This is a genomic window from Methylobacterium sp. AC832, assembly GCF_979256025.1.
The window spans coordinates 931286-988956 of sequence record NZ_CEEDMV010000001.1 but is presented as its reverse complement, the minus strand read 5'-3'; the positions used below and the strand labels follow the sequence as shown (position 1 = coordinate 988956).

Sequence of the window (57671 nt, the reverse complement as noted above, 5' to 3'; positions counted from 1 at the left end):
GGAACGTGAAGACGTCGCCGTGCTTACCGCTCGAAAAACAGTGGTAGAACTGCTTCTGGTCGTTCACATAGAAGGACGGCGTCTTCTCCGAGTTGAAGGGCGATAGGCCGCGCCACTCGCGGCCCGCCTTCTTCAGCCGCACCCGCCGCCCGACCACGTCGGAGGCGGGAAGCCGCGCTCTGATCTCTTCGAGGATGTGGGGTGGGTAACGCACTGGGGCACCAAACCTTCGCAGAGGTTCATTCTAGCCCAGTGCGTTTAAAGAGTCCCGAACGCTTCGACGCACGCTCTCCCCCTTGAAACCCCATCGGTCAGGGTTTGGCGTTCAGCACGTCCTTCACCAGACCGCTAGCCTTGCCGAAATCCATCCGGCCCGCGAAATTTCCTTTCAACACGGCAATGACCTTGCCCATGTCCTTAGGACCAGCCGCACCGGTTTCCGCGACAGCCGCCTCGATCGCAGCTCTCGTCTCGGCCTCATCCATCTGTTGGGGCAGATAACCCGCGATGATCGCAGCCTCGGCCCGCTCATTCTCAGCGAGTTCGGGGCGGCCACCCTGATCATAGACGCCAGCGGATTCGTTGCGCTGTTTGATCATTTTCTGCAGTAGCGCGAGAATTTCTTCCTCTGTGGCTGGCTCTTTGCCGAGACCGCGGGCCTCGATGTCTTTGTCCTTCAAAGCGGCTTGAATCATCCGCACAGTGGCGAGCTTGGCCTTGTCGCCGGCCTTCATGGCCTCTTTCATGTCGCTGGTAAGGCGGGCGCGCAGCATGGTTGTCTCCTGAAAGTAGTCCCGATAACGGGAATGGTGTGCGAATTGCGAGATTCTGCGAATCGAAGTGGTTGAGCCGGTCGAACGCCGAGGCCACATTGACCCCATCACGGCCCGCTCGTTATGAGCGCCGCACAATGCGCCACCCGCACGCGCCGTCGTACCGGCGTCGATGGGTCGGCCGGACATAAGCGAGATCGCGACGATGCTGCAAGACGAAGGCGCTCCAGCGCAATCATCCTCCACGCCCGCACCGTGGGCCGAGCCCGTCGCGACAGCCCTCCTCGTGCTGGCCGACGGCACCGTCCTCGAAGGATTCGGCATCGGTCAGACCGGGGCCGCCGATGGCGAGGTCTGTTTCAACACCGCAATGACCGGCTACCAGGAAATCCTCACCGACCCCTCTTATGCCGGCCAGATCGTCACCTTCACCTTTCCGCATATCGGCAATACCGGCACCAACGACGAAGACCTGGAGAGCCTCGACGCGGCCCCCGCCTCCGGCGTCCGCGGCGCGGTCATCGCCTCGGCCGTCACCAACCCGTCGAGCTGGCGCTCGTCGAGCCATCTCGACGCCTGGCTGAAGGCGCGCGGCATCGTCGGCATCACCGGGATCGACACGCGGGCGCTCACAGCCCTCATCCGCGACCACGGCATGCCCAACGCCGTCATCGCCAACGATCCGGAGGGGCGGTTCGACCGCGAGGCACTGAAGGCGCGCGCGGCCGCCCTCGCCCCGATGGAGGGTCTCGACCTCGTTCCGCCGGTCACGAGCCGCGAGACTTCCGATTGGTCGCAGACGACCTGGGCGGTGAAGAGCGGCTACGGCAGCCGCCAGATCGGCGAGGGCCTCAAGGTCGTCGCCATCGATTACGGGGTGAAGCGCAACATCCTGCGCCTGCTCGCCGAGGCCGGCTGCGACGTCACCGTCGTGCCTGCCACCACCTCCGCCGCCGCGATCATGGCGATGAAGCCCGACGGCGTCTTCCTCTCGAACGGTCCAGGCGATCCGGCCGCCACCGGCGAATACGCGGTCCCGGTGATCCGCGAGCTTCTGGAGGAGAAGGTGCCGACCTTCGGCATCTGCCTGGGACACCAGCTCATGGGCCTCGCGCTCGGCGGACGCACCGTGAAGATGGCTCAGGGCCATCACGGGGCCAACCACCCGGTGAAGGACAAGACTACGGGGAAGGTCGAGATCGTCTCGATGAACCACGGCTTCGCCGTCGATCCGGCCAGCCTGCCCGAGACGGCGGTGGAGACGCATATCTCGCTGTTCGACGGCTCGAATTGCGGCCTTACCCTCACCGACCGCCCGGCCTTCTCGGTACAGCACCACCCCGAAGCCTCGCCGGGCCCGCGCGACAGCCACTACCTGTTCGAGCGGTTCGTGGCGCTGATGCGCAGCGGCAAGCCCGAGACGACTCCCACCGGCGCCGCGTAGGTCCGTTCGTTCGCCGCGTCAGGCGCTTTCGCACCCATCCCTTGAGTTCCGGCGGATCGCCGCCGGGGCATTCGCGAAATGGTTCCCTCCTTGTCACAAAAAACCCGGCTTTGACCGGCACTCCCCGAAGCCAACGACGATCGGCACGGTGACACCGCCGCGACGATCGTCCTACTGCCTTGAGCACGGGGTTTTCCACATGACGTTCGACGACGCGCGCGATGATTTCTCGCGCCTGCATCGGGTCTTCACGTTCCATCTCGGCGTGGCCGTCGCTCTCGCCTGGATGACCGCCCTGTATTCGGCCTGCTACGCCCCCTGGGTCCGCAACATCCGCGCGCTCATCGACCCGGCCGGCGGCACCCAGACCATCGAGAGCACCTGGTCCTTCCTGTTCGTCCTGCCCGTCGTCCTCACGATTGCCTGGCTCAGCCTGTTCTTCGGCCGCGAGATCCTGCGCCGCTCGCAGACCCTGCCCAACGTCGCCCTGGAATTCGCCGCCGCCGCCGCCGTGGCCTTCGGCGTGTTCTATCTTTCCATCGATCGCGCGGTGGCCGCCCTCTATATCGGCCTCTGATCGTACCGCGCGGGTAGTCGGAGGCGGCTTGGCGCCGCCTCCTCTTCTTACGTCACTGAACCTGGGCGAGCAGGGGCTCGAACCGCTTGGCGGCGAGCTTGTTGTGCGTCACCGCCTTCGCCGCTTCGAGGTTCTCCGGCTTGTCGCCGACCACCACCACGGCGATCATGCCCATGAGGTAATGCGGCGAGCACTTGATGCCGTAGACCCCGGGCTTGTCGAACTTGACGACCTCTTCTTTGCCCAGGACGGTCTTGAAGGTTTCCGCTCCCTCGGGCGCCATGCCCTTGATCAGTTCGGCATTGTGCCCCTTGTCCTGGGGGACGAACTTGATGCTGTCGCCCGGCGCTAACTTCACGAAGGCAGGGTCGAAGACCATTAGACCACCCGGCCCGCTGTTGAGGGTCTTCACGGCGATCTCGGCGGCGAAAGCGGCTGGGCCGGAGGTGATGCACAGGGCCAGCGTGCCCATGAGCGTTCCTAGCTTTATCATTCTTATCCTCGAATTAGTCTTGTTCGAGATCGACAACGCGCCGATCGTCTCAATTACACAGCTCCGTCTTGGGCGCAATATTTTGCATCTTCTTAGATTTATAGTTATTATAGTTTGATTATTCTTGGCGGCGAACGAGCGGTCATCCGAGGCGGGCACAATCGTCGCCAAGCCTCTCGACGCTCTTCCAAAACCCTCCCGCCGCGTGTAGACGCGAACCCTAACGATCATTCACGCCGCTCGCGTCCATATCCGGCCCGCTCCAGATTGTGGCGCCGCGCTTGACGGATGCGCGCGTCCGCAAGCCAAGGCGCCCGATGCCGAAACGCACCGACCTCTCCACGATCCTCATCATCGGTGCCGGTCCGATCGTGATCGGGCAGGCCTGCGAGTTCGACTATTCCGGGACGCAGGCCTGCAAGGCCCTCCGCGAGGAGGGTTACCGGATCGTGCTGGTCAATTCGAACCCGGCGACCATCATGACCGACCCGGACATGGCGGATGCGACCTATGTCGAGCCAATCACGCCGGAGATCGTTGCCAAGATCATCGAGAAGGAGCGTCACGTCCTTCCCGGCGGCTTCGCCCTGCTGCCGACCATGGGCGGCCAGACGGCCTTGAACTGCGCCCTCTCGCTCAAGAAGCTGGGCATACTCGAAAAATTCGACGTCCAGATGATCGGCGCAACGGCCGAGGCCATCGACAAGGCCGAGGATCGGCAGTTGTTTCGCGACGCGATGACCAAGATCGGCCTGGAAACGCCGAAATCGGCCGTCGCCAACGCATCCGCCGCCAAGAAGGTGGATCGCGAAAAGTACCTCGCCGAGATCGCCCGGATCGAGACCTCCACCGACGAGGCCACTCGCCCGGCCGCCCTCGCCGCATTCGAGAAGAAGTGGCACGCAGGCGAGTCCGACCGGCGCAAGCGCTACGGCGAGCATGCCATCGGACAAGCGCTGATCGCGCTGGCCGAAGTCGGCCTGCCGGCCATCATCCGCCCCTCCTTCACCATGGGCGGCACCGGCGGCGGCATCGCCTACAACCGGGAAGAATTCCTCGACATCGTGGAGCGCGGCATCGACGCTTCGCCGACAAACGAGGTCCTGATCGAGGAGAGCGTCCTCGGTTGGAAGGAATACGAGATGGAGGTCGTTCGTGATAAGAACGACAACTGCATCATCGTCTGCTCCATCGAGAACATCGATCCGATGGGCGTCCATACCGGCGATTCCATCACCGTGGCCCCAGCCCTGACGCTCACGGACAAAGAGTATCAGGTGATGCGCGACGCATCGCTCGCGGTGCTGCGTGAGATCGGCGTGGAGACCGGCGGCTCGAACGTGCAGTTCGCCATCGACCCGGCCACCGGCCGGATGATCGTCATCGAGATGAACCCGCGCGTGTCGCGCTCGTCCGCGCTCGCCTCCAAGGCCACGGGCTTCCCCATCGCCAAGGTCGCGGCCAAGCTCGCGGTGGGATACACCCTCGACGAGATCGCCAACGACATCACCGGCGGCGCGACCCCGGCCTCGTTCGAGCCGACCATCGACTACGTCGTCACCAAGATTCCGCGCTTCGCCTTCGAGAAGTTCCCCGGCGCCGAGCCGACGCTGACCACGGCGATGAAGTCGGTGGGCGAGGCCATGGCCATCGGCCGTTGCTTTGCCGAATCGCTGCAGAAGGCCCTGCGCTCCCTGGAGACCGGCCTCACCGGCCTCGACGAGATCGAGATCGAGGGGCTCGGCAAGGGCGATGACCACAATGCCATCAAGGCGGCCCTGGGCACGCCGACCCCGGACCGTCTGCTGAAGGTGGGTCAGGCGCTCCGCCTCGGCGTCAGCCACGAGGAGGTCCACGCCTCGTGCAAGATCGATCCGTGGTTCCTAGAGCAACTCCAGGCGATCATCGACTTGGAGAACCGGGTCAAGGCCCACGGCATCCCCACCACACCCGGCGCGCTGCGCCAGCTCAAGGCGGCGGGCTTCTCGGATGCCCGCCTCGCGGTGCTCGCCAAGACCGACGAGGACAGCGTCCGAGCCGCCCGCCGGGCGCTGGGCGTCCGCCCGGTCTTCAAGCGCATCGACACCTGCGCGGCCGAGTTCAAGGCGCCCACCGCCTACATGTATTCCACCTACGTGGCGCCCTTCGCCGGCGCCGTGGTCGACGAGGCGCAGCCCACCGACGCCAAGAAGGTCATCATCCTCGGCGGCGGGCCCAACCGCATCGGCCAGGGCATCGAGTTCGACTATTGCTGTTGTCACGCCTGTTTCGCGCTCACCGAGGCCGGCTACGAGACCATCATGGTCAACTGCAACCCGGAGACGGTCTCCACCGACTACGACACCTCCGACCGGCTTTATTTCGAGCCGCTGACGCAGGAGGACGTGCTCGAGATCATCGAGACCGAGCGGCAGGCCGGCACACTGCACGGCGTCATCGTCCAGTTCGGCGGCCAGACCCCGCTGAAGCTCGCCCGCGCGCTCGAAGCGGCCGGCGTGCCGATCCTCGGCACCTCACCGGACGCTATCGACCTCGCCGAGGACCGCGACCAGTTCAAGCGCCTCCTCGACAAGCTCGGGATGAAGCAGCCGAAGAACGGCATCGCCTATTCCGTCGAGCAGAGCCGTCTCGTGGCCTCGGATCTCGGCCTGCCCTTCGTGGTGCGGCCGAGCTATGTGCTGGGCGGCCGCGCCATGGCGATCATTCGCGACGAGGTCCAGTTCGCCGACTATCTCCTCGACACTCTGCCGAGCCTGATCCCGTCGGACGTGAAATCGCGCTACCCCAACGACAAGACCGGCCAGATCAACACGGTGCTGGGTAAGAACCCGCTCCTGTTCGACCGCTATCTTTCGGATGCCACCGAGATCGATGTGGATGCCATCTGCGACGGCAAGGACGTCTATATCGCCGGCATCATGGAGCACATCGAGGAGGCTGGCATCCATTCGGGCGATTCCGCCTGCTCGCTGCCCTCGCGCTCGCTCTCGCCCGAGACCATCGCCGAACTGGAGCGCCAGACCAGAGCGATGGCGCTGGCCCTACAGGTCGGCGGCCTGATGAACGTGCAATACGCCATCAAGGACGGCGCGATCTACGTGCTGGAGGTGAACCCGCGGGCATCCCGCACGGTACCCTTCGTCGCCAAGGTTATCGGCGAGCCCATCGCCAAGATCGCGGCGCGTGTCATGGCCGGCGAGCCGCTCGCGAGTTTCGGGCTCAAGCCCAAGGTCCTCGACCACATCGCCGTCAAGGAAGCCGTGTTCCCCTTCGCCCGTTTCCCTGGCGTCGATGTCCTGCTCGGACCGGAGATGCGCTCCACCGGTGAGGTCATCGGCCTCGATTCGAGTTTCGGCGTCGCCTTCGCCAAGAGCCAGCTCGGCTCGGGCACGCTCGTGCCGAAAAGCGGCGCGGTGTTCGTTTCGGTCCGTGATGCCGACAAGGCCCGCATCCTGCCGGCCATCCGGGAGTTGTCGGAGGCAGGTTTCGTCATCGTCGCCACCAGCGGGACGCAGCGCTACCTCTTGGAGAACGGCGTCCCCACGGAGCGGGTGAACAAGGTGCTGGAGGGCCGGCCGCACGTGGTCGATTCGATCAAGAACGGCGACATCCAGCTGGTGTTCAACACGACGGAAGGCGCAGGCGCACTCTCGGACTCGCGCTCCCTGCGCAGGGCGGCCCTCTTGCATAAAGTCCCGTACTACACCACTCTAGCCGGAGCGATGGCAGCGGCCGAGGGGATCAAGGCCTATCTCGAAGGTGATCTCCAAGTCCGCGCTTTGCAGGAATACTTCGCGGCCTAACATTTGATGCTGCGTCCGACTTGATTGGACGTAGCAGGTGCCAAGGCTTCAAGACCATCTTACTCTGGCCCGGAGGGAGCATTCCGCTCCCGACCGGGCCTATTCATTGTGGCGCGAGACGATGACGATAGACAAGGTTCCGATGACGGTGCGCGGGTTCGCTGCGCTGGAAGCCGAGCTGAAGCATCGCCAGCAGGTGGAGCGTCAGCGCATCATCCAGGCCATCTCTGAAGCGCGCGCGCTCGGCGACCTCTCGGAAAATGCTGAGTATCATGCCGCCAAGGAAGCGCAGTCCCACAACGAGGGCCGCGTCATGGAGCTCGAGAGCATGATCGCCCGGGCCGAGGTGATTGACGTGACCAAGCTGTCCGGCACCAAGATCAAGTTCGGCGCCACCGTGAAACTGGTGGACGAGGATACCGAGGAAGAGAAGACCTACCAGCTCGTTGGTGAGCCCGAGGCAGATGTCCGTTCGGGTCTCGTCTCGATCACCTCCCCGATCGCTCGCGCTCTCATCGGTAAGGGCGTTGGCGACACCGTAGAGGTGACGACGCCGGGTGGCGGCAAGTCCTACGAAGTGGTCGCGGTCCAGTACGGCGTCTGACGGCGGAGAGATCTCATCATGAAGCCGGCGGCATGCCGCCTTTCAGTCAGGATCTTGCAGAGAGCGGCGATCGCTATCGCCGCTCTTCTCGCTATGGCCGCGCCGACCCTCGCCCAAGGGCTTTCGTCCTTCGGTAGTTCGAAACTGTCGGCCATCCGTGTGGATGTGGGGCCTTTGCTGGTTCAGGGCGGCGGTGCCCCCGCGGAGGCGCTTCGCGGGGATCTCCTGACTGCGTTGAATCAGGAATTTGCCGACAGGCTCGGCGGGACCGGACCGGTTCTGGTGGTGAGGATCAAGAGCCTTTCGCTACGTCCCTATACCGGCAGCGAAGGCGGCCGCAGCGGCTTTGGTGGCGGCTCGCAATCCGACTATCTCGATGGCGAAGCCCTGCTCGTCGGGCGTCGGGGCGAGGTGCTTGCCCGGCATCCGCAGCTTTCAGCCCTGCCATCGAGCTCGGGCGGGGCATGGTATGACATGGATTCGGAACGCCGCCGCGTAGCCGCGATAGCCCGGCACTATGCCGGCTGGTTGCGCCGAGCATTCCCGTCGAACTGACGCAGCCATGTCGATCTTGGGAGCAGCCGGTGTGATGCGACCTGCTGGTGAACTCGTGTCCGCAAAACTCGCTCATCTCGGCGCCTGGATCGTTACGGACGGCAAGGCCGGCGATGAGAACCAGTGCATCGGTCTGGCAGAGACGCTCGGTCTGGACTACGAGATCCGCCGCGTCTCGCCGCGCCCCCCCTTCGGCTGGCTCGCCCCGTGGGGACCGATCGACCCGCGTGATCGCCCGGGCCAGCGAGGCGGTGCCTTGGCCGGTCCCTTTCCCGAGATCGTGATCGCCTCGGGCCGCCGCGCCGTTCCCTACCTTCGCGCGATCCGAAAAGCGTCGAAGGGCCAGACCTTTACGGCCTTCCTGAAGGATCCACGGACAGGCCACGACACTGCGAATTTCATCTGGGTGCCGGATTACGACGATCTTCGCGGGCCGAACGTGCTCACCACGCTGACGGCGCCGCACCAGGTGACAGCGGCACGTCTGGCGGCTGCGCGCCGCTCACCCGACCCCCGTCTGACCCATCTTTCGAAGCCTCGCGTAGCGGTATTGATCGGGGGTGACAGCCGCCATCTGAGCTACCGTACGACCGACATGAAGCGGCTTCTCGCCCATCTGACGAAGCTGGCCGATGGCGGCGCGTCGCTCATGCTCACGGTGTCCCGCCGCACACCGTCGCCCCTGCGTTCGGCCTTGCAGCGCCTCGTTGAAGAGAAACAGGGATTCTTCTGGGACGGTACGGGGGCGAACCCCTACGTGTCGCTGCTGGCGCTCGCCGACGCCATCGTGGTCACGTCGGATTCGGCCAATATGGTGGGGGAAGCGGTGAGCACCGGCGCGCCGGTGCTTCTCTTCGATCTCCCGAAAACCTACATCCGGCACCGGCGGCTCTTCGCCGGGCTGGCCATGGCGGGCGCGCTGAAGCCCTTCACCGGCCGTCTGGAAGAGTTGCATTACACCCCCCTCGACGCGACGCCGACCATCGCAGAAGCTATGGCCCGCGCCTATATCGAGCACCGCGCCGGGTTCGCACCTGCGTCGCGGCCGTAGGAGACGTCCGAACCATGGCCCCCCACCATTCCAAGCTCATCATCATCGGCTCAGGCCCGGCCGGCTACACCGCCGCCATCTATGCGGCCCGCGCCATGGTCGAGCCGCTCCTGATCTCCGGCTTCCAGCCGGGCGGCCAGCTGATGATCACGACCGATGTCGAGAATTATCCGGGCTTCGCCGATCCCATTCAGGGACCGTGGCTGATGGAGCAGATGAAGCTCCAGGCCGAGCATGTCGGCACGAAGATCGTGTCCGAGTACATCACCAAGGTCGATCTTCAGGCGCGGCCGTTCCATCTGGAAGCCGATTCCGGCGAAACCTACACCTGCGACGCACTCATCATCGCCACCGGGGCGCAGGCGAAATGGCTCGGCCTGCCGTCCGAGGCGAAGTTCCAAGGCTTCGGCGTGTCGGCCTGCGCCACCTGCGACGGGTTCTTCTTTCGCGGCAAGGAGGTCGTGGTGGTCGGCGGCGGCAACACGGCGGTCGAGGAGGCGCTCTATCTCGCCAACCTCGCCTCGAAGGTCACGGTCGTCCATCGCCGGGGCGAGTTCCGTGCGGAGCGCATCCTGCAGGAGCGCCTGTTCAAGCATCCCAACGTCGAAGTGGTCTGGCACCACGCGATCGAGGAGATCTGCGGCAGCCAGTCACCGCCCTCGGTCACTCATCTGCGCCTGAAGGACGTGCGCTCGGGCGCGATTACCGAGCGGAAGGCCGACGGCGTCTTCGTCGCCATCGGGCATCAGCCGGCGACCGGGATCTTCGAGGGACAGCTCGCCATGCGCCATGGCGGCTACATCGAGACGAAGGCGGGCACGACCGAGACGGCGATCCCCGGTGTCTATGCCGCCGGCGACGTGACGGACGATGTCTACCGGCAGGCGATCACCGCGGCCGGCATGGGCTGCATGGCGGCGCTGGAGGCGGAAAAGTACCTCGCGGCCCTCGAACTGGGTGAAACCCCACAGCAGGCTGCCGCTGAATAGGGAAATTTTCGTTCGGCGCCTTGCGTCGGGCGTCAACCTAATCGCAAGATCGTTGTCCTAAAACCAGCACGAGCCGAGTTCCATCGGCTCGGCGTCCCGTGTTGTTTGGCCGAACCGTAGGAAACGGCGGCCGGGCACACCGAGACACGGCAAAGACCGATGCCAGACCGAACCGGGTCCGGCATCGGGAGTCCGGTCGTCGGAACGGGGCTGCGTGAGGGGGTTGGACGCCGTGGACTGGGACAAGATCCGGATCTTCCTCAACGTTGCCGAGGCTGGCAGCTTCACCCGCGCGGGCGACGATATCGGCCTGAGCCAGTCGGCGGTCAGCCGCCAGATCAGCGCCCTCGAACGCGAGTTGAAGGCTCCCCTCTTTCACCGCCACGCCCGGGGCCTCATCCTGACCGAACAGGGCGACCTGCTGTTCCGGGCCGCGCGGGACATGAAGCTGCGACTGGAGAACACCCGGGCGCGCCTCGTTGAGACGAGCGAGCGTCCGAGCGGCGACCTCAAGGTGACGACCACGACGGGTCTCGGCACCTCCTGGCTCGCCCAGCGTGTCGCGGAATTCCTGGACCTCTATCCCGACGTCCGCGTCGAGCTCATCCTCACCAACGAGGAACTCGATCTGGCCATGCGCGAGGCCGACGTCGCGGTTCGGATGCGGCGACCCGCCCAACCGGACCTGATCCAGCGCAGGCTGTTCACGGTGCATTACCATGCCTTCGCCTCGGCCGATTACGTGAAGCGGTTCGGCGAGCCGAAATCCATCGCGGATCTCGACAATCACCGCCTCGTTTCCTTCGGCGGCAACGAACCCTCCTACCTGCTGGCGACCCATTGGCTGTCCACCGTCGGCCGTGAAGGCCAGGAGCGGAGAACGATCCACTTCACCGTCAACAATATCGCCGCCCTGCAGAAAGCGATGGAGACCGGCGCCGGCATCGGTATCCTCCCGGATTACGCGGTCGAGGGGCAGACCGGCCTCATGCAGGTGCTGCGCGACGTCGAGATGCCGCATATGGAGAGCTACCTCGTCTATGCCGAGGAGATGCGGTCGGTGGCGCGCGTCCAGGCCTTCAGGGACTTCCTCGTGGCGAAGGCCCAGCGCTGGACCTACTGACCGCCAAGAAGCAACAATTCTCAAACTAAACCTACCGCAGGACCGCCGCCTGGCGGTCACGGACGATGTTGTACTTGGCAAACGCAACGAGGCAGCGCCTTCCTCCCCAGTTTCCATCGAAGAGTGATAGATCAATGACTGAATCATGAGTAGAGATTCACGATCCAACGGAAGCTGGTAGAGAGCCAGAACTCTAGTTCGGGTATTTGCAAGCGGATACCATTCGCGTCTTTTGGCAGTGAAAAAATTGGTTTTATTACAGGCATTTACCGACGATTCCGTTAGTCAGATAGGTGATCGTCGCTTATTTTTAGCAGGATATCTCAACAGGGCAGAGACATGGACGGCCTTCTCTCGTGCATGGAATCAGGTTCTACAAGAAAGACCCTCAATTCAATACTTTAAAATGAGTGAGGCAAATAGTCTAAGAGGACAATTTGAGTACTGGCAATCGAAAGCTCGTGATGAAAAAGTTGTTAAACTAGCGGCCGTTGTCAAACAATATGGCGGAATATCGTTCCATTTTTCAATCAGCGTTGCTGAAAACGACGAAATACTAAAACCTTATTCGCCTCGCGGCATAGGAAACGCTCACTTTATAACCAACTTTGCTGTTGTAGCGGGCATATCTCAATACGTTTCTCAATATGACGAGCAACTTCAAATCGAATTTATTTTCGACGAACAAGCGGGTGTAGACGCTGATGTCGCTGCATTTTTCGGGGTCATGAAAGACAACCTACCCCTCAATGCGCAAGCGATTATCAGCGGATCTCCAATATTTGACAGTGATAAGAATGCGTTTCCTCTGCAAGCCGCAGATTTGCTCGCTTGGCACATAAGAAGGGAACACGAAACTTATAATTTCCCTCACGAAACGTTACCGATGGCTGATTATCTTCGCAGCGACAGTCTCCATATGACACAACATATAGACAGTTCAATCATCGAAAAATGGGCATTCCATCATAAAAAGATGACTGGTATTGAGCTAACCCAGGGAAAATCACAATGGCAAAAGATTAGAAAAGAGTTTGCCACCTTATCAGCTTCCGGATTCTTCCCAATTAACGCCAATAAATTACAGAAAATTTTATTTCGATTTAAATTACGCATGATGTCAAGGAGGGCTGCCCGCAACGCTACGCTGCGTGAAGCGGCTAAACGTCAAGCATCTCGCAAAGGCTTTTAAAATTTCTTGCGCTTGGGCACCGCCTTTGCGAACACCTTCTCAAGCGCCGCGTTTGCTATATCGCAAACAAGCTCGTGAGCGTTATCACGTTCAGTGAGTTTGGTAAGTATGATGTCGTGCGGTCGCGTGGACAGGCCTCGATCAAGCCAGACTTATCGAGGCCTGATATGGCTCAGACGAACAGGCGCTCGTTTTCGAGACCCTTGTAGAGCCCGGCCACCTGCTCGCCGTAGCCGTTGTAGATCAGCGTCGGAACACGCTGGTCGGTGCCGAGTACGCGCTCCGATGCCTGGCTCCAGCGCGGATGCGACACTGCCGGGTTCACATTGGCCCAGAAGCCGTATTCCGAGGCCTGGAGGCCTTCCCAGAACGTCTTCGGCCGCTCGGCGACGAAGGACAGCTTCACGATCGACTTCACCGATTTGAAGCCATACTTCCACGGCACCGCGAGGCGGATCGGCGCGCCGAACTGGTTGGCGAGCGGCTTGCCGTAAATGCCCGTGGCGATGAAGGCGAGGTCGTTGTTGGCCTCCTCCATCGTCAGGCCCTCGACATAGGGCCAGGGATAGAGGAACGAGCGCTGGCCCGGCGCCATGGCCTTGTCCATGAACGTCTCCATGCGAACGTATTTCGCACCGGATGCGGGCTTTGCCAGGGCGACGAGCTTGGAGAGCGGGAAACCCGTCCAGGGCACCGACATCGACCAGGCCTCGACACAGCGATGGCGGTACAGCCGCTCCTCGAGGGTCATCTTGCGGACCAGATCGTCGATCCCGATCTCGAACGGCTTTTCGACCAATCCGTCGATCTTGATGGTCCAGGGGCGGGTCTTTAACGCGTTAGCAGCCGGCAGCACGGTCTTCGACGTACCGAATTCGTAGAAGTTGTTGTAATCGGCCGAGAACTTCTCGGCCGTCAGCAGACGGTCGAGCGTATAGGCATCGTTACGCGCCGCCGGATAGAGACCGCTCGTCGGATCGGCGGCAGCGAATGCGTGCTCGATGCCGACGAGAGACGTCGCAGCGAGGCCCGCGGCCCCGCCCAGCAAGGCGCGGCGGTTGAGGAAGACGCTCTCGGGCGTCGCGAGGCGCTCAGGCATTTCCCAGCCGCGACTGCGCTTGATGTACATGTGCCGTCCTCGAAAATGGTGGGATCGCCGCTTGCGGCGGCTGTATCCCGCGAAGATCGTCCCCGCCGCGCATCAGTGCAAGCGAGGCCTATCGTCACCATTCGATGAGAGACCGCCACCGGTTACATCGGGTTGCCGCTCAGGGGCGCGCCGCGTCGTCGCGCAGGGCCCGGCGAAGCACCTTGCCGACATTGGTCTTCGGCAGCGCGTCGTGGAAGACGATGCGCCTCGGCACCTTGTAGCCGGTCAGCTGCGAACGCGCGTAGCTCCGCAGCGCCTCGACATCGACGCTCTTATCCTTGAGCACCACATGCGCCACCACCATCTCGCCGGTCTCTTCGGATCGGGTGCCGACCACCGCGCATTCGAGCACGCCGGGATGGCCGACGAGGATCTCCTCCACCTCGTTCGGGTAGACGTTGAAGCCCGAGACCAGGATCATGTCCTTCATCCGGTCGACGATGCGTACCTGCCCGTCTGCCTGAAGCACCGCCACGTCCCCGGTGCGGAAATAGCCGTCGCTGGTCGTTGCCTGCGCAGTCTCGTCCGGCCGCTTCCAATAACCCGCCATGACCTGTGGACCACGCACGCAGAGTTCGCCCGGCTCGCCGGGAAGGACGTCCCTCCCCTCGGCATCACGGATCGCCACATCGGTCGAGGGAACCGGAAAGCCGATCGTACCGGTCCAATCCGCCCTCGGGTCGTTCACGCAGACCACGGGGGAGGTTTCCGACAATCCGTAGCCCTCGACGATGGACTTGCCCGTGATCGCCTTCCACTTGGCCGCCACGGGAGCCTGCACGGCCATGCCACCGGCGATGACGAAGTGGATTGCGGAGAAATCCACCTCGGTGATCTTCGGGTGGTTGTTGAGCATGTTGAAGAGCGTGTTCACCCCGGAAATATGCGTGAAGCGATTGCCCTTCAGGGTCTTCACGAACCCGTCCACGTCGCGGGGATTGGGGATGAGCAGGCAGCATCCGCCGATGCTCATGAACAGGAAGAAGCAGCCGGTCAGGGCGAAGATGTGATAGAGCGGCAGAGCCGTGACCATCACCCGGTCGACCCCATCGGTCTCCGACACGCAGAACCAGACCCGGCACTGAGCCACGTTGGCGACGACGTTGGCATGGGTCAGCATCGCCGCCTTGGCCGCGCCCGTCGTACCCCCGGTATATTGCAGGAAGGCGAGATCCTGCGGTCCGACCGGGACGGACACTTTCGGCAGGCTTCGCCCGCGGCGCACGACCGCGTCGAAGCGCAACGTCTTCCCCGTGGGCAGTCGATAGGGAGGCACCGCCTTCTTGATATGGCGCGAGGCGAGATCGATGATCCGGCCCTTGAGGCCAAGCCCGTCACCCGGCCCGGCGACGACGATCCGATCGAGGTCGAGGTCGGCGCCCGCGCCGGCGACCGTATGGGCGAAATTCTCGAGGACGAAGAGTGCCTTCGCGCCTGAATCGTTGATCTGCACCGCCAGTTCACGGGGCGTGTAGAGCGGATTCACGTTGACCACGACGCAGCCGGCCAGCAGGATTCCATAGATCGTCGCCGGATAGGCCGGCACGTTCGGCATCATGATGGCGATCCGGTCGCCCTTGCCGAACCCCTCGGCGACCAGCCAGGCCGCAATGGCATCGGCGGAGGCACCGAGTTCGGCATAGGTGACGGATGTGCCGAAACATCGGATGGCCGGACGAGCGGCGCATTGCGTCGTGCTGAGCCGCAGGATGTCGACGAGGGTGCGCGGGCTGGTGACGTCGATCTCGGCGGGTATGCCGGGCGGATACATGGAAAGCCATGGGCGCACGGAAACCGGCCCGGGGGCCGTGCCTTGGACCATCTCGATCCTCCCTCTGATGTGCGCGGCGGCTTGTTATCCGCGCAGCGGCTTAGTGCCGCCTTCGTTCATATGTAAACTATCTTTTCGACGTCCCTGTCATCGGATCAAACCGCAATCGACGGGGCGCCGGGTTTCTTCCGCCGCGATCTGTCACGAAGTGCCAGCCACACGAGTATGGCATGAGGCAGAAACGCGGCGAGAACGAGGGACGCTCCCAAACCCGCCTCGCCAGTCGATAGAGCGCGCCTGGGCCAGGGGCCGAAGCCCGCCATATGAGCCTGCCCGATCACTGCGAAAGCGAACCATAACGCGAGAAAGCCCGCGCCGCTGCGGAGAAGGACGGTGGCGAGGCGTCGACCCCAGGATGCCGCCGAGGTTCGGCCGCCGATCAGGAGTGCGCCCACCGCCAGGGCCGAGCCGAACATGAAGGCCGACGAAGCGGAACCAAGGGCGAAGGCAACGCTCATCGGCTGATAGGTGAGGAAGGTCATGCCGCCGGTGGCAAAGCCTGCGCGAAGCACGAAACCGCCGAAGGTCGGATAGAGGCTGAGGGCGAGAAATAGCGTGACCCCCAACAGGACACCGACGATGCGCCGGGGAAGGGACGCGGTGCTCGCCGCTGCCATCGCGACGAGCCTCGCCAAGCCATAGACGATGGCGAAGGTGAAGAGCGGGTATTGCTGCAGGAAGAAGCCGTAGAACCGCGCCGCCAGCTCGGGCGGAAGCGGCGAGGCTTGGCTCAGCCCGGTCACGGCCGTAGCGCACAGCGCGAGGAACGCGGCCATCAGCGGGAATGCCGCAGGCACGAGCGGTGAGATCGCGCCTACGGGAGAAGTGGCGGCGGCCGGGACGAGCACCGCCGACGCGCCGCCGGATGGCATCACGCCTCGTAGTTGTCGCGGACGAGCCGGTCGAGGAGGCGCACGCCCCAGCCCGCACCCCAGCTCCGGTTGATCTCACTGGGGCTCGACGACATCGCCACGCCGGCGATGTCGAGATGGGCCCAGGGAACGTCGTTGACGTAGCGCTTGATGAACGAGGCGGCGGTGGCCGCGCCGCCATGGCGGCCGCCGGTGTTCTTCATGTCGGCGAACTTCGAATCGATGGCCTTGTCGTAGGCCGGGATCAGCGGCATCCGCCACACCGCCTCGCCGGTCGCCTCGCTGGCGGCGGCGATCTTGGCGGCAAGCGCATCGTCGTTCGAGAACATGCCGGCGATGTCCTGGCCGAGGGCGACGATGATCGCGCCGGTGAGCGTCGCCAGATCGATCATGAATTTCGGCTTGTAGGCGCTCTGCACGTGCCAGATCACGTCGGCGAGGACGAGACGTCCCTCGGCATCGGTATTGATGATCTCGATGGTCTGGCCGGACATCGAGGTGACGATGTCGGCGGGGCGCATCGCGCCGCCATCCGGCATGTTCTCGACGATGCCGATCGCCCCGATGGCGTTGACCTTCGCCTTACGCGAGGCGAGCGCGAACATCGTGCCGACGACGCAGGCGGCGCCGCCCATATCGCCCTTCATGTCTTCCATGCCGCCGGCGGACTTGATGGAGATGCCGCCGGAATCGAAGCACACGCCCTTGCCGATGAAGGCGATGGGCGCCTCGGACGCGTCGGCGCCGCCGTTCCACCGCATCACGACCACGCGCGCTTCGCGGGTGGAGCCCTGCGCGACGGCGAGGAGCGCGCCCATGCCGAGGGCTTCGAGCTTACCGGGGCCGAGAACCTCGACCTCGACGCCGAGCTTGGTCAGCTCCTCCGCACGCCGGGCGAATTCCTCCGGGTAGAGCACGTTCGGCGGCTCGTTGATGAGTTCGCGGGCGAGCAGGACGCCGCCGGCCACGGCCTCGGACTGCTTGGCCGCCGCCTCGGCTCCCGAAGGATCGCCGACCATGAGCGTGAGCGCGGTGACGCGGCCTTCTTCGCCCTCGGGCTTCTTCTTCGTCTTGTAGCGGTCGAAACTGTAGACGCGCAGGCGCGCTCCGAGAGCGAAATCGGCGGCATTGGCCGGGCTCACCGACGCGCCGGGCCAATCGAGGGCGACATGGGCCTGGCGGCCGCTGAGCTTGCTCGCGGCATAACCGCCGAGCGCCGGCCAATCGATCTTGGCGCGGTCCTTCTCCGAACCGAGGCCGATGACCAGCAACCGGTCGGCATCGAGCCCGGCAGGCGCGGGCAGCGCCAGGGAGGTGAGCGACTTGCCCTTGAACCGCTCGCTCGCGGCGGCGCGCGCCACCAGATCGGACGCGCCGCGGCCGACGGCCTGTGCGACAGCGGGGGAGAGAGCCAGATCATCGCCGACGAAGAGAACGATGTCGCCGTGGCCGACCGGGCCGAGCGGCCCGAATGCGATCGTGATACCGTCCGCCATAAGTCACGCTTTCCGAAGGTCAGGATTGGTGCGTGCGACGGAACACGCGCCGCCGCGACACTCCCTGTGTACCCATTGATGCGGAGAACGCAACGCGATCCGCCCGCCGCGAAACCGCCCGAATTGAAGTGCCCCAGAGTGATCGACATCGGTGGACGGGCACGATGCCGGGGGGCATGAGGAAGGCCCGTGGGACGCGTCCCACGGACGCCATGCGCTAGGGCCCGCCGCGAGATCCGATGACGCAAATCGAGCGCTACATATTCAGGATCGCGGCCGGGGCCTTTCTCGCCTGCCTGATCGGCCTCACGAGCACGATCTGGGTGACGCAGGCCCTGCGTGAGCTCGACCTCATCACGGCCAAGGGCCAGACCCTCGTCATCTTCTTCCTGATCACCGGGCTTTCGGTGCCGACGCTGATCACCGTCATCGCGCCCGTGGCGCTGTTCATCGCCGTCGTCTACGCCCTGAACCGGCTGAACGGCGATTCCGAACTCATCGTCATGTCGGCCGCCGGCATGCAGCCGCGCCGGATCCTGCGTCCCTTCCTCACCCTGGGGCTCATCGTGAGCGCGGGCGTCGCGTTCCTGACGATCCAGGTGATGCCGTCCTCATTCCAGGAACTGCGCGACGTGTTGACCCGCGTACGCGGCGATTTCATCGCCAATGTGGTGAAGGAGGGCCAGTTCACCGAGCTCGACAGTGGCATCACCTTCCATTTCCGCGAGCGCGGTCCCGGCGGCACGCTCCAGGGCATCTTCATCCAGGACAAGCGCGAGGCCGGGAAGACGGTGGTCTATCTCGCTGAGCAGGGACAGGCTGTGGATTACGAGGGGCAGAGCTATCTCGCCCTCGAGAAGGGCAGCATTCACCGGCAGCAGAAGGATTCGCGGGACTCCTCGATCATCACCTTCGAGCGCTACACGGTGGATCTCGCGGCCTTCACGCCGCCGGACGGCGAGACCGTTTACAAGCCGCGCGAACGGTCGACCGCGCAACTCCTCTTCCCCGACACCAGCGAATCCTACTACCAGACGCAGAAGGGCCGTTTCCGCGCCGAAGTGCATGACCGGCTCTCGGCCTGGCTCTATCCTCTCGCCCTGACCCTCATCGCCTTCGCGGCTTTGGGCGATCCACGCACGACGCGCCAGGGTCGCGGTCTGGCAATGGCGGGTGCGGTCATCGCCGTCATCGTGCTGCGCATCGCGGGCTTCGCCGCCAGCAGCGCGGCCGTGCGAAGCCAGGGCGCCGTCTTCGCCATCTACGCCGCCCCGATTCTGGCGCTGGCGATCTCCTGCCTCGTCGTGTTCAACGGGGCCGCCGTGCGGGACTGGAACGCACGCGTCTCCATGACCCTGACGAATTTCGGCCGCGCCATCCTGCGCCGACCGCGCCTCGGCGACAGGTGAGGCCGCCGCGATGATGATCGGCTTCACCCTCGGCCGCTACTTCGCCCTGCGCTTCCTGCGCACGGTGCTCGGCGTGTTCATCACCGTCTTCGCCCTAGTCTACACCCTGGATTTCGTCGAATTGCTGCGGCGCGCCGGCGACACCGAGGGCGCGTCCACAAGTTTGATGGCCCAGCTCTCGCTCTACCGGACCCCGGCCGTCGCCGAGGGCGTCCTGCCTTTCGCGATCCTGTTCGGCTCCATGGCGGCCCTGCTGCAGCTGTCGCGCAAGCTCGAACTCGTGGTCGCGCGCGCCGCCGGAATCTCGGCCTGGCAGTTCCTCCAGCCCGGCATCCTGGTGGCGCTCGCCATCGGGGCTTTCACGGTGGGGGTCTACAATCCCCTCTCGGCGGCGATGAAGCAGCGCTCGACCGAGATCGAGGCCAGGATCTTCGCGAAATCCACGAAGGCCAATTCCGGCAAGGATTTATGGATCCGCCAGAACAGTCTCGACGGACAGGCGATCCTCCGTGCCGGGACGGCGATCGAGGGTAGCACCACCCTGGCGGGGGTATCGGTCTACACGTTCGACGAGAACGGGGTGTTCCTGTCGCAGATCGAAGCCGCGCGTGCGACGCTGCACGACGGTTACTGGTCCCTTCAGGACGCGCGGCTCCTCACCAAAGGCCAGCCGCCCGAGGGCTACGACACCTATATCCTCGCCTCCAATCTCGATCCCGGTCAGGTGAAGCAGCGCTTCACGCCTCCGGAATCTGTGCCTTTCTGGCAACTGAACGAGACCATCGCACGGACGGAGCGGGCCGGGTTGGATGCGACGCGCTACCGACTCCAGTATGATGTCCTCATGGCGAGGCCCATTCTCTTCGTTGCCATGGTGCTCGTGGCAGCCAGCGTTTCCTTAAGGTTCTTCCGCTTTGGTGGAGTGGGCAAGCTTGTGCTTGGCGGCGTGGCGGCGGGGTTCTTCCTCTACGTCGCGCGGCAGGTCATGGAAGGCCTCGGCGCATCAGGCATCGTGTCGCCCCCGGTGGCGGCATGGTTCCCGGCCGTGGTAGGGAGTCTTCTCGGTACGCTCACGCTTCTCTATCAGGAGGACGGCTGATGCCGTTGTCGGTGACGGGATGCGAAACGAGGCCGAGGCAGAGGTTGGGACACGGGTTGCGTAAAGTCTCCGACATCGCGAAGCTCGCCGGCTTGCTGGCGTTCGTCTCCGGCGCCGCGCTCACGCTCGGCACCGATGGAGCGAGCGCGCAGGCGACCGGTCGAAGCGACAAGGGCCAGGCCCGCAAGGCTACTCCGCCCAAGGCTGCCGCGCAGCCCGCGCCTGCCCCCACGGGTAAGCCGGCCGAGCGGCTTCTCGTCGAAGCCGCCGAGCTGATCTACGACAACGACAACAACACCGTCACGGCGCGCGGCAATGCCGAGCTTCATTACGGCCCGCGTACCCTTCAGGCCGACCGTGTCCGCTACGACCGGGCCAGCAGTCGCGTCTTCGCCGAAGGCAATGTCCGTCTCACCGACGAGACCGGTGCCGTCGTGACCGGCGATACGATGGAGCTGACGGACGATTTCCGGAGCGGGTTCGTCGATGCCCTGCGCATCCAGCAGACCGTCGAAATGCGGGGCCAGCCGGTGCGGACGCGCTTCTCCGCGCCGCGCGGCGAGCGGGTGGACGGCGAGCAGACGACCTTCGAATCCGGCACCTACACGGCCTGCGAGCCGTGCAAGAACAACCCCGAGACGCCGCCGCTGTGGCAGGTGCGCGCCGCCAAGATCATTCACAACAACGAGACCCACACGATCGGATTCGAGGAATCGACCCTCGAGATCGCGGGCATCCCCGTCGGCTATCTGCCGTATTTCGAGGCGCCGGACCCGACGGTGAAGCGCAAGACCGGCTTCCTCACGCCGCGTTTCATCAACTCCACCGCGCTCGGCACTGGCATCTCGACGCCGTTCTTCATCAACGTCGCGCCGAATTTCGATATCACCCTGTCGCCCTCCTTCCTGAGCGAGCAGGGGATTCTCGGCCAGGGCGAACTGCGTCACCGGCTCGAGACCGGTTCCTATACCATTCGCGCCACCGGCATCTTCCAGACGACGCCCAGCGCCTTCCTTCCGGGCCCGCTCGGCGCGGGGGACCGCGACTTCCGTGGTTCGATCGAGTCCAAGGGCAATTTCTACATCAACGACCGCTGGCGCACCGGCTGGGACGTCGTCGGCGTCACCGACAAATGGTTCCTCGACAATTACCGCGTCCGCAATTCGAGCATCACCACGGATTACTTCCGTGAAGCAGTGTCGACGGCCTACCTGATCGGTCAGGGTGACCGCTCGTGGTTCGAGGCGCGCGCATATTATTTCAAGGGCCTGTCGAGCTACGATTGGCAGAAGGAGCAGCCGATCGTCGCGCCGGTGATCGACTACGATAAGCGGATCAACGGTCCGGGCTTCCTCGGCGGCGAAGTCCGCTTCGAGGCAAACATCACGCATCTCGACCGCGAGGCCACGGATTTCCAGGCGATCCCGCGCACGGGCTCCTACTACTTCAACCCCACGGTCAACGGGACGACCTATTCGCTCTACGAGACCTGCACCACCTTCACGCGCAGCACCTGCATCATCCGCGGCCTGGCGGGCAGCAACACGCGCGCATCGGCGCAGTTGTCATGGCGCCGGACCTTCATCGACGATGCCGGCCAGGTGTTCACGCCCTTCGCCTATCTGCGCACCGACGCCTTCTTCGTCGACCCGCGTAATTCCGGCTATCAGAACGCCCTGGCGCAGACGATCAGCACCACGGATTCGGATTTCTCAGGGAGGGTCATGCCGGCGGTGGGACTCGATTACCGCTATCCCTTCGTGAGCAATTTCGGCCCCCTCGGCGTTCATACGCTCGAACCCATCGCGCAGGTCGTGATCCGTCCGAGCGAGACCCATATCGGGCGCCTACCCAACGAGGACGCGCAGAGCCTCGTCTTCGACGACACGTCGCTGTTCGAATGGGACAAGTTCTCCGGCTACGACCGCGTCGAGGGCGGCGTCCGTACCAATCTCGGCGCACAATACTCGGTGGTGACGCCGTCGGGCTGGTACGCGAACGTGATGTTCGGCGAATCCATCCAGGTCGCCGGGGTCAACTCGTTCCGTCGCGGCGACCTCGCCAATGTCGGCCTCGATTCCGGCCTCGAGCGTCGGGAATCCGATTATGTCGGACGGTTCCAGCTGTCGCCGAACCAGAATATCAGCTTCGTCAGCCGTGCGCGCTTCGAACAGCGGGACTTCTCCGTCAACCGCATGGAGACGGGCGTCATCGCGCGCCTCGCGCCTTTCGCGCCCATCGACCTGTCGATGTTCTACTCCTACTACGCTGCCCAGCCCCTGCTTGGGTTCAACAACCGCAGAGAAGGCCTGACCGCGTCGGCGACCTACCACATCACCCCGAACTGGTTCGTCACCGGCTCGGCCCTCGTCGATCTCACGCACTATCTCGACGTGCGCGATAATTTCGCCAACGCCTACACGTCCTATCTCGCCAATCCCGTCGGCGCGGCGCCCGTCTATACCAATCCCGGCCGCGCGAACCTCGCCGGCTTGAGCATCGGCGGCGGTTATCAGGACGAGTGCACCACCTTCTCGCTCAACTACATCGTCTCTCCCACGGCTGCGGCCCTCGGCGTCACGGAGCGCAACCGCACCGTGCTGCTGCGCGTCGAGTTGAAGACCCTCGGCGAAGTCGACCTGCGCCAGAACGTCAACATCGCGAGCACGGCCGACGGCATCGCGGCGACCCGGTGAGATTGGGCGAGAGCCCGGTCTCGCCTTCATTCGGCGACGAAACAGGCCATGACGGTGCATAGACCCATTGCGCTCACGATGGGCGATCCGGCCGGTATCGGTCCGGAGATCGCTCTCATGGCCTGGCTGGCCCGGGACGAAGGGGCCGGGCTTCCGCCTTTCTTCCTCATCGGCGATCCCGATTTCATCGAGGGGCGGGCGAGCAGCCTCGGCTTTCAGGTTCCGGTGGCGGAGGTCGGACCCGATCTCGCAGTCGAGGTCTTTCCCCGCGCACTCCCGGTGATGCCCTTGCCGAGCGGCACCCGGGTCGGCGCCGTGGCCGGACGGCAGAGTGCGGCGGATGCCGGCGCGACCCTCGAATCGATCATGACGGCAGTCGGTCTGGTCCGGTCTGGCGAGGCGATCGCCCTCGTGACCAATCCGATCGCGAAATACGTCCTGACCAGCGTCGGCTTCGCCTATCCCGGTCATACGGAGTTCCTCGCGGCCCTCGCGGTGGAGCCCGGCAAAGCCGCGCCCCTTCCGGTGATGATGCTGTGGAGCGAAACGCTCGCCGTGGTCCCGGTGACGATTCACGTCGCCCTGCGCCGGGTGCCGGACCTGTTGACCCAGGACCTCGTGGTCCAGACGGCGCGGATCGTGGCGCGCGACCTCACCGAGCGGTTCGGAATCGCCCATCCGCGCCTTGTCCTGTCGGGGCTGAACCCGCATGCGGGCGAGGCCGGCACGATGGGAACGGAGGACCGCGACGTGCTCGAACCCGCCGTGGCGCAACTCCAGAACGAGGGGATCGATATCAGGGGCCCGCTTCCGGCGGACACGCTGTTTCATCCCCGCGCCCGGGCGACCTACGATGTCGCGCTGACACCGACCCACGACCAGGCGCTGATCCCGATCAAGACCATCGCTTTCGACGACGGCGTGAACGTCACCCTCGGCCTACCCTTCATTCGGACCTCCCCCGACCACGGCACGGCCTTCGATATCGCCGGCAAGGGCATCGCGCGGCCGGACAGTCTCATCGGCGCCCTGCGCCTTGCCGCCAGACTTGCAGGTCAGCACTCTTGAGCGACGACGGTCTCCCGCCCCTGCGCGATGTCGTGCTGAAACACGACCTCGCGCCGAAGAAGGCGCTTGGACAGAACTTCCTGTTCGACCTCAACCTCACCGGCCGCATCGCACGCGCGGCCGGCCCGCTCGAGGGCGTCACGGTGGTGGAGGTGGGGCCCGGCCCCGGCGGCCTGACGCGCGCCCTCCTCTCGGCGGGCGCCGCCCGCGTGGTGGCGATCGAGCGCGATCCGCGCGCCCTCCCCGCCCTCGCCGAGATCGCCGCGCATTACCCCGGGCGCCTCGATGTCGTCGATGCCGACGCGCTTCGGTTCGACCCGCGCCCCCTCGTCGGCGACGGGCCGGTGCGGATCGTCGCCAACCTTCCCTACAATGTCGGGACACCGCTGCTGACCGGGTGGCTCACCGAAGCGTCATGGCCGCCCTGGTGGGAATCCCTGACGTTGATGTTCCAGCGCGAGGTGGCTGAACGGATCGTCGCGGACGAATCCGACCGTGCCAATTACGGACGCCTGGGCGTTCTCTGCGGCTGGCGCACCGAGGCGCATATCCTGTTCGACGTGGCGCCCTCGGCCTTCGTGCCACCACCGAAGGTGACATCGAGCGTGGTCCATTTGAGGCCGAGGGCCACGCCCCTCCCCTGTTCGGTGGCGGCGCTCGAGCGAGTGACGCGCGCGGCGTTCGGTCAGCGCCGCAAGATGCTACGCCAGAGCCTGAAGGCCGCCACCCCCGACCCGGCGCGCCTGCTCGACGCGGCGGGAATTGTGGAGACGGCTAGAGCGGAAGAAGTACCGGTGGCGGGCTTCGTCGCGATGGCGCGAGCGCTGGACTGATCGCGCCGACGCTCGGCCGCTCAGAACTTTCCGAGCATCGGGAAATCGACGTTCAAGGCGGATTCGGCCGCAAGCGGCGCCTCGCGGCGGCGCGGCTTGCGGTTGATGACCTGTTTCAGCTTCGATTTCAGCACCGACATATCGAACGGCTTCAGGATGAAGGCGTCTGCGCCGGCCTGGTGAGCGAGGTTGATGTCCTCGAAATCGAAGGAGGCTTCGGTGAGGATGAAAGGCGTGTTCATTAGAGCATCATCACCGCGAATTTCGCGCAGCAATGTCAGCCCGTCCATCGGCTCCATGGCCAGATCCGAGATGACCAGGGCGTATTTGCGCTCGCGCAGCCGCTCCAACGCGTCGGGGCCGCTGGTCACGCCATCGACGTCGGGGAAACCGATCCGCGTCATCAGAAGGATGACGAGCTTCAACAGTTTCTCCTGATCGTCGACAATCAGGATCGGTGGCGTCTCGCTCATGGGCTTTCGAAGCTCAGGGTCGGATATCCGACGTCAGGAAGGCTGAGATGGAATATCAGACGAAAAGATGGTCGATACCCTGTTTGGCCATGGATTCGGCCTGGAGTGCAACCGCGAGAGAATGGATGACCCCGGCTTTCGGCGTGCCGCGCTGAAACATCGGCAGCAAGCCGGCCTTCTGGAAGACCGCGTCGTTCGCTGGGTTGCGGATGACGGTCACGAACGAATTGACGAATTCCCGCTTCACGATCTCGCGCCACTCGACGATCTGGACGTCGCGATGCCGGGTGTCGTTGCTGATCCGGCCGAACGTGTCGTTCACGGAGGTGCGCTCGCCCTCGATGATCTGGGCAGCGAAATTCTGCTCCACCAGCAGGAAACTGGTGATCACCGAAAACTCGTTCTTCTTCTGAGCCTGACGGGTGATCTCGCCGAGCTGACGCGTCCGGCCTGCCGCGTCCGCAGCGAGATTCAGGCGGGAGAAGTAGATGAGGTGGACAAGGGTCGTCCGCTTGCTCTTCATGATCCCCGCCCGTTGCGCTCACGGCTGGATGATAACCGGCACAGGCATAACGCTGGGTAAACGATGCGCCAAGCTTTTACGGAACCGGCAAAAGCTGCCGGGTGCCTCGGGGAAAAGGCCATTCTTGCCGGCCATCCGTAAATATTATCCTGTGATTTCAATGACTTAAATTTGGCATCCCGCTTGCGGATGATGGCATGAACCAATTTCGGTCCACGTTATTTTCAACAAAGGTTGCCGGTCATGGATGTGTTTTCCGCGCTGCAGACGGCGGTCTCGGGCATGAAGGCCCAGGGCTTCTCTCTGGAGAACATTTCCGGCAACATCGCGAACTCGCAGACAACGGGCTTCAAGCGGGTCGATACCAGCTTCGTCGACCTCGTCGCCGAGCAGGCGCCCGATCGTCAGGTCTCCGGCAGCGTCAGGGCGAATTCCGTTCTGACCAACTCGATTCAGGGCAACATTATCGCCACCGAGATCCCGACCAACATCGCCTTGAACGGGCCGGGTTTCTTCGCCGTGCAGACGAAGACCAGCGACGTCAACGGTCAGACTTCGTTCTCGGCAGGAAACCTCTACACGCGCCGCGGCGATTTCACGAACGATGCTGAAGGCTTTCTTCGTAATGGCGGCGGTGCCTACCTGACCGGAACTAGTCTCGATCCAGCAACTGGTCTCGCTACGGGCGAAGGTCCGATCCAGATTTCAAGATTGCCGGTGCCTGCAAAGCCAACGACCAAGATTGAATACACAGCGAATCTTCCAGAAACTCCTTCTGTTTCTTTAGTTGGAAAGACTTTTACTCAATCCTCAACGAATCCAGTGGTTTTAAGTGGCACTAATCAAACAGGGATCGTTAGTGCGGCCGACGCTGGTGTCCTTATTGCCGGTAGCCTTCCTGGCCCTTTGTTGACGGCTTATTCCGACAGTGGAGCACCAGCCACCTTGAACATGCGATGGGCCAAAGTTCAGGATGCCTCGCCTGCGGCAGGCACTGTCCCTGCCAAGGAGGATGTGTGGAACCTGTTTTACGCCAACAGCAGCACGAATGGCGGAATTGACTCGACCTGGACGAATGTCGGCACCGCGTTTCAGTTTGATGGGGGCGGTAAACTCACAAATCCTGCTGGTGATTCCATCGCCCTCTCTGGCCTTACCATCGACAATGTTGCCCTTGGACCGGTGTCATTTGACTATGGCGCCAGTGGTTTGACTGCTCACAGTCAAGCGGGTCTCGTGACCACTGCTCTCCGGCAGGATGGTTTTAGCTCGGGTACGCTGAATAGCCTTTCAGTGAGCGAAACCGGAGATGTGGTCGGCAGCTATAGCAACGGGAATACGGTCTCATTGGCCAAAATAAAGGTTGTGCAATTCACGAATCCTGACGGGCTGCAGGCCGATTCGTCAGGCAACTATCGTCAGACCCTCGATTCTGGAGCCCCAGTCACGGGCCTCAACGGAACCACGATCGAAGGCCAGAACATCGAGCAGTCGAATACGGACATTGCGAGTGAATTCTCGAAGATGATCGTAACCCAACAGGCCTATTCTGCGAACACGAAGGTCATCTCGACCGCGCAGGATATGATGTCCGCGTTGATCAACATCATCCGCTGAGGTCCGATTTTTCCGGTGACGTAGAAGGAGGGCAAGCGTGTCGTTATCAGCCCTGAACACGGCCGCGGCCGGCCTGAAGACCACTCAGGCCGCCATCGGCATCGTCTCGCAGAACATCGCGAATGTCGGCACCACCGGTTATGTCAAGCGCTCGCTCGACACCGTCGCCCAGGGGCCCGGTAATTCCGGCGTCGCCCTCGGCACAATCAACCGGGTCTTCGACGAGAATTCGGTGAAGCAGCTGCGGCTCGAGACGTCTGGCGCGGCCTATACGGGCATGATGGCGGACGTCCGGACCCAGCTCGACAAGCTCTACGGCACGCCCGGCACGACGAGCGCCCTCGACGGGGTGATGAACAGCTTCACCCTGTCGCTTCAGACCCTCGGCGCGGACCCGTCTTCCGCGCCCGCCCGCTCCTCCGTCGTCGCGGCGGCCTCGAACCTCGCGACGAAGATCGGGAGCATCGCGGAGGGAGTCCAATCCCTGCGCACCGCGACCGAGAGCCAGCTCTCCAACGATACGTCGGCGGCGAGCGGCCTGCTGTCGTCCATCGCCCAACTCAACGTCAAGATCGCGGCCACCAGCGACGATGGGTCCAAGGTCGCCCTACTCGATCAGCGCGACCAGGCCCTCAATTCCCTCTCCGGCTATCTCGATGTGCAGGCCTCGGTGCAGCGCGACGGGACCGTCACGGTCATGACCAATTCAGGCATGACCCTGGTCGACCGGGCCAGCGCAGCGACTTTGAGCTTCGACGGCCGGGGCACGCTCGGCCCGGAGGACAGCTATTCCGCGGACCCGGCTCAGCGCGGCGTCGGAACCATCACGGCGACCACGCCGGGCGGCGGAACGATCGATCTGGTGACCTCGAACGCGATCCGTTCGGGCTCGCTGGCGGCCGGAATCGAACTGCGCGATACGGTTCTGCCCCAGGCCCAGCGCCAGCTCGACGATCTCGCGGCCGGCCTATCGCGGTCGCTGTCCGATAGCTCGGCGGTGGGCACGCCTGCAACGGCGACGGGCGGGGCGGGATTCGACATCGACCTGACCGGCCTGAGCGCCGGCAATGCCATCACGATCAGCCTCAAGGACGCCAACGGCGCCCAGCGCAACCTGATCCTGGTTCCGTCCAACCTGACTCCGCCCGCCGCCGTGAACCGGACCGATGTCACCGACCCGCTGGCGACCATCGTCCCGTTCACGGTGGGGAGCGACCCGACCAAGCTCAGCGCCTCGATCGCCGACGCCCTCAGCTCGGAAGCCGTCACCGTCGCAGTCGGCTCATCATTCACCGTGACGTCCAGCGCCACTGCCGGCAAAGAAGGCACGATCAGGATACTGACCCCGGCGAACGGGACTACGACGCTTCAGGGGATCAGCGCGAGCATCACCCAGTCGAACACAGTCGATGTCGCGAAGAACAGCAAGCCGCAGATCCCGCTTTTCGTCGATGGCGTCGGCCAAGCCCGTCTCTTCACCGGCTCGTTCGATGGCGGCTCGCAGCTGACAGGCTTTGCCCAACGCATCGCCGTGAACCCGGCGGTGGCGGCAAAGACAGAATCGCTGGTGAAGATCGCGTCCTCGACCAGCGAAACGGACAAGACGCGACCGCAATACCTCTATAACGCGCTCACGACAGCCAGCCGAACCTTCTCGGCGGCGAGCGGGATCGGGGGCATCAGCGCCCCCTTCACGACCTCGGTTCAGGACTTCACCCAGAAGATCATCGACGCCCAGGGCGCCGCCACCGCGACCGCGCAGTTTCTCGATGAAGGGCAGAGCATCGCCCTTGCCACGGCCCAGGGCCGGTTCGCGAGCACATCCGGCGTCAAGATCGACGAGGAGATGTCGAAGCTCGTCGGATTGCAGACGGCCTATACCGCCAATGCCCGCGTCCTCACGGCCGCGCGCGACATGTTGGACACGCTCCTCCGGATCTAGAGCCTCGTTCCGGCATCCGGTTCTTCCGAAACGTGGTTTCCACGGTTCGGGTCAATTCTCCGGCGTCTTTCATCGGTCAAACCCGTGAAGACCCATTCGCCGAGGTCACGATGACGATCAGCGCCTTCACGGCAGGCACCTATTTCCAGGACCGCAACACGGCGAATCTGGTCAGCCAGAAGGCGCGCCTCGAAACATTGACGGCCCAGCTCACCACGGGACGCAATGCGGAGACGTATGGCGGCATTGGCTCGGCGCGAACCACCAGCCTCTCTGCCCACGCCTCGCTGAGCGCGCTCGATGGCTACGATGCCGCGATCAACGCGAACACGACGCGGGTGACCGTCGCCAGTTCGGCAGTGACACAGCTCTCCAACCTCAGCGGCATCGTCCAGGGTTCGTTGAATAGCGGGTCGATCGCGTCCGGTTCGAACGCCGTGCAGGTAGCCAGGAACAGCCTGGACGCCGCCGTGGACGCCTTGAACCAGGACGTCGCCGGCAATTACATCTTCGGCGGTCGCGATTCGGACGCTCCGCCCGTCGCCTCGTCGGATGCGATCCTCAACGGCATACCCAGCCGTAACCTCGAAGGCCTCAAGACCGTCGTGAGCGAACAGATCGCCGCCGACCTTGGTCCGAATGGCAATGGCCGCATCGCCACGAAGGTGTCGGACTCCACCGTGACGATCAGCGAAGAGGATCTCGGCGCGGGAGGCACGGAAGCGCGCGCGAATTTCGGCTTCAGCCTCGTCTCTGCGGCCAGCTCGAACCCGGCGGCCATCACGGCGGGGCCGATGACGGCGCGCACGAATCCGGCCGTGACCTTCTCCGTGGCCAATGCGCCGGCGGAAGGCGACCGGATTCGCGTGGCGATCAACCAGCCCGACGGAACCCAGACTTTCACCGACCTGATCGTTACCGCCAATCCTCCGGCGGACGCCACGAATACGATTCCGCTCGGCACTGCCGCCGACACCGCCGCCGCCCTCACCAAGAGATTCGAGAACCAGGCCGTTGCCAGTATCCAGGGCAAGGCCTCCCTCGGGCTCGCCGCGAATTTCGGCACCGGCACGCCGGCCTCGGTGGAGCTGGCCGTAAAAGCCCCTCCGGCGGCGGGGGACACGCTGACCTTCAAGCTAGCGCTTCGCGACGGCACCACACAGTCGATCACGCTGACCGCGAATGCGAACGCGGATGCGAAGTCCACCACCGAGTTCTCGTTGACCGGTGACGTCGCGGCCAACATCTCCACCGCCCTGTCGAACGCGCTGAGGGAGACGGCCGGGACGACCCTCTCGGCGAGTTCGGCGTCGCGCGCCTCTCAGGATTTCTTCGCCGGGTCAAAGACGGAGGGTTTTGCACCGCGCCGCGTATCGGCGGACGGGAACGGATACGCGGAAGGGGCCAGCACTACGACCGTCATCTGGTACACCGGCGACGATACCTCGACCGATCCGCGGGCGACGGCATCGGTGCAGATCGGTTCGGACCGGACGATCGGCATCGGGGCCCAGGCCAACGAGGCGCCGATCCGCGCGGTCCTCGCCGGGATCGCGCAGGTCGCGGTGCAAAGTTTCACCACCACGCAGACTGGAACGTCCGAGGCGGCACGCTACCTCGCCGTCTCGGAACGTTCACGCTCGCTCCTCACCTCCACCGCCGGGCGCGAGGGAATACAGTCCATCGCCAGCGATCTGAGCCTGGCGGCCAAGACCATGACTGAGACGAAGACCGACAACCGCGCCGCCAGGGCCACTCTTCAGGACAGTCTCGACGGCGTCGATACGGTCTCCCTCGAGGAAGTCACCGCGAAGCTCCTGGCACTTCAGAATCAGCTTCAGGCGAGCTACCAAGTGACCTCGATGCTCTCGAAACTGACGCTGACGAACTACCTCTCCTGAATCAGGCAGCCGCCAAGCCGCGCTTGCGCAGCAGCGGATCGATGCTCGGCAGGCGGCCGCGGAAGGCGATGTAGGCCTCACCGGGATCGCGCAGGTTTCCGGCGCCGTAGACGAACTTGCGCAGCCGCGCCGCCGTCTCGGGATCGAAGATATCGCCCGCCTCGCGGAACGCGTCGAAAGCGTCGGCATCGAGCACCTCGGACCAGAGGTAGCTGTAATACCCAGCCGCATAGCCGTCGCCGGAGAAGATATGGGCGAAGTGCGGTGAGCGGTGCCGCATGGAAATCTCCGCGGGCATGCCGATGCGCTGGAGCGCGTCAGCCTCAAAGGCCAGGACATCGAGACCGTCCTCGCCGCCGCTCGACAGGTGCAGCGTCATGTCGACGATGGCCGAGGCGGTGTATTCGATGGTGGAGAAGCCCTGGTTAAAGGCCCGCGCCGCCAAGAGGCGCTTCAGCAACTCCTCCGGCATCGGCTCGCCGGTGCGGTGATGCCTGGCATGGGCGCGCAGGACCTGGGGCTGTTCGAGCCAGTGCTCATAGAGCTGCGAGGGCAGTTCCACGAAATCGCCGGCCACCGCCGTGCCCGAGAGGAGCGGATAGGTGACGTCCGAGAGAAGGCCGTGGAGCGCATGGCCGAACTCGTGGAACAGGGTACGGGCGTCGTCGAAGGAGAGCAGCGGTGTCTCACCCTCGGGCGCCTTGGCGAAATTCATCACGTTGACGATGATCGGCGTGATGGTGCCGTTGAGCCGCTCCTGTGAGCGGAAGGCGCTCATCCAGGCACCGCTGCGCTTCGACGAGCGCGCGAAATAATCGCCGAGGAAGATGCCGACCTCGGAACCGTCGGCATTGCGCACCACCCAGGCTCGCACATCGGGGTGGTAGCGGGGAAAGTCGGTGAGTTCCTCGAAGCGCAGGTCGAACAAGCGTGAAGCCGTGTCGAAGGAGGCCGCGATGACACCGTCGAGGGGCAGGTAGGGCTTGATCTCGCCCTCGTCGAGATCGTGCTCGGCCCGCCGCAGCTTCTCGGCATAGTGGCGCCAATCATGCGGCCCCAGGGCGATGTTGGCCCCTTCGGACGTGGCAAGGGCCTGCAGGCGGTCGCGCTCGGTGGCGGCACGGGCATGGGCCGGCGTCCAGACGTTGCGCAGCAATTCCATCGCGGCGTCGGGCGAGCCCGCCATGGTGTCTGACAGTTTGAAATGGGCGAAGCTGTCGAAGCCGAGCAGGCGGGCCCGCTCCGCGCGCAGGGCGATGATCTCGGCGATGATGGCCCGGTTGTCCGTGGCGCCGCCGCTCTCGCCACGCCGGATCCAGGCCTGATAAGCCTTCTCGCGTAGGTCCCGCCGGGTCGAGAACACCAGGAACGGCTCGATCAGTGAGCGCGACAGGGTGATGATGTGCGCATGCTCGCCGCCCCGATCCTTGGCGGCGCTGGCGGCAGCGGAGCGAAGGAACTCGGGGAGCCCGGCAAGATCCTCCTCACCGTCGAGGGGGAGGATGAACGCGCCCTCGTCCGCGAGCAGGTTCTGGCTGAACGTGGTCCCGAGTTCGGCCATCCGCCCCGCGATCTCCGCCATCCGGGTCTTCGCCTCGGGAGCGAGATCGGCACCGGCGCGGCGAAAGCGCGTGCGGTAGCGGTCGAGCACGCGGCGCTCCTCGTCGCCGAGTGCCTCCGCATCCGGATCGACGGCGGAGATCCGCGCCCAGAGCAGCGGGTTGAGATAGATGGCGCTGCCATGGCGCGCGAGGCGTGGGGTGATCGCCCGCTCCACCGCCTGGAGCTCGGGGCTGGTGTTGCTGCCGCTGAGGTTGAAGAAGACGGAGGCGACGCGGTCGAGATCGAGGCCGGCGCGCTCCAGCGCCTCGACGGTGTTGGCGAAACGTGCCGGCTCGGTGTTGCCGGCAATGGCGGCGATCTCGGCATCATGCGCGTCGAGTGCGGCTTCGAAGGCGGGCAGATAATGCTCCGCGCGGATCCGCTCGAAGGGCGGAAGGCCGAACGGCGTGTCCCATACGGCCTCGGCGAACGGTCCGATGTCCCGGGTCTCGGTGGCGGTTGCGCTCGTCATGGTCGTCCTTTGGTGTCGTCCGGGCCTATGCGGGGGAACCTAGTCATCCCGGCAAGCGAGCGCAAAGTGTCCCGTCGGCATTTTCGCCACGGTGTCACTCGGGTTTTCAACGAAGGGGCTTCCAGGCCTTGGGCGCTTGCACCCAAGCTCAGGCCGACGCAGGTTGCGCCCCGCCATGGCACCCCTGACCCGAACCACCTCCGTTTCCCTCCGCTCCGCCAGACTCGTGCTGGCGGCGGGCGGCTTCCTGGCCGTCGGCATCGGCGCGGCCACGGCACAGAGCGTTTCGGTCGATCTCGGTCAGGGCGGCGTCACCGAGCGGGCGCTCCAACTCGTCGCCCTCATCACCGTCCTGGCGCTGGCGCCCTCGGTGCTGGTGATGGCGACCTCGTTCACGCGAATCGTCGTGGTGTTGTCGATCCTGCGCTCGGCGCTGGGGACGCAGAGCGCGCCGCCGAACGCCGTGATCACCAGCCTCGCGCTGTTCCTCACCGCCTTCGTGATGGCGCCGACGGCGCGCGAGGCCTATCGCACCGGGATCGAGCCGCTCATCGCGGGCCAGATCACCCAGGGCTTGGCGTTCGAGAGGGCCTCGGCTCCGTTCAAGACCTTCATGCTGCGCAACGTGCGCGAGAAGGACCTGAAGCTGTTCCTCGACATGGCGAAGGCCCCCGCTCCCGCCGGGCCGGAGGCCATCGGCCTGGAGATCGTCACGCCGGCCTTCATGATTTCGGAGTTGCGCCGCGCCTTCGAGATCGGCTTCCTGCTCTTCATCCCCTTCCTCGTCATCGATCTGGTCGTCGCCTCGATCCTGATGGCGGTGGGCATGATGATGGTGCCGCCGGCGACGGTGGCCCTGCCGTTCAAGCTGATCTTCTTCGTGCTGGTCGACGGCTGGACCCTCGTGGCCGGATCGCTGATCCAGAGCTACGGAAGCTGACGGCGGCAACCCAGAGAATCAGCCGTGCAGGTGATCCAGGATAGCGAGACCCGCCGGGGTCGCCTCGTAGCGCGCCCGCTGGGTTTTCTGATTGCGCTCGGTGACCGCCAGAAGCTCGGCCTCCCCGGACAGGGTCTCCACCGCACGCAGGACGAGCGCGTGCTCGACGCCGAAGACGCGGGCGAAGCTTCGGCTATCGGCGGCGAGCTTCAGATGAAGGCCCGCGAGTAGCCCGGCCTCCAGGGTCGAGAGGCCGGGCTGGAGGTCGGCGATGGAATCGGTGACGGCGAGAAAGGTCTCGGCATCGGCAGGAGGCTCGTTCACGCGGCCTCCGCCGGACGGCGAAGCGACACCATGACCGATTTCGACGTCGGCGTGTCGCTCTCCTTGCCGAAGGACGACAGGGGAACGAGCACGTTGAGTTCGGGATAATAGCCCGCGAGACTGCCGCGCGGCATGTCGAAGGGCACGAGACGGAAGCCTTCGGCCACCCGCACCACGCCGTCGTCATGGGTGCCGACGATATCGACCCGGTCGCCTGCGATGGCACGGATCTCGGCCAGGTCGTCGGGATGCGCGAACAGCACCTGACGCTCGCCGTAGACCCCGCGATAGCGGTCGTCGAGGCCATAGACGGTGGTGTTGTACTGATCGTGGCTACGGAAGGTCTGGAGCACGAAGGTGCCGGCCTTCGACCGCGCCTGCTGATGCTCGGTCGCCTCGGGCAAATGCTCGGCCGAGAAATTTGCCTTGCCGGTGGTCGTCTCGAAATTGCGCTCGGCGGCGAGGTTGCGCAGCATGAAGCCGCGCGGACGGCGGACGCGGGCGTTGTAACCGGCGAACCCCGGAATGGTCCGCTCGATCAACGCGCGGATGCCATCGTAATCGTCGGCGAGGGCCGCCCAATCGACCTTGTCCGACCCGACGGTGGCCGCGGCCATGCCGGCGATGATGGCGATCTCGGAGCGCAGCTCCGGCGAGGCGGGCTTGTTGATGCCGCCCGAGCCGTGGACCATGCTCATGGAATCCTCGACCGTGACGATCTGGATCTTGCCCTTCGAATTCCGGTCGATCTCGGTGCGGCCGATACAAGGCAGCAGGTAGGCTACCCGGCCCGGCACCAGATGCGAGTGGTTGAGCTTGGTGGCGATATGGACGGTGAGCGCGCAGGAAGCGAGCGCCTTGGCTACCAGCGCCGTATCCGGCGTGGCGCGGGCGAAATTGCCGCCGAGCCCGATGAAGGCCTTGGACGATCCGTCGAGCATGGCGCCGATGGCGCCGATGACGTTGTGGCCGTGCTTGCGCGGGGCGACGAAGCCGATCTCACGCTCGAGGGCGTCGAGCAGGGCGGCGGGCGGCTTCTCGTTGATGCCCACCGTGCGGTCGCCCTGTACGTTGGAATGGCCGCGCACGGGACAGAGGCCAGCGCCGGGACGGCCGATATTGCCGCGCAGGAGCATGACGTTGGTCATCTCCCGGATGGTGGCCACCGAGTGTTTGTGCTGGGTCACGCCCATGGCCCAGGTGCAGATGACCTTGTCGGCACCGAGATAGACGTCGGCCGCGACCTCGATATCGGCGCGGGACAGGCCGCACTGGTCCTCGATCGCCTCCCAGGTGGTCGCCTCCACGACGGCGCGATAGGCCTCATGCCCCTCGGCATGGTGGCTCAGGAAGGCGCGATCGAGGACGGAAGGCCGGCCGGCGGCGAGCGCCGCGTCGTCGGCGGCGAAAACCGCCTTGGCGATGCCGCGGAACACCGCCATGTCGCCGCCCGGACGCGGCTGGTAATAATGGCTCGCCACCGGGGCGCTGGCGCCGCGCAGCATCTCAACCGTGTTCTGCGGATCGGCGAAACGCTCCAGACCGCGCTCGCGCACGGGGTTGTAGACCACGACGCGGGCGCCGCGGGTCGCCGCCTTGCGAAGGTCGCCGAGCATGCGCGGATGGTTGGTGCCGGGGTTCTGGCCGACCACGAAGATCGCGTCCGCCTTCTCGAAATCCTCGAGCAGGACGGTGCCCTTGCCGATGCCGATGGCCGCCTGAAGGGCGATGCCGCTGGCCTCGTGGCACATGTTGGAGCAATCGGGGAAATTGTTGGTGCCGTAGAGCCGGGCGAACAGCTGGTAGATGTAAGCCGCCTCGTTGGAGGCGCGGCCGGAGGTGTAGAACTCGGCCCGGTCGGGGCTGTCGAGACCACGCAAAGTGGCGCCGATCTCGGTGAAGGCCGCATCCCAGCTGACCGGCAGGTATCGGTCGCTCGCTGCGTCGTAGCGCATGGGATGCGTCAGGCGGCCCTCGCCTTCCAGGGCGTAATCCGTCCATGTCCGCAGCGACGTCACCGTGTGCTTCGCGAAGAACTTCGGCGGCGTACGCTTGTCGGTCGCCTCCCATGAGACGGCCTTCACGCCGTTCTCACAGAACTCGAACGAGGAACCGTGCGCCGGGTCACCCCAGGCGCAGCCGGGACAATCGAACCCGTCGGGCTGGTTGGCCTTGAGCATGGCGCGGGCCCCGGAGAGCGGGGCGCGGCTGCTCAGCAGGTGCTTGCCGCAGCTCTTTAGCGCGCCCCAACCGCCAGCGGCGGAGGAACGCTTGGGGGACGCGACCGGGTGATCCATGTACGATCCTGGCTCGGCAAAAAATGGCCTGGACGGCGGAATCGCCATGCGAAACCACGTCCTCTACCACCAGCGATATCGCACCGCACACGGGTCACTCAAACACGGATAAACGCGGGCCAGTCATGCGCTTACGACGATGCATTGGCGCGAAACCGAGCAGTCTTTCGAAGTTCTAAACTCGACCCCGCGTCAGACGCATGAACCGCATGCGACGAAAGCCGGGTTAGATCTCGCGCGTCTTGACTAGCACCCGGCCGACACAGGTTCGTGCCGCGATGCGGAAGACGGTCCTGCCGCGTCCTCCCCCTTTTGGAGTGAGACGCCGGGGATCCGGGCTTTCTCGAAAGACTAAGCGGCAGCTGTCCCGAGTTTGGCCAGCGTCGCCGCGTCCCGGCCGACGATCGTCGATAGGTCGCGAGCACCTTCCGCGGCGAGTTTTCTGAGCAAGCCGGCTTTGATCGATCCGACGAGCCCAGGACCGACATAGACCAGCGCAGAGTAGAGCTGCAGCAGGCTCGCCCCTGCGAGGATCTTGGTCCAGGCCGCCTCGGCCGAGTCGATGCCGCCCACGCCGATGAGCGGGATGGTGCCGCCCACGCGCAGGTAGGTCTCCGCCAGCAGGCGGGTCGCCGGCTGGAAAAGCGGACGCCCGGAGAGGCCTCCGGTCTCCCTGGCCAGGGAGGCGTCGGCGAGACCGGCGGGCCGCGCGATGGTGGTGTTGGAGACCACGAGCCCCTGCACCTTCCTCCGCAAAGCGGTGGCGACGATGGAATCGAGCGCTTCGAGCGAGATATCGGGGGCGATCTTCAGCAGAATCGCAGTCCCGGCGGAGGCCTTGTCGCGAGCCTCGACCACGCGTCCGAGCAGATCATCCAGGAACGCTTCGCCCTGAAGGTCACGCAGGCCGGGCGTGTTCGGCGAAGAGACGTTGACGGTGACGAAGGCGACATGCGGCGCCAGTGCCGAGGTGCAGGCCACGTAATCGGCGATCCTGTCGCTCGACTCCTTATTGGCGCCGATATTGATTCCGACCAATCCGGGTCGACTGCTTCTCGCCGCGAGGCGGCCGCGCACGATGTCGAGCCCTTCGCTGTTGAGGCCGAAGCGGTTGATGACGGCGCCGTCGGCGCTGAGACGGAACACGCGCGGGCGTGGGTTGCCACCCTGAGGCTTCGGCACGACGCCGCCGACCTCCACGAAGCCGAAGCCCAGGCCGAGCAGCGCATCGGGCACCTGCGCGCCCTTGTCGAATCCTGCCGCCAGTCCGACCGGGTTGGGGAACCGACGGCCGAAGGCATCAACCGCGAGCCTCGGATCGTCCGGGGCCGGCTTGCGGGGTGGCAGAAGAGCCAGCCCACGTAAGGTGAGGTTGTGCGCCGTCTCGGCGTCGAGGCCATGCAGGATCGGCTTTGCGAGGGGAAAGAGCGCGCCGATCATGCCTATGCTCCGGTCGAGGGAGGAGTGGGCGAAACCAGATCGGCGGGAAACAGATGCCGGCCGTCCGGCCCAATCGGAAGATCGGTGACGGACCTGACCGCATCGAGCCGGAGGTCGCCGTAGAGATGCGGGAACAGCGCCCCGCCGCGCGAGGGCTCGTAGCGAAGGGCATCTCCCAACGCATCGGCGTCGATCCCGACGAGGACGAGATCGGGAACACCGGCGAAATGCCGAGATGCAGTTTCAGCCACTTGGTCGGCGGTGGAGAAATGAATGAACCCATCGGCATGGTCGACCGGAGCACCGGTGAACCGGCCCGCTTCCTCGGCCTCGCGCCACAAGGCACGCGGGCATATCTTGTAGATCATTGACATCGCGCGTTGCCTTCCGGTTCGACCGCGACCGCGATAGAACGGGCAGGCATCCGTCGCAACCAGCGGCTATTTCTACCTTTGGTCGTGAGTTTGTAATTTCTCCATCTCGAGGATAGTGGCGGCGCGCCGTTGCTTCCGCCGCTTTTTAGTTCTACTTTCCTAAAGCTAGGCTGGATGTCTTAGCCATTCTAATCGAGTCTCGCCATGCTGTCCCACGAGCAGATCTGGACCGCGATCGACCGTCTCGCGGAACGCCATGGATTCTCCGCTTCGGGTCTCGCGCGCCGTGCGGGGCTCGACGCCACGAGCTTCAACCGCTCGAAGCGGATCGGGCCGGACGGGCGCAAGCGCTGGCCCTCCACCGAATCCGTGTCGAAGGTGCTCGCGGCCACCAATGCGACGCTGGACGATTTCCTTCGCCTCATCGAAGCTCGGGAAGGCATGCCGCGCACCATGGTGCCGCTGATCGGCATGACCCAGGCGGGCGCGGGCAGGCTCTTCACTGAGGAAGGCATGCCCACCGGCGGGCCGGGCTGGGAAGAAATCGAGTTTCCCGATCTCGGTGAGGATCGCGCTTTCGCCCTCGAAGTGCAGGGCGATTCCATGGAACCGCTCTACCGCGATGGCGACGTGCTGATCGTGTCTCCCACCGCCAGCGTCCGCAAAGGCGATCGCGTGGTGGTGCGGCTGGCCAGCGGCGAAGTGCTGGCCAAGGAATTGCGCCGCAAGACCGCCCGGACGATCGAGTTGCTGTCGCTCAACCCGAGCCACCCGGAACGCATCGTCCAAGTGGCGGAGATCGCCTGGATCGCGCGGGTGATGTGGGTCCGGCAGTAGACATCGTGGGGAGGCTCCGTGACGTCTTGGCGCTTCCGTCCGATGCGACTAACGCTGGAGCCCGTTCCGCTCCGACAGGCCTGGATACAGCATGGCGTTGCACGATCTGGACGGCGAACGGGATGAGGCTCCGAGCCCGCCTATCGATCTTCGCTCGGCCCTGGATGCCAGCGCCCTTCCCACGCTGCTGATCGACCAATCCAAGACGACGATCGTTGCGGCCAATCCCGCTTTTGCCCGGTTGACCGGCCACGATACCGGGGATCTCGTCGGACGCGATGCCCATCTGCTTCTCGGCGCCAATACCGACAAGGACGCTCGCGCCGCTTTCGCCGCCGCGTTGGCGGGAAAGCGTCCGGAGGGAATCGAGGTGCTGGCCTGGCGCAGGAACGGCTCGACCTTCTGGGCCGAGATCTTCGCAGCCCGCCTGCCCGATACCGACCTTCTCCTCGTCCAGGTGATCGACGTGACCAGGCGGAGGGATGCGGAGGGTGCGCTGGCTTTATCGCGGCAACGCGAGGCGCTGGGCCTGCTCACGAACAGCGTCGCTCACGAGTTCAACAACTTCCTGCAGATTCTCATCGGCTATATCGACGGGCTGAAGCGACGTCTCGGCGACCGCGAGGAACCCTTCATCCAACGGGCGGTGATACGCTCCACCGACGCGGTGGAGCGGGCGACGATCCTGACGCGCCAGCTTCTGACCTTCTCGCGGCGGATCGCGCCGGATGTCCGCCCGGTCGATATGAATGCTCTCATCACCGCCTTCGCCGCGCGCATGCAAGCGACGCTTCCCCCGGGGGTCGCCCTGACGATCCGCGCGGCGCCGGACCTGCCCAACGGGCTCACCAACCCGACCCAGGTGGATCTGGCCCTGTCTCACATCGTCGCCAATGCCTGCGAGGCGATGCCGTCCGGCGGAAGCATCGAGATCGCGAGTTTCGTGGTGCCGCCGAGCGACCCGGCGATCCGCCGTCCGGGCGATGGCGCGGTCGGTCTTTCCGTCCGCGATACCGGGCACGGGATGACACCGGAGATGGCGGCACGGGCGCTGGCGCCCTTCATCACGACGCGCGAGGCCGGACGGGGAGCGGGGCTCGCCATCGTCCACGGCCTGGTGAAGCGTCAGAACGGGACCGTGTCTCTCGACAGTAAGCCCGGCGAGGGAACGACGGTACGGATGATCTTTCCGGCCGCTCTCTGAAATGCACCGGCTTTCTCAAGTCTTGCCGTCATCACAAAAGCAGGGCGCGGCCGGACTAAAACTTGTCGTCGAACGTCACCATATAAGATCCGGCATTCCCGCCGGGACTCTCTCAGACTTCGTTCAGAGGCGTATTCATGTTCATCCCCTCCACGCGTCGCACCCGCGCCGCGACCGTCTTCGCGCTCGCCGCGATGCTGGCCGTTGCTGCGCCCGTTGCCGAGGCCCGTCCAGGCGGCGGCGGTGGCATGGGCTCGCGCGGCTCGAAGACCTTCAACGCGCCCTCGTCCACGAACACGGCGCCGAGCGCTGCGCCGATCCAGCGCTCGCAGACGCAGCCCGGTTCGACCATGGGTAATCCCGGCATGACGAGCGCTGCTACGCAGCGTCCTCGCTTCGGTGGCGGCTTCATGGCCGGCCTTCTCGGCGCCGGCCTCCTCGGAGCGCTCCTGGGTGGTGGCTTCTTCGGTGGTCTCGGCGGCATCGCCTCGATGATCGGCCTGCTGTTGCAGGTCGGCCTCATCGTGATGGTCGTCGCCTTCGCGGTGCGTTGGTTCCGCCGCCGTCAGGGAAATCCGGCTCCCGCCGGCATGGCCCGCTCCAGCATGTCGGGCAATTCGAACCCGGCGGGCTACGGCTCGGCGCCCGGCGCGGGTGCTGGTCCCGCCATGGGCGCCGGTTCGGCCATGGGTGCTGCTTCGCGCGGCGCGCCGCAGCCGACCGTCGGCAAGGTCGATATCGGCCCGGGCGACTTCCAGAGCTTCGAGATCGCCCTCAACGACGTGCAGGCGGCCTATGGCCGTGGCGACGTCGCTGCGTTGCGCAACCTCGCGACACCGGAAATGGCGGGCTACTTCGCCGATGAGCTGCGCGGCAACGAATCCCGCGGGGTCGTCAATCGGATCTCGAACGTGAAGCTACTGCAGGGCGACCTGTCGGAATCATGGAGCGAGGGCCGGATGGAATACGCCACGGTGGCGATGCGCTACGCCATCACCGACGTAACGATCGACCTTCGGACCAACCAGACCGTCGAGACCGGCGAGCCGGAGGCCCTGGAGCTGTGGACCTTCGTGCGCGAGCGCGGCGGGCGCTGGATCCTCTCGGCGATCCAGCAGGGTCGCTGATCGCCTCAACGGCATCGGTCGAAACCAAGAAAGGGCCGCGCGGTGTAAACCGCGCGGCCCTTTCTCATGAAGCCTGCGCCCAGGATCAGGCGGCGCGCTTCTGATAATCCTTGATGTCGGTGAAGCGGACCTTCGGCGCGCGCTCTTCCTCGTAGCGGAGGGAGAAGGCGGTGGTCGCCATGAAGACGGGCGCACCGTCGAGGTCGCTCGCCATGGCCGAGCCATGGGTACCGATGAAGGAATCGAGATCGGTTTCCACATCCGATTCGATCCAGCGGCAGATCGAGAAGCGTGTCGGCTCATAATCGATGGGGAGGCCATACTCGGCCTGGAGCCGCTCCTTCAGCACGTCGAGCTGCAGCGCGCCGACGACGCCGACGATGGCCTGTGAGCCGTCATGCGGACGAAACACCTGGACGACGCCTTCCTCGCCCATCTGCTGAAGCGCTTCCCGCAGCTTCTTCGCCTTCATCGCATCGGTGAGCTTGATACGACGCAGAATTTCCGGCGCGAAGCTCGGCACGCCGCGGAACACGATCTCCTCGCCCTCGGTGAGCGTATCGCCGATGCGCAGGGTGCCGTGGTTGGGGATGCCGACCACATCGCCGGCAAAGGCCTCGTCGGCGATGGCTCGGTCCTGCGCGAAGAAGAATTGCGGCGCGGACAGCGACATCGGCTTTCCGGTGCGCACGAGCTTCGCCTTCATGCCGCGGCTGAGCCTGCCCGAGCAGACCCGCATGAAGGCGATGCGGTCGCGATGGTTGGGATCCATGTTCGCCTGGATCTTGAAGACGAACCCCGTCATTTTCGGCTCGGTGGGCTCCACCAGGCGCTTGTCGCAATCCTGGCCGCGCGGGGGTGGTGCGAAGCGGGCAAGCCCGTCGATGAGGTCGCGCACGCCGAAATTGCGCAGGGCCGAGCCGAAAAAGACCGGCGTGAGGTGCCCTTCGCGAAACGCCTCGAGATCGAACCGCTTGAGGCCGGATTCGGCGAGCTCCGCCTCCTCCCGCCACGTGGCCACCTCGCCTTCCTCGGTGAGGAGCTGGTCGAAGAGCGGATCGTCCACGCCGGACACGGCCACGGTGCCGGCGTCGTCCGCCGCGTCGAGCCGGCGAACACGACCATTGCCGAGGTCGTAGGTGCCGGCAAAGCTCCGCCCCCGGCCGATGGGCCAAGTGACCGGAGCTACATCGAGCGCCAGGGTCTTCTCGATTTCGTCGAGAAGTTCGAACGGATCGCGCGCCTCACGGTCGAGCTTGTTGATGAAGGTGACGATGGGGATGTCGCGCAGGCGGCAGACCTCGAACAGCTTACGCGTGCGCGCCTCGATGCCCTTGGCGGCGTCGATCACCATCACCGCCGAATCGACGGCCGTCAGGGTGCGGTAGGTATCCTCCGAGAAGTCCTCGTGGCCCGGCGTGTCGAGCAGGTTGAAGACGCAGTCGCCATACTCGAAGGTCATCACCGAGGTGACGACCGAGATGCCGCGCTCCTTCTCGATTCCCATCCAGTCGGACCGAGTCGAGACGCGGTTGCGCTTCGCCTTGACCTCGCCGGCGAGCTGGATCGCGCCGCCGAACAGGAGCAGTTTCTCGGTGAGCGTGGTCTTGCCCGCATCAGGGTGGGAGATGATCGCGAAGGTACGCCGGCGGGCGACGGGATCCTGCGCCTTGCCGGCGGAATCCTTCGCGGTCGCGTCCTTGGGTTCTGTCTGCATCAACATCGCGGGCGGTTGCTTCTCTGGTCCGCCGGGGCGGGCTTGTCTGTACAAGGTCGGGGGCGTGCCCCGTCTGTAATGCGAACGGGGACCGGGCGAAAGCGCGGGGCCTCAGCCCCTCCCGATATAGGGCATCTTCGTCGCCATCACGGTCATGAACTGCACGTTGGCGTCGAGGGGCAGGCCCGCCATATAGACCACCGCATCGGCCACGTGACGGGCATCCATGACCGGCTCGACTTTCAGCGACCCGTCGGGCTGGCGGATGCCGGCCGCCATCGGCTTGGTCATATCCGTCTCGGCATTGCCGATATCGATCTGCCCACAGGCGATGTCATGGTCGCGTCCATCGAGGGAGGTGGACCGCGTGAGGCCGGTGATCGCGTGTTTCGTCGCCGTATAGGGCGCCGAATTCGGACGCGGCACCTGGGCCGAGATGGACCCGTTATTGATGATGCGGCCGCCGCGCGGGTTCTGCGCCTTCATCATCCGGAAGGCGCCCTGCGTGCACAGGAACGCGCCAGTGAGGTTGGCATTCACCACGGCCTGCCATTGCGCCAAGGTGAGTTCGTCCAGCGGCACGGAGGGCGCAAACAGGCCGGCATTGTTGAACAGGAGATCGAGGCGACCGAACCGCGTCTTCACCTCGGCGAAAAGATGCCCGACTGCTGCGGCATCGCCGACATCGGTCTCCACTGCCATGGCCTCGGCCCCAAGCGCACGCACGGCATCCGCGACCTCATCGATCGGCCCCCGTCGACGCCCGGCCAAAGCCAGATCGAACCCGGCTCGTGCGAGCCCGAGCGACACCGCCCGGCCGATCCCGGACCCCGCCCCTGTGACGATCGCGATCCGCTTCGACATGCGCGCTCTCCATTTCCTGGTCGGCCGGAGCGAACAGGCTGTTGCAACGGGCCGACGCGGCGTCTAGACAACGCGCGGCCTTGCGTCGATGGGGCGTCGCCAAGTGGTAAGGCAGCGGTTTTTGGTACCGCCATTCGGAGGTTCGAATCCTCCCGCCCCAGCCATCCACGCAAATGGGCCGGCTCGTGAGCGCCTGATGGGCGCCGCTTGAGCGTAGGTGATACGTCCTCCACGTCGAAGGACGACATCTACTCAACAAAACCAAGACCCATGGGAGGCCGAGCCGGTCGAACAGGTGATTCAAGGCGGAATGCTTTGGCCATCAGCGGCCAAGACTGACTGCTGTCGCCGGCAACCATCCTTTCGGTCCGCTGACTCCAATTGCGTTTCGAGCCAGATCAAGCGGTTACTCGATCATGGAAAGCCGAGGGTGTGTATGGGGCACAGCAGCCCTGGGCTCAAGTCCTATGAGAGACTTTAATCCTGTAGGCAGGATATTTCGTATTAATCGACATTAAAACTGGAATTTTTCTGCTTTGAATTGCATTTTAATGCGGCTAGGGATGAATTGCTTCGCCAGCCAACGAAACCGATTTGTGAGTTCACCATGGTACCAGCTGCTTTCACAGCCGGCCTCGGAGTCGGCCTTTCCTTTCTTTTGGGGCCGAATATCGGAGCCATCGCTCTGATTCCCGTCCTCGTTCTCTGCGTCGTCCGCCTCTTCGGGGAAAAGGTTCTGCGGATGATGGAGGACTGAGAGAGCGACGGGATCTCATCTCGTCGTCATTCGGAAATACTGAGATCGCCAGCACTGCGCGAGTAGACGCTGTGTGACACGTCTAGTCTTTGAAGGCCGAACACGTCACCCCCGTGCGTCCTCGGCGTGTCGAAGACGAGTAATGACTTCCGCGACGATCATGGACGCCGCGTACTGATCCTTGATGCGAGAGGCGTTTCTCAGCCCGTCGATCAGACCGTTGATCGTTCGCCCACCGGTCAAAGTACACCGCCGCATGGTTTTGCCCGCCTGCACCGAAATCGTCGCGATTCGACGGATGAGCTGGTTGCTCAGCGGCCATTGCCGAGATCCGTGGCAACAGAGGGTGTCGGTTTCTCGGGTGTTGCTCCGGCTTTGGGCTATGCATCGGGACGACCTCCCTGAAGACATCCTAACGCCCAGCAAGTTCGATGCCGGCGAGGGGTATCGTCAGGCTGGCGCCGTTCCTATCGTCTCCACGATATCGGCGGGGTGTCGAAAAACCATGTCGGGGCGAGCGGTTACCAGCGCGTCTCCTCGCGTATACCCCCAGGTCACGGCTCCAAAATCGCACGATGCCGCCTTGGCCGCATCATGATCCCGCAATTCGTCGCCAATATAGATGGCACCGCCAAGCGATCCCTCCTTTCGCATCACTGCGTTCAGGCGCTTGGCCTTACCGAACATCGAGGTGCCGCAGGCGTAATGCCGGAAGCGCAGGGCGCAGGGTCCGAGGACATGCCGGACATTGGCTTCGCTGTTCGAACTGACGATGGCGAGGGTGACGCCTGCTTCGTCGAGGTTGCAGAGCATGTCCCGTATCCCGGGGAACAGCGAGATCGTGGCGATGTCGCGCGACGCAAGTCCGTGCATGTGCCGCGTGATGAACGGCAACTTCCAGGGCGATACGCCGAGCTCACGAATGAGGGCGCGGGCCGAAAGACCCCGTAGCGCATCGGTCTCGGCCGGATCGATCTGCCGGAAACGATAGCGAACAGCGACGTCGTTGATAACGCTGCAGAACCACGGGAACGTGTCGGCAAGCGTCCCGTCGAAGTCGAAGATGGCAAGCTTGTAGGATGTGCGCATCACGCCGGTGGGTCGCCCGTTATGGTTCAGCTCCCCTGAGGAAAAGGAACCTCAAGCGGCCCCGAAGCCGGCGCCACGCAGTAACGAGGACAGACCTCGATGAGTCGAACCCATCGAGGTCTGGAAGGACCGCGTCAGGCCGCCTTCGACGCGGTGCGCGTCGGGTAGTCGATATACCCTTCCGGTCCCTGGCTGTACCAGGTCGATTGCTCGTCCTTGTTGAGCGGCACATGCTCCGCGATCCGCTCGACGAGATCCGGGTTGGCGATGAACGGCCGGCCGAACGCGATGGCGTCGGCCTTGCCCTCGGCGAGGGCGGCCTCGGCGGCGGCCGGATCGTAATCCGAATTGAGGATCAGCGGGCCGCCGAAAGCCTTCCGCATCACGGGCGCGACCGGCGGATGGTTCGGCTTGCCGAAGGTCCCGTTCGGGCCGGGTTCGCGCAGTTCGAGGAAAGCGATACCGATCTTGCCGAGCGCGGCGGCAGCGGCCCCGAACAGAGCGTCCGGATTCGAATCGTCCACGCCTTGGATCTCGCCGTTCGGTGACAGGCGCACGCCCGTGCGGTCCTTCCCGATGGCGTCGGCCACGGTCTGGGTGACCTCCGTCAGCAGGCGGATGCGGTTCTCGACAGAGCCGCCATAGCGGTCATCGCGGTGATTGCTGTTGTCACGTAGGAACTGGTCGATGAGGTAGCCATTCGCTGCGTGGATCTGCACACCGTCGAACCCGGCCGCGATGGCATTGCGCGCGGCGCGGTCATAATCGGCGAGGAGACGCGGAATCTCCTCGATCGGCAGGGCACGCGCCTGGGCGTAGGGCTTCTTGCCCTCGTAGGTATGGGCGTGGTCCGGCGCAGTAGTGGCGGAAGACGAGATCGGCGCCTTCCCGCCATTGAAGCTCGGATGGACGATGCGGCCCATGTGCCAGAGCTGGCAGACGATCCGGCCTCCGGCCTCGTGAACTGCCTTCACGACGGGCTTCCAGGCTTCGACCTGCTCGTCAGACCAGATACCCGGCGCGAAGGGCCAACCGAGCCCTTCTTGGCTAATGCCCGTCGCCTCGGTGAGGATCACGCCCGCGCTCGCCCGCTGCCTGTAATAATCGACCATGATCGGGGTCGGTACATGCTCCCTCGTGGCGCGGGCACGGGTGAGCGGCGCCATGAAGATGCTGTTCTTCGAGTCGATCGCGCCGATGCGGATCGGATCGTGCAGTGAGGGCATGAAGATCTCTCGTCAGACTACGACAATGAAGGCGCGACCGTTCGGCCGCGCCTTCGTTGCCCGTAGGTATGGCGCTGACGGGAGACCGTCAGGGGGACGGCTGGAGCATCGGACACCGCCTGTGCGCCGCCGCACGCCACCACGCCCGGGATCATCACCCCGGCAATCACCTTTCCGGCATCTGACTGAGCTTTGGCTCCGCGAACGCCCTTCCGGCAAAGATTCAGAGGTGGGCCAGCACTGCGAGTAGGAGCAGGGCAATGATGTTCGTGATCTTGATCGCGGGATTCACGGCAGGGCCGGCCGTGTCCTTGTAGGGGTCGCCCACGGTGTCGCCGGTCACCGCCGCCTTGTGCGCATCGGAGCCTTTGCCACCGTGATGACCGTCCTCGATGTACTTCTTGGCGTTGTCCCAGGCGCCGCCGCCGGATGTCATCGAGATCGCCACGTAGAGCCCGGTCAGGATCACACCCAGCAGGGATGCGCCCACCGTGGCGAAGGCCTGGTCCTTGCCGGCAATCGCCTGGATCACGAAGAAGATGACGATGGGCGAAAGAACCGGCAGGAGCGACGGGAGGATCATCTCCTTGATCGCCGCGCGGGTGAGCATGTCGACGGCCCGCCCGTAATCCGGTCGGTCGGTGCCCGCCATGATTCCGGGCTTCTCGCGGAACTGGCGCCGCACCTCTTCGACCACGGCACCGGCCGCACGGCCGACCGCCGTCATCGCCATGCCGCCGAACAGGAACGGGATGAGCCCGCCGAGCAGGAGGCCGACGACGACGTAGGGGTTCGACAGGGAGAAATCGACGCTCACGCCCTGGAAGAAGCGGTACTGGGTCGGGCTCGCATTGGCGATGAAGTAGTTGAGGTCGCTGGTATAGGCGGCGAACAAGACGAGGGCGCCGAGACCGGCCGAGCCGATGGCATAGCCCTTGGTGACAGCCTTCGTGGTGTTGCCGACGGCATCGAGCGCGTCGGTGGACTTGCGGACCTCCGGCGGCAGACCGGCCATCTCGGCGATACCGCCGGCATTGTCGGTGACGGGACCGAACGCGTCGAGGGCGACGATGAACCCGGCCAGCGCGAGCATGGCCGTGACCGCGATGGCGATGCCGAAGAGGCCTGCCAGCGAATAGGTGGCAATGATGCCCGCCACGATGACGAGCGCCGGCAGCGCCGTCGATTCGAGCGAGATCGCGAGCCCCTGGATCACGTTGGTGCCGTGACCCGTGACGGAGGCGTCGGCGATCGACTTCACCGGGCGGAAGTTCGTGCCGGTGTAGTATTCGGTGATGACGACGATGAGCGCCGTGATGACGAGGCCGATCACCGCGCAGCCGAACAATCCGCCTGAGGTGAAGGTGACGCCGGCATTCGTCTTGAACTCGGTGGCGAATCCGCCGAACAGCGCAAAATTGACCAGCGCGATGGCGACGATGGAGAGTGCGCCCGCGGTGATGAGGCCCTTGTAGAGCGCGCCCATGATCGACTGGTTGGCGCCGAGCCGAACGGCGTAAGTACCGGCGATCGAGGTGAGGATGCAGGCCGAACCAATGGCCAACGGATAGAGCAGCATCGCCTCCAGCACGTTGCGTCCGGCGATATCGGTCTGGCCGGCGAAGAAGATCGCGGCGAGCACCATGGTGGCGACGACGGTCACCGCATAGGTCTCGAACAGGTCGGCCGCCATGCCGGCGCAATCGCCGACATTGTCACCGACATTGTCGGCGATTGTGGCCGGGTTGCGCGGATCGTCTTCCGGAATCCCGGCTTCGACCTTGCCGACGAGGTCGCCGCCGACATCGGCGCCCTTAGTGAAGATACCGCCTCCCAGACGGGCGAAGATCGAGATCAGCGAGGCGCCGAAGCCGAGTGCCACGAGGGAATCGATGACTTCACGGCTGGCGGGCGCGAGGCCCGAAACGCGGGTGAGGAAGGTGTAGTAGAGCGCGACCCCAAGGAGCGCGAGACCCGCCACGAACATGCCGGTGACGGCACCGGACTTGAATGCGACGTCGAGCCCAGCCCCCAGGGAGGTCGAGGCCGCCTGCGCCGTCCGGACATTGGCGCGCACCGACACGTTCATGCCGATGAAGCCGGCCGCTCCAGAGAGGACCGCGCCGATGAGGAAGCCGATGGCGACCTTTAGTCCGAGAAAATAGGCGAGCGCCACGAACAGAACTACGCCGACGATGCCGATGGTAGCGTATTGCCGGCGCAGGTAGGCCTGTGCCCCTTCCGCAATCGCCCCGGCGATCTCTTGCATCCGCTGGGTGCCGGCGTCGCGTTTCATCACGTCGTTGATCGTGATGATTCCGTAGGCGACGGCGCATAGTCCGCCCAAGATGATAAGCAACAATGCGGTCATTCTACCGTCCTTGCGTTGTTATCGTGATGACGTAGCTCGGCTGGTTATGGGACGAGACGCTTGATGCGTTTTAGGCATTCCCTCCCTGGGATGCCTGCTCTGATTGCCAAACTTCCGCGGCAAGAGCAAATCCTGCTTAGCTCTTTCATTTGCGATTATTTTTGCGTTGCACAATTCACTAAGCGCTTGATTGAAATCACTCGCATTCGAACCTCTTCGTCTCTTACCGAACTCGTAACGCGGCGCAGCGAAACTTTGCGCATTGATTCACGCTAGGGCATCGATTCCCATGGATTGGGACGGTTTCAAAAATGTGGGAACGCGTTATTTCCTGAAGCCATGACCCAGTCGGAACAACCGCCACCGGACCCGGCCCTGACCCGGCTCAGCCTCGCCCTTGGCGGGGTACCCCAACGGGGTTTGCCGCCCGTCGAGCGATGGAACCCACCCTATTGCGGTGAAATCGACATGCGGATCGCCGCGGATGGAACGTGGTTCCATAACGGCTCACCGATCCGCCGCCCGGCCCTCGTCAAGCTGTTCTCCTCTATCCTCCGGCGAGAGCCCGATGGCCGCATCGTGCTGGTGACGCCGGTGGAGAGCGTGGGAATCGTGGTGGACGATGCGCCCTTCGCCGCAGTGGAGATGGCGGTGGAAGGTGAGGGCGAGACCCGGCGCATCGCGTTCCGCACGAATGTCGACGATCTCGTGACCGTCGATGCCGATCATGCTCTGCGGTTCGAGGAGGGCGGGGATGGCGGTCTGCGCCCCTATATCCATATCCGCCGTGGCCTCTGGGCACTGCTTACCCGCGCAACGACCTACGACCTGCTGGCGCTGGGTGAGGAACGCCTGGTCGATGGTGTGTCGTGGTTCGGCATCGCCGGCGGCGGCGGGTTTCACCCTATCGCTCGCAGCGAAGGCGCATGAGCTTCGACGCGCTGTCGGACCTGCTCGACAGGGCCGGGCGGGGCCTCTCCCCTACTCCCCCCAAAGCCGACGACCCTGTTTCGAACCCGCGCGGCGACCACGACCTCGATCCAGCCGGCATCGCGACCCCTCCGGTAAAACCGCACCGGTCAGCAGCGGTCCTGGTGCCTATCGTTGTCAGGAACGAGGAACTGGCGGTGCTCTTCACCGTGCGGGCATCGCACCTGCGCGACCATTCCGGTCAGATCGCCTTTCCCGGTGGCAAGATCGAACCCTCGGACCGGGACCCGGCGGATGCCGCCCTGCGCGAAGCCCGAGAGGAGATCGGCCTTCGGCCTGACGACATCCGCATCCTCGGCTATCTCGACCCCTATCTGTCGGCGACGGGATTCCTCGTGGTCCCGGTGGTGGGGCTCTGCACCGAAGAAGTCCGGCTCGCCCCAGACCCGGCGGAGGTGGCGGAGGTGTTCGAAGTCCCGCTGGGCCGCCTGATGGACCCGGTCCGTCGGCGCCTCGGCGTCGGGCTATGGCAGGATCGCCCGCGACGCTACTACGCCATCCCTTTCGGCGACCGCATGATCTGGGGTGTGACGGCGGGGATCGTGAACAATCTCCACGAACGCCTGTTTCCGTGACATGACGGCCTTCCCTCGCCCAGCGAAAGCTCCATGATCCGCCGCCTCGTCGAAGAAGTCCTGATCTTCCTGTTGCCCTTCATTTTGTTCGGCCTCTATCTCACGATCAGAGGCCGCAACCCGAGCCACGGCGCTCATTGGGAAGGGTTCGTGTTTCGACTGACCATGGGAGGGCTTGCTCTGGTGATCCTGTCCTTCATCATTGCCGGTCTGGCGGGCGAGAAGCATCGCGGCGGCTACGTCCCACCCAGGATCGAGAACGGACAGGTCGTTCCGGGCCATTTCCAATGACTGGTCGCGATCTCCGGCGGGAGGGGCTCAATGCCCTTCTCGTGGATCCAGCCGTCTCGCACGTGCTTTCCGTGCTGAAGGCGGATGGGGAGGAAACACGGATCGTCGGGGGCTCAGTGCGCGACGCCCTGCTCGGCCAGGTGGGATCGGACATCGATCTCGCCACCACTCTTCTGCCGGAGGAGACGATTCGGCGCGCGGCGGCTGGTTCCCTACGGGCGATCCCAACGGGCATCGAGCATGGAACGATCACCCTCCTCCATGCCGGACGGGCCTTCGAGGTGACCACCCTGCGGGAGGATGTCGAGACCGACGGCCGGCACGCGGTGGTCAGGTTCGGACGGGACTTCTCCCGTGACGCGGAGCGTCGCGACTTCACCATCAACGCTCTGTCCCTGAGCGCGGATGGCGAACTCCACGACACGACCGGAGGTGAAGAGGATCTCCGGGCGGGCCGTGTCCGCTTCATCGGTGAAGCGGCGACCCGCATCCGCGAGGACGCCTTGCGCATCCTGCGCTTCTTCCGCTTCCACGCCCGCTACGGGATCGGAGCGCCGGACACGGACGGCCTGCAGGCCGCGCGCGATGCAGCGGAGGCCCTCGATACCCTCTCGCGAGAACGGGTCCGTGCGGAATTTCTGAAACTCTTGGAAGCGCCAGGCGCACTCGAGGCGGTCGCGGAAATGAAGAAGGCCGGGCTGCTCGCGCGCATCATCGGCGCCGAGGGTCACGTCGATCGCCTGGAACGCGCCATCGCATCGACGCCGGATCATGGCGACCCGATGAGGGCAGTGAACTCGCTCGCGGCCTTGGCCGTCGACAACGACGACGATGTGGACCGTCTGCGACAGAAGCTGCGATTATCGAACGATGAGCATGACCGTTTGAGCGCCTACGCGGCTGCACGACGGGCCATCGCGCGCCTGCAGCACGTGGGAGCCATCGAGATGCGTCGGCTCGCGGCGACAGAGGATCTACTTGGCTTGGCGCTGGTGATCGCCGTCATGGATGAGACGAACGTGAATCGAATCGACACGGAGGCTCGCCGCGAACTGAGGGGCCTGCTCGATGGCACGTCGACCGCGCCGACCTTTCCCCTCAGCGGGGACGACCTCATCACGGCAGGCATCCCGCCAGGCCGTTCAGTGGGTCGGGGTCTCTCTGCGAGCCGCTCTCTCTGGCTCGAGCGGGGATGTCTTACCGGGGAGGAGGAGCGCGCCCTCCTCCTCGACCATGCGGTGACTCACGCCCGCTCGGGTGATTGAGCGTAGCGAAGGACGTTAGAAGTTGAGGGCGACCTTGGCGTCCTGAAGCTGGACGATCTGGCCGGTGATCTCGTCCTTCTTGGCGAAATCCTCGGTGGCATCGCGCTGCAACTCGAGGGCGGCGATGTCCTTGTCGAGCGAATCGGGCGTGATCTCCTCGAACGGGTTGGCACGCTCTGCGATCACGGTGACCATGGTCGGTCCAATATCGGCGAAGCCGCCGCGCACGAGAACGCGCTTACCGGCATGGCCGGCCTCGTTGATGACGATCACGCCGACCTTGAGCGCGGTCAGAACGGGGGCATGGCCCGGAAGAACGGTCATCTCCCCTTCGATACCGGGAAGCTGCACGGCCTCGATCTGGCCGGAATAGACCGTCCGCTCGGGACCGACGAAATCGAACTGGAAGGTGGCCATGGCGAGGGAGGTCCCGCTTCGGGTTGTCGTGTTGGAAAAGCGGCGCGGTCCCGAGAAGGCCGCGCCGTGATTGTCGGGTCAGGCCGTCCGCCATTTCGGCGGAAGGCCTTGGCGTTCGATGGATCAGGCCGCAGCCGCGATCTTCTTCGCCTTCTCCTTGGCGTCCTCGATCGTGCCGACCATGTAGAACGCCGCCTCCGGCAAGTCGTCGTAATCGCCGTTCACGAGGCCCTTGAAGCCCTTGATCGTGTCGGCGAGCGGGACCTGGATGCCGGGCGAGCCGGTGAAGATCTCGGCCACTGAGAAGGGCTGCGAGAAGAAGCGCTCGATCTTGCGGGCGCGGGCGACGGTGAGCTTGTCCTCTTCCGAGAGCTCATCCATGCCCAGGATCGCGATGATGTCCTGCAGGGCCTTGTAGCGCTGCAGGGTCTGCTGGACGCGGCGGGCGACGTCGTAATGCTCCTCACCGAGGACGGCGGGGTTGAGCATGCGCGAGGTCGAGTCCAGCGGATCCACGGCCGGGTAGATGCCCTTCTCGGCGATGGAGCGCGAGAGCACGGTGGTGGCGTCCAAGTGGGCGAACGAGGCGGCGGGCGCCGGGTCGGTCAGATCGTCGGCCGGCACGTAGATGGCCTGCACCGAGGTGATCGAGCCCTTGGTCGTGGTGGTGATGCGCTCCTGCAGGGCGCCCATGTCCGTGGCCAGCGTCGGCTGGTAGCCAACGGCGGAGGGGATGCGGCCGAGGAGAGCCGACACTTCCGAACCGGCCTGGGTGAAGCGGAAGATGTTGTCCACGAAGAACAGCACGTCCTGGCCCTGGTCGCGGAAATCCTCGGCGATGGTGAGGCCGGTGAGCGCGACACGCGAGCGGGCACCGGGGGACTCGTTCATCTGGCCGTAGACGAGCGCGCACTTGGAGCCTTCGGCCGAGCCGTTGTTCTCCTTCGGGTCCATGTTGACCTTGGACTCGATCATCTCGTGGTAGAGATCGTTGCCCTCGCGGGTGCGCTCACCGACGCCGGCGAACACCGAGTAGCCCGAGTGCACCTTGGCGATGTTGTTGATGAGCTCCATGATCAGCACGGTCTTGCCGACGCCGGCGCCGCCGAACAGGCCGATCTTGCCGCCCTTGGCGTAGGGGGCGAGGAGATCGACCACCTTGATGCCGGTGACCAGGATCTGCGACTCGGTGGACTGCTCGGCGTAGGACGGCGCGGGCTGGTGGATGGCGCGCAGGGTGTCCGACTGGATCGGGCCGGCTTCGTCGATCGGCTCGCCGATGACGTTCATGATGCGGCCGAGGGTGTTGAAGCCGACCGGCACCTTGATGGCCTCGCCGGTGTCGGTGACTTCCTGGCCACGAACGAGGCCTTCCGACGTGTCCATGGCGACGCAGCGCACGGTGCTCTCACCGAGCTGCATGGCTACTTCGAGGACGAGGCGGTTGCCGTTGTTCTTGGTCTCGAGGGCGTTGAGGATCTCCGGCAGGTGGCCGTCGAAGTGAACGTCGACCACGGGGCCGATGACCTGGGTGATCTTGCCGACCTTGTTGGAGCCGGCGCCGGGGAGAGCGGTGTTCGCCATGTTACGGGTCCTTCGAATATGTTGCGGTCAGGGCGACGGGGAGCGCTTAGAGCGCTTCGGCACCCGAGATGATTTCGATGAGTTCCTTGGTGATCATGGCCTGACGCGTGCGGTTGTAGATCTGCGTCTGCTTCTTGATCATCTCGCCCGCGTTGCGCGTGGCGGAATCCATGGCACCGGTACGTGCGCCCTGCTCGGAGGCCGCGTTCTCGAGGAGCGCGCGGAACACCTGGACGGTGAGGTTGCGCGGCAGGAGCGTGTCGAGGATCGCTTCCTCGCTCGGCTCGAACTCCAGAGCTGCATCCGGAGCGGTACCGCCGGCTGCGGGCAGCTCGGCTGGGATGAGCTTCTGGGCGGTCGGCACCTGGGCGATGACGGAGCGGAAGCGCGAATAGAACAGCGTCGCCACGTCGAACTCGCCGTCGTCGAAACGCGAGATGATGCTCTGCGCGATTTCGGCAGCGAACTCGTAATCCACCGGCTTGTTGCCGCGTAGGTCACGGCTCTCGATGATCTGGTCGCGATACTGGCGACGCAGGAGGTCGTAGCCCTTCTTGCCGACCGTGACGATCTTCACCGTCTTGCCTTCGGCCGTCAGCGTGCGGATGTGCTCGCGGGCCAGACGCACGATCGACGAGTTGAAGCCGCCGCAGAGGCCGCGGTCAGCCGTGCAGACGACCAGCAGGTGAACCTTGTCGGCGCCCGTGCCGGACAGGAGCTTCGGTCCCTGGACACCGCCGACGAGGTTCGCGGCGAGGTTGCCGAGCACCTGGGACATCTTCTCGGCATAGGGACGGGCATTCTCAGCGGCATTCTGGGCGCGCCGCAACTTGGCGGCGGCGACCATCTGCATCGCTTTGGTGATCTTCTGCGTGCCCTTCACCGAAGCGATGCGGTTACGCAGATCCTTCAAACTCGCCATGGGGTGACTTCCAGATCCGTTCGGTGCGGTTCGACGCCATCTCTCTTCCCCTTGAGTGGGGAAGAGCCGGAGGTGGGGGTGGTGTCGAAGAGGTCTCGGCCGGTCCGGCACACCTCCACCCCAGTCCCCTCCCCGCTAAGGGAGGGGATCATCGACTGGCTTTAGGCCAGCGACTTGGCGACGCTCTCGACGACGCCCTTCAGCGTCTTCGCGCTGTCGTCGGACAGATCCTTCGAGTCACGGATCTTGGTGAGCAGATCGGCGTGCTTGGTGCGCAGGGTCGAGAGCAGCGCGTCCTCGAAGGGACGGACCTTCGACACGGGCAGAGCATCGAGATAGCCGTTCACGCCGGCATAGATCACCGCGACCTGCTCTTCCATCTTCAGCGGCGAGAATTGCGGCTGCTTCAGGAGCTCGGTGAGGCGCGAGCCACGGTTCAGGAGCTTCTGGGTCGACGCATCGAGATCAGAGCCGAACTGTGCGAAGGCGGCCATCTCGCGGTACTGGGCGAGCTCGCCCTTGATCTTACCGGCGACCTTCTTCATCGCCTTCGTCTGGGCCGACGAGCCCACGCGGGACACCGAGAGGCCGACGTTCACCGCCGGGCGGATGCCCTGGTAGAACAGGTCGGTCTCGAGGAAGATCTGTCCGTCGGTGATCGAGATCACGTTGGTCGGGATGTAGGCCGAAACGTCGTTGGCCTGGGTCTCGATGACAGGAAGCGCGGTCAGTGATCCGTTACCGGCGGCATCGCCCATCTTGGCGGCGCGCTCGAGCAGGCGCGAGTGCAGGTAGAACACGTCGCCGGGATAGGCTTCGCGGCCCGGCGGGCGGCGCAGCAGCAGCGACATCTGGCGGTAGGCGACGGCCTGCTTGGAGAGATCGTCATACACGATCACGGCGTGCATGGCGTTGTCGCGGAAATACTCGCCCATGGCGCAGCCGGCGAAGGGGGCGATGAACTGCATCGGCGCAGCGTCCGAAGCGGTCGCGGCGATGACGATGGAGTATTCGAGCGCGCCGTTGTCTTCGAGCGACTTCACGAACTGTGCGACGGTGGAGCGCTTCTGACCGATTGCGACATAGACGCAATAGAGCTTGGCGTTCTCGTCGGTGCCGGCATGAGCCGGCTTCTGGTTCAGGATCGTATCGAGGGCGATGGCGGTCTTGCCGGTCTGGCGATCGCCGATGATCAGCTCGCGCTGGCCGCGGCCGACGGGGATCAGGGCGTCGATGGCCTTGAGGCCAGTGGCCATCGGCTCGTGAACCGACTTGCGCGGAATGATGCCGGGAGCCTTCACGTCGACGCGGCGACGCTCGGTGGTGGCGATGGGGCCCTTGCCGTCGATCGGGTTGCCGAGGGCGTCGACGACGCGACCGAGCAGCGCCTTGCCGACCGGAACGTCCACGATAGCGCCGGTGCGCTTGACGGTCTGGCCTTCCTTGATGTCGCGATCCGACCCGAAGATCAC

48 protein-coding genes and 1 tRNA gene (2 of these 49 running past the window's edge) are annotated in these 57671 nt (G+C 64.7%); 26 read left to right on the top strand and 23 right to left on the bottom strand.

What is annotated here, in order from left to right; translation table 11 throughout:
• On the bottom strand, positions 1-214 hold the 5' end (the start) of the coding sequence (gene dnaG / locus AC0IXR_RS04580) for a DNA primase (RefSeq protein ID WP_471759864.1). It extends 1709 nt beyond the left edge of the window; 214 of the gene's 1923 nt are visible here — the first part of the coding sequence; its start codon is at positions 212-214; the stop codon falls past the left edge of the window.
• Between the two features lie 97 nt (positions 215-311).
• Positions 312-773, bottom strand: a complete 462-nt coding sequence (locus AC0IXR_RS04575; RefSeq protein WP_471759863.1) for a GatB/YqeY domain-containing protein — start codon at positions 771-773, stop codon at positions 312-314.
• A gap of 205 nt (positions 774-978) precedes the next feature.
• Between AC0IXR_RS04575 and carA the strand changes: the two genes are divergently transcribed.
• Positions 979-2217 carry a glutamine-hydrolyzing carbamoyl-phosphate synthase small subunit gene (carA, locus tag AC0IXR_RS04570; RefSeq protein WP_471759862.1) on the top strand — a complete coding sequence of 413 codons (1239 nt, stop codon included), beginning with the start codon at positions 979-981 and terminating at the stop codon, positions 2215-2217.
• Between the two features lie 199 nt (positions 2218-2416).
• A complete protein-coding gene (locus AC0IXR_RS04565; RefSeq protein WP_056431120.1) occupies positions 2417-2794 on the top strand; it encodes a hypothetical protein in 378 nt (125 codons plus the stop codon).
• A gap of 52 nt (positions 2795-2846) precedes the next feature.
• Here the strand turns inward: AC0IXR_RS04565 and AC0IXR_RS04560 are convergent, their stop codons facing one another.
• The gene (locus AC0IXR_RS04560; RefSeq protein ID WP_471759861.1) at positions 2847-3287 is read right to left on the bottom strand and encodes a pseudoazurin; all 441 of its coding nucleotides are present in this window, start codon (positions 3285-3287) and stop codon (positions 2847-2849) included.
• Positions 3288-3604: 317 nt separating this feature from the next.
• Between AC0IXR_RS04560 and carB the strand changes: the two genes are divergently transcribed.
• The 7 genes from carB (at position 3605) to AC0IXR_RS04525 (ending at position 12604) form a co-directional block, all read left to right on the top strand.
• Positions 3605-7090: a carbamoyl-phosphate synthase large subunit gene (gene carB / locus AC0IXR_RS04555; protein ID WP_056431125.1), complete on the top strand. Its 3486-nt coding sequence runs from the start codon at positions 3605-3607 to the stop codon at positions 7088-7090.
• A 127-nt stretch (positions 7091-7217) separates the two neighbouring features.
• Positions 7218-7694 (top strand): transcription elongation factor GreA, encoded by a 477-nt coding sequence (greA, locus tag AC0IXR_RS04550; RefSeq protein ID WP_187273304.1) that lies wholly within the window; start codon positions 7218-7220, stop codon positions 7692-7694.
• An 18-nt stretch (positions 7695-7712) separates the two neighbouring features.
• Positions 7713-8249, top strand: a complete 537-nt coding sequence (locus AC0IXR_RS04545; RefSeq protein ID WP_200919173.1) for a hypothetical protein — start codon at positions 7713-7715, stop codon at positions 8247-8249.
• Positions 8250-8283: 34 nt separating this feature from the next.
• The gene (locus tag AC0IXR_RS04540) at positions 8284-9300 is read left to right on the top strand and encodes a mitochondrial fission ELM1 family protein (RefSeq protein WP_156467870.1); all 1017 of its coding nucleotides are present in this window, start codon (positions 8284-8286) and stop codon (positions 9298-9300) included.
• 14 nt (positions 9301-9314) lie between these two features.
• Positions 9315-10289, top strand: coding sequence for a thioredoxin-disulfide reductase (gene trxB / locus AC0IXR_RS04535; RefSeq protein ID WP_056431134.1), 975 nt, complete (start codon positions 9315-9317; stop codon positions 10287-10289).
• Positions 10290-10521: 232 nt separating this feature from the next.
• On the top strand, positions 10522-11412 hold the full coding sequence (locus tag AC0IXR_RS04530) for a LysR family transcriptional regulator (protein WP_056431588.1): 891 nt from the start codon (positions 10522-10524) through the stop codon (positions 11410-11412).
• 238 nt (positions 11413-11650) lie between these two features.
• Positions 11651-12604, top strand: coding sequence for a DUF3800 domain-containing protein (locus tag AC0IXR_RS04525; protein WP_471760236.1), 954 nt, complete (start codon positions 11651-11653; stop codon positions 12602-12604).
• Positions 12605-12776: 172 nt separating this feature from the next.
• Here AC0IXR_RS04525 and msrP read toward each other — a convergent pair whose 3' ends face one another.
• From msrP to AC0IXR_RS04505, 4 genes are all read right to left on the bottom strand, one after another.
• Positions 12777-13733 carry a protein-methionine-sulfoxide reductase catalytic subunit MsrP gene (gene msrP, locus AC0IXR_RS04520; RefSeq protein ID WP_471759860.1) on the bottom strand — a complete coding sequence of 319 codons (957 nt, stop codon included), beginning with the start codon at positions 13731-13733 and terminating at the stop codon, positions 12777-12779.
• A gap of 139 nt (positions 13734-13872) precedes the next feature.
• Positions 13873-15576, bottom strand: coding sequence for an AMP-binding protein (locus tag AC0IXR_RS04515; protein WP_471759859.1), 1704 nt, complete (start codon positions 15574-15576; stop codon positions 13873-13875).
• Between the two features lie 104 nt (positions 15577-15680).
• Positions 15681-16457 carry a hypothetical protein gene (locus AC0IXR_RS04510; RefSeq protein ID WP_471759858.1) on the bottom strand — a complete coding sequence of 259 codons (777 nt, stop codon included), beginning with the start codon at positions 16455-16457 and terminating at the stop codon, positions 15681-15683.
• Positions 16457-17953 carry a leucyl aminopeptidase gene (locus AC0IXR_RS04505; RefSeq protein WP_056452102.1) on the bottom strand — a complete coding sequence of 499 codons (1497 nt, stop codon included), beginning with the start codon at positions 17951-17953 and terminating at the stop codon, positions 16457-16459. Before AC0IXR_RS04505 ends, AC0IXR_RS04510 begins: the two co-directional genes overlap by 1 nt.
• A 239-nt stretch (positions 17954-18192) precedes the next feature.
• On the opposite strand from AC0IXR_RS04505, the gene lptF reads away from it, so the two are divergent.
• From lptF to rsmA, 5 genes are read left to right on the top strand one after another with little or no spacing between them, the layout of a single operon-like run.
• A complete protein-coding gene (lptF, locus tag AC0IXR_RS04500) occupies positions 18193-19362 on the top strand; it encodes an LPS export ABC transporter permease LptF (RefSeq protein WP_056431151.1) in 1170 nt (389 codons plus the stop codon).
• A 10-nt stretch (positions 19363-19372) separates the two neighbouring features.
• A complete protein-coding gene (gene lptG / locus AC0IXR_RS04495) occupies positions 19373-20461 on the top strand; it encodes an LPS export ABC transporter permease LptG (protein ID WP_056431154.1) in 1089 nt (362 codons plus the stop codon).
• A 56-nt stretch (positions 20462-20517) separates the two neighbouring features.
• Positions 20518-23157, top strand: coding sequence for an LPS-assembly protein LptD (locus AC0IXR_RS04490; RefSeq protein ID WP_471759857.1), 2640 nt, complete (start codon positions 20518-20520; stop codon positions 23155-23157).
• Positions 23158-23205: 48 nt separating this feature from the next.
• Positions 23206-24225 carry a 4-hydroxythreonine-4-phosphate dehydrogenase PdxA gene (gene pdxA, locus AC0IXR_RS04485; RefSeq protein WP_471759856.1) on the top strand — a complete coding sequence of 340 codons (1020 nt, stop codon included), beginning with the start codon at positions 23206-23208 and terminating at the stop codon, positions 24223-24225.
• Positions 24222-25058 carry a 16S rRNA (adenine(1518)-N(6)/adenine(1519)-N(6))-dimethyltransferase RsmA gene (gene rsmA / locus AC0IXR_RS04480; RefSeq protein WP_471759855.1) on the top strand — a complete coding sequence of 279 codons (837 nt, stop codon included), beginning with the start codon at positions 24222-24224 and terminating at the stop codon, positions 25056-25058. The genes pdxA and rsmA overlap by 4 nt, the downstream gene beginning before the upstream one ends.
• A 20-nt stretch (positions 25059-25078) precedes the next feature.
• Here the strand turns inward: rsmA and AC0IXR_RS04475 are convergent, their stop codons facing one another.
• A complete protein-coding gene (locus tag AC0IXR_RS04475; protein WP_056431165.1) occupies positions 25079-25531 on the bottom strand; it encodes a response regulator in 453 nt (150 codons plus the stop codon).
• Positions 25532-25586: 55 nt separating this feature from the next.
• Entirely contained in the window at positions 25587-26054 is a 468-nt protein-coding gene (locus AC0IXR_RS04470; RefSeq protein WP_056431168.1) for a BLUF domain-containing protein, read from the bottom strand.
• 243 nt (positions 26055-26297) lie between these two features.
• Between AC0IXR_RS04470 and AC0IXR_RS04465 the strand changes: the two genes are divergently transcribed.
• The 3 genes from AC0IXR_RS04465 to AC0IXR_RS04455 all read left to right on the top strand — a co-directional run bounded on the left by AC0IXR_RS04465 (position 26298) and on the right by AC0IXR_RS04455 (position 31514).
• Positions 26298-27671, top strand: a complete 1374-nt coding sequence (locus tag AC0IXR_RS04465; RefSeq protein WP_056431591.1) for a flagellar hook protein FlgE — start codon at positions 26298-26300, stop codon at positions 27669-27671.
• 37 nt (positions 27672-27708) lie between these two features.
• Complete coding sequence (gene flgK / locus AC0IXR_RS04460; RefSeq protein WP_471759854.1) at positions 27709-29613, top strand: flagellar hook-associated protein FlgK; 1905 nt, start codon at positions 27709-27711, stop codon at positions 29611-29613.
• Positions 29614-29723: 110 nt separating this feature from the next.
• Entirely contained in the window at positions 29724-31514 is a 1791-nt protein-coding gene (locus tag AC0IXR_RS04455) for a hypothetical protein (protein ID WP_471759853.1), read from the top strand.
• Between the two features lies 1 nt (position 31515).
• Here the strand turns inward: AC0IXR_RS04455 and AC0IXR_RS04450 are convergent, their stop codons facing one another.
• On the bottom strand, positions 31516-33588 hold the full coding sequence (locus tag AC0IXR_RS04450) for a M3 family metallopeptidase (RefSeq protein WP_471759852.1): 2073 nt from the start codon (positions 33586-33588) through the stop codon (positions 31516-31518).
• Between the two features lie 175 nt (positions 33589-33763).
• Here AC0IXR_RS04450 and fliP point away from each other — a divergent pair, with 175 nt between their 5' ends.
• On the top strand, positions 33764-34528 hold the full coding sequence (gene fliP / locus AC0IXR_RS04445) for a flagellar type III secretion system pore protein FliP (RefSeq protein WP_471759851.1): 765 nt from the start codon (positions 33764-33766) through the stop codon (positions 34526-34528).
• Between the two features lie 18 nt (positions 34529-34546).
• Here fliP and AC0IXR_RS04440 read toward each other — a convergent pair whose 3' ends face one another.
• The 4 genes from AC0IXR_RS04440 to AC0IXR_RS04425 form a co-directional block, all read right to left on the bottom strand.
• Positions 34547-34852, bottom strand: coding sequence for a hypothetical protein (locus AC0IXR_RS04440; protein ID WP_311275072.1), 306 nt, complete (start codon positions 34850-34852; stop codon positions 34547-34549).
• A complete protein-coding gene (locus AC0IXR_RS04435; protein WP_471759850.1) occupies positions 34849-37149 on the bottom strand; it encodes an FdhF/YdeP family oxidoreductase in 2301 nt (766 codons plus the stop codon). The genes AC0IXR_RS04440 and AC0IXR_RS04435 overlap by 4 nt, the downstream gene beginning before the upstream one ends.
• A gap of 351 nt (positions 37150-37500) precedes the next feature.
• Positions 37501-38589, bottom strand: a complete 1089-nt coding sequence (locus AC0IXR_RS04430) for a quinone-dependent dihydroorotate dehydrogenase (RefSeq protein ID WP_471759849.1) — start codon at positions 38587-38589, stop codon at positions 37501-37503.
• A 2-nt stretch (positions 38590-38591) separates the two neighbouring features.
• On the bottom strand, positions 38592-38963 hold the full coding sequence (locus AC0IXR_RS04425) for a DUF952 domain-containing protein (protein WP_471759848.1): 372 nt from the start codon (positions 38961-38963) through the stop codon (positions 38592-38594).
• A 204-nt stretch (positions 38964-39167) separates the two neighbouring features.
• On the opposite strand from AC0IXR_RS04425, the gene AC0IXR_RS04420 reads away from it, so the two are divergent.
• From AC0IXR_RS04420 to AC0IXR_RS04410, 3 genes are all read left to right on the top strand, one after another.
• Positions 39168-39800: a S24 family peptidase gene (locus AC0IXR_RS04420; protein WP_056431196.1), complete on the top strand. Its 633-nt coding sequence runs from the start codon at positions 39168-39170 to the stop codon at positions 39798-39800.
• A 91-nt stretch (positions 39801-39891) separates the two neighbouring features.
• Positions 39892-41004, top strand: a complete 1113-nt coding sequence (locus tag AC0IXR_RS04415; protein ID WP_311275069.1) for an ATP-binding protein — start codon at positions 39892-39894, stop codon at positions 41002-41004.
• A 137-nt stretch (positions 41005-41141) separates the two neighbouring features.
• Positions 41142-42131: a TIM44-like domain-containing protein gene (locus tag AC0IXR_RS04410; protein WP_471759846.1), complete on the top strand. Its 990-nt coding sequence runs from the start codon at positions 41142-41144 to the stop codon at positions 42129-42131.
• Positions 42132-42216: 85 nt separating this feature from the next.
• On the opposite strand, the gene AC0IXR_RS04405 is transcribed toward AC0IXR_RS04410, so the two are convergent.
• Together AC0IXR_RS04405 and AC0IXR_RS04400 are read right to left on the bottom strand one after the other, a co-directional pair.
• Positions 42217-43854: a peptide chain release factor 3 gene (locus tag AC0IXR_RS04405; RefSeq protein WP_471759845.1), complete on the bottom strand. Its 1638-nt coding sequence runs from the start codon at positions 43852-43854 to the stop codon at positions 42217-42219.
• A 105-nt stretch (positions 43855-43959) separates the two neighbouring features.
• The gene (locus tag AC0IXR_RS04400) at positions 43960-44712 is read right to left on the bottom strand and encodes an SDR family oxidoreductase (RefSeq protein WP_471759844.1); all 753 of its coding nucleotides are present in this window, start codon (positions 44710-44712) and stop codon (positions 43960-43962) included.
• An 89-nt stretch (positions 44713-44801) separates the two neighbouring features.
• Here AC0IXR_RS04400 and AC0IXR_RS04395 point away from each other — a divergent pair.
• Positions 44802-44876: transfer RNA gene (locus AC0IXR_RS04395), tRNA-Gln, on the top strand.
• Between the two features lie 1043 nt (positions 44877-45919).
• On the opposite strand, the gene AC0IXR_RS04390 is transcribed toward AC0IXR_RS04395, so the two are convergent.
• The 3 genes from AC0IXR_RS04390 to AC0IXR_RS04380 all read right to left on the bottom strand — a co-directional run bounded on the left by AC0IXR_RS04390 (position 45920) and on the right by AC0IXR_RS04380 (position 50155).
• Positions 45920-46558, bottom strand: a complete 639-nt coding sequence (locus AC0IXR_RS04390; protein WP_311275065.1) for an HAD hydrolase-like protein — start codon at positions 46556-46558, stop codon at positions 45920-45922.
• Between the two features lie 134 nt (positions 46559-46692).
• Complete coding sequence (locus AC0IXR_RS04385; protein ID WP_471759843.1) at positions 46693-47784, bottom strand: alkene reductase; 1092 nt, start codon at positions 47782-47784, stop codon at positions 46693-46695.
• Between the two features lie 223 nt (positions 47785-48007).
• Positions 48008-50155 (bottom strand): sodium-translocating pyrophosphatase, encoded by a 2148-nt coding sequence (locus AC0IXR_RS04380; protein WP_207411592.1) that lies wholly within the window; start codon positions 50153-50155, stop codon positions 48008-48010.
• Between the two features lie 339 nt (positions 50156-50494).
• Between AC0IXR_RS04380 and AC0IXR_RS04375 the strand changes: the two genes are divergently transcribed.
• Genes AC0IXR_RS04375 through AC0IXR_RS04360 form a run of 4 tightly spaced genes read left to right on the top strand, consistent with a single transcriptional unit; the run spans position 50495 to position 53276 of the window.
• Positions 50495-51085, top strand: a complete 591-nt coding sequence (locus AC0IXR_RS04375; RefSeq protein ID WP_471759842.1) for a DUF1285 domain-containing protein — start codon at positions 50495-50497, stop codon at positions 51083-51085.
• A complete protein-coding gene (locus tag AC0IXR_RS04370) occupies positions 51082-51720 on the top strand; it encodes a CoA pyrophosphatase (protein ID WP_461229459.1) in 639 nt (212 codons plus the stop codon). Before AC0IXR_RS04375 ends, AC0IXR_RS04370 begins: the two co-directional genes overlap by 4 nt.
• A 33-nt stretch (positions 51721-51753) precedes the next feature.
• Complete coding sequence (locus tag AC0IXR_RS04365; protein ID WP_056431227.1) at positions 51754-52011, top strand: DUF6111 family protein; 258 nt, start codon at positions 51754-51756, stop codon at positions 52009-52011.
• On the top strand, positions 52008-53276 hold the full coding sequence (locus AC0IXR_RS04360) for a CCA tRNA nucleotidyltransferase (RefSeq protein ID WP_471759841.1): 1269 nt from the start codon (positions 52008-52010) through the stop codon (positions 53274-53276). The genes AC0IXR_RS04365 and AC0IXR_RS04360 overlap by 4 nt, the downstream gene beginning before the upstream one ends.
• Positions 53277-53291: 15 nt before the next feature.
• Here AC0IXR_RS04360 and atpC read toward each other — a convergent pair whose 3' ends face one another.
• The 4 genes from atpC to atpA all read right to left on the bottom strand — a co-directional run.
• Positions 53292-53693 (bottom strand): ATP synthase F1 subunit epsilon, encoded by a 402-nt coding sequence (gene atpC, locus AC0IXR_RS04355; protein WP_056431232.1) that lies wholly within the window; start codon positions 53691-53693, stop codon positions 53292-53294.
• A gap of 123 nt (positions 53694-53816) precedes the next feature.
• Positions 53817-55277 carry a F0F1 ATP synthase subunit beta gene (atpD, locus tag AC0IXR_RS04350; RefSeq protein WP_018044914.1) on the bottom strand — a complete coding sequence of 487 codons (1461 nt, stop codon included), beginning with the start codon at positions 55275-55277 and terminating at the stop codon, positions 53817-53819.
• A 46-nt stretch (positions 55278-55323) separates the two neighbouring features.
• Positions 55324-56199, bottom strand: a complete 876-nt coding sequence (locus AC0IXR_RS04345) for a F0F1 ATP synthase subunit gamma (protein WP_018044915.1) — start codon at positions 56197-56199, stop codon at positions 55324-55326.
• A 161-nt stretch (positions 56200-56360) separates the two neighbouring features.
• Positions 56361-57671 carry the 3' portion of a F0F1 ATP synthase subunit alpha gene (gene atpA / locus AC0IXR_RS04340; RefSeq protein ID WP_471759840.1) on the bottom strand. The gene runs 219 nt beyond the window's last position, so only the last 1311 of its 1530 coding nucleotides appear in the window; its start codon lies off the right edge, out of view; its stop codon occupies positions 56361-56363.

Bases quoted from the DNA above. Each gene is read 5' to 3' on its own strand.
- AC0IXR_RS04575 (WP_471759863.1), bottom strand. From the start codon at position 773: ATGCTGCGCGCCCGCCTTACCAGCGACATGAAAGAGGCCATGAAGGCC.
- carA (WP_471759862.1), top strand. From the start codon at position 979: ATGCTGCAAGACGAAGGCGCTCCAGCGCAATCATCCTCCACGCCCGCA.
- AC0IXR_RS04565 (WP_056431120.1), top strand. From the start codon at position 2,417: ATGACGTTCGACGACGCGCGCGATGATTTCTCGCGCCTGCATCGGGTC.
- AC0IXR_RS04560 (WP_471759861.1), bottom strand. From the start codon at position 3,287: ATGATAAAGCTAGGAACGCTCATGGGCACGCTGGCCCTGTGCATCACC.
- carB (WP_056431125.1), top strand. From the start codon at position 3,605: ATGCCGAAACGCACCGACCTCTCCACGATCCTCATCATCGGTGCCGGT.
- AC0IXR_RS04545 (WP_200919173.1), top strand. From the start codon at position 7,713: ATGAAGCCGGCGGCATGCCGCCTTTCAGTCAGGATCTTGCAGAGAGCG.
- AC0IXR_RS04540 (WP_156467870.1), top strand. From the start codon at position 8,284: ATGCGACCTGCTGGTGAACTCGTGTCCGCAAAACTCGCTCATCTCGGC.
- trxB (WP_056431134.1), top strand. From the start codon at position 9,315: ATGGCCCCCCACCATTCCAAGCTCATCATCATCGGCTCAGGCCCGGCC.
- msrP (WP_471759860.1), bottom strand. From the start codon at position 13,733: ATGTACATCAAGCGCAGTCGCGGCTGGGAAATGCCTGAGCGCCTCGCG.
- AC0IXR_RS04515 (WP_471759859.1), bottom strand. From the start codon at position 15,576: ATGGTCCAAGGCACGGCCCCCGGGCCGGTTTCCGTGCGCCCATGGCTT.
- AC0IXR_RS04510 (WP_471759858.1), bottom strand. From the start codon at position 16,457: ATGCCATCCGGCGGCGCGTCGGCGGTGCTCGTCCCGGCCGCCGCCACT.
- AC0IXR_RS04505 (WP_056452102.1), bottom strand. From the start codon at position 17,953: ATGGCGGACGGTATCACGATCGCATTCGGGCCGCTCGGCCCGGTCGGC.
- lptF (WP_056431151.1), top strand. From the start codon at position 18,193: ATGACGCAAATCGAGCGCTACATATTCAGGATCGCGGCCGGGGCCTTT.
- lptG (WP_056431154.1), top strand. From the start codon at position 19,373: ATGATGATCGGCTTCACCCTCGGCCGCTACTTCGCCCTGCGCTTCCTG.
- pdxA (WP_471759856.1), top strand. From the start codon at position 23,206: ATGACGGTGCATAGACCCATTGCGCTCACGATGGGCGATCCGGCCGGT.
- AC0IXR_RS04475 (WP_056431165.1), bottom strand. From the start codon at position 25,531: ATGAGCGAGACGCCACCGATCCTGATTGTCGACGATCAGGAGAAACTG.
- AC0IXR_RS04470 (WP_056431168.1), bottom strand. From the start codon at position 26,054: ATGAAGAGCAAGCGGACGACCCTTGTCCACCTCATCTACTTCTCCCGC.
- AC0IXR_RS04465 (WP_056431591.1), top strand. From the start codon at position 26,298: ATGGATGTGTTTTCCGCGCTGCAGACGGCGGTCTCGGGCATGAAGGCC.
- AC0IXR_RS04455 (WP_471759853.1), top strand. From the start codon at position 29,724: ATGACGATCAGCGCCTTCACGGCAGGCACCTATTTCCAGGACCGCAAC.
- AC0IXR_RS04450 (WP_471759852.1), bottom strand. From the start codon at position 33,588: ATGACGAGCGCAACCGCCACCGAGACCCGGGACATCGGACCGTTCGCC.
- fliP (WP_471759851.1), top strand. From the start codon at position 33,764: ATGGCACCCCTGACCCGAACCACCTCCGTTTCCCTCCGCTCCGCCAGA.
- AC0IXR_RS04435 (WP_471759850.1), bottom strand. From the start codon at position 37,149: ATGGATCACCCGGTCGCGTCCCCCAAGCGTTCCTCCGCCGCTGGCGGT.
- AC0IXR_RS04430 (WP_471759849.1), bottom strand. From the start codon at position 38,589: ATGATCGGCGCGCTCTTTCCCCTCGCAAAGCCGATCCTGCATGGCCTC.
- AC0IXR_RS04425 (WP_471759848.1), bottom strand. From the start codon at position 38,963: ATGTCAATGATCTACAAGATATGCCCGCGTGCCTTGTGGCGCGAGGCC.
- AC0IXR_RS04420 (WP_056431196.1), top strand. From the start codon at position 39,168: ATGCTGTCCCACGAGCAGATCTGGACCGCGATCGACCGTCTCGCGGAA.
- AC0IXR_RS04415 (WP_311275069.1), top strand. From the start codon at position 39,892: ATGGCGTTGCACGATCTGGACGGCGAACGGGATGAGGCTCCGAGCCCG.
- AC0IXR_RS04410 (WP_471759846.1), top strand. From the start codon at position 41,142: ATGTTCATCCCCTCCACGCGTCGCACCCGCGCCGCGACCGTCTTCGCG.
- AC0IXR_RS04405 (WP_471759845.1), bottom strand. From the start codon at position 43,854: ATGTTGATGCAGACAGAACCCAAGGACGCGACCGCGAAGGATTCCGCC.
- AC0IXR_RS04400 (WP_471759844.1), bottom strand. From the start codon at position 44,712: ATGTCGAAGCGGATCGCGATCGTCACAGGGGCGGGGTCCGGGATCGGC.
- AC0IXR_RS04390 (WP_311275065.1), bottom strand. From the start codon at position 46,558: ATGCGCACATCCTACAAGCTTGCCATCTTCGACTTCGACGGGACGCTT.
- AC0IXR_RS04385 (WP_471759843.1), bottom strand. From the start codon at position 47,784: ATGCCCTCACTGCACGATCCGATCCGCATCGGCGCGATCGACTCGAAG.
- AC0IXR_RS04380 (WP_207411592.1), bottom strand. From the start codon at position 50,155: ATGACCGCATTGTTGCTTATCATCTTGGGCGGACTATGCGCCGTCGCC.
- AC0IXR_RS04375 (WP_471759842.1), top strand. From the start codon at position 50,495: ATGACCCAGTCGGAACAACCGCCACCGGACCCGGCCCTGACCCGGCTC.
- AC0IXR_RS04370 (WP_461229459.1), top strand. From the start codon at position 51,082: ATGAGCTTCGACGCGCTGTCGGACCTGCTCGACAGGGCCGGGCGGGGC.
- AC0IXR_RS04365 (WP_056431227.1), top strand. From the start codon at position 51,754: ATGATCCGCCGCCTCGTCGAAGAAGTCCTGATCTTCCTGTTGCCCTTC.
- AC0IXR_RS04360 (WP_471759841.1), top strand. From the start codon at position 52,008: ATGACTGGTCGCGATCTCCGGCGGGAGGGGCTCAATGCCCTTCTCGTG.
- atpC (WP_056431232.1), bottom strand. From the start codon at position 53,693: ATGGCCACCTTCCAGTTCGATTTCGTCGGTCCCGAGCGGACGGTCTAT.
- atpD (WP_018044914.1), bottom strand. From the start codon at position 55,277: ATGGCGAACACCGCTCTCCCCGGCGCCGGCTCCAACAAGGTCGGCAAG.
- AC0IXR_RS04345 (WP_018044915.1), bottom strand. From the start codon at position 56,199: ATGGCGAGTTTGAAGGATCTGCGTAACCGCATCGCTTCGGTGAAGGGC.